Genomic DNA, 57,417 nt, shown 5'->3' with positions numbered 1-57,417 from the left:
CTGTTCTGCGCCGTGCTGATGGGCGTGCTCACGGCGCGCCGCTCCCGTGACCGGCGCGAGCAACTCCTGTCCGCCGGGCTCTACTTCGGACTCTTCCTGCTGCTCTGCGCCGTCGACGGACTGTCCCTGGACGCCTCGGGTTCGGCGGGCGGCCTGGGCGGCGGGAGCGGCCGGCTGACCGTCGGCACGAGCGTGCCGGACGCGCTGCTCTTCGGCCTGCTCTGGATCGCGGCGGCGACCTTCCTCGGCCCGTATCTGCTGCAGATGGCGGGACGCCCGACCGGAATCGTGCCGCCGCCGGTGCCGCCGGTGCCGCCGGCACCGAGTGCGGGGCCGACTCCTCAAGCTCCGCCTCCGGACGTCCCCGGTGCGGGAGGGCCCGTGGCGGGCGCCCCCGGTCAGGGCGTCTTCGGCGCTGCGCCGCCGCAGGGTGGAGCCCCGCCGCAGGGTGGCACCCCGGGTACGGGCGGACCCGTGCCCGTACCCGCCGGACATCAGTCGCCCGCTCCCGGGCAGCAGCCCCACCCGGGCGGACTCTTCGCAGCCGATCCGTACGACCCGAACACCTTCCATCTCGGTGCGGGGCGCGCCGAGCCCTCCAGGCCGCCCCGGTCCAAGGCGTTCGTGTGGACGGTGACCCTGCTGGCCGCCTTCGTCATCGGCGGCGGTCTGACCGCGGGCGCCCTGCTGCTCACCGACAACGGCAGCGACAAGGCCGCGCCCGGCCGCGACGACAAGCCGGCCGCCACCTCATCCGACGGCCCATCGCCCGGCCCGTCCGCCGGCACCGACGACCCCACCGAACCGGCCGACGACGACCCGTCACCCTCCGACTCCACCGACGACGGACCCGCCGACGGCGAACCGACCGACGACGCCACGGCCCCCGACGGCTACCACATCCTGCACGACCAGGCGGGCTTCTCCTTCGCCGTCCCGGAGGCCTGGAGCCGGGCGGGCGAGAACAGCGGCCAGATCACCTACTCCGGCACCACCGGCTACGCGCAGTTCCTCATCGGCGTCGTACCGAACACCCCCGTCTCCAGCTACGACAACTTCCGCACCATCGAGGAGAAGGCCCGCAAGAAGCCCGACTACCGCCGGCTCAAGCTGGAACGGAACACCTTCCAGGGCCGCCCCGGCGCCCTGTGGGAGTACACCTTCACCGAGAAGGAGACCGGGCGCACGGTGCACGCCATCGACCAGGGCTACGTCGCCGAGAACGGCACCGAGTACGCCATCTACCTGACCGAGTACGACGAGTTCTGGGCGGACGGCCCGGAGGAAACCTTCCGCGTGGCCCTCGACACCTGGCGCCTGGAGGACTGAGCCCGTACCGCCCCCGCCGCCACGTCACAGCGTGAGCCGGAAGCAGTACCCCTCGCGCTGCGACTGCGGCGTCCGGAAGGTCTCACCGAGCACCATCCCGAGCCGACGCGTCACCGCCACCGACCGCTCGTTGCGCGAGTCGACCATCGCGACGACCTCCCGCACCCCGGCCGTACGCAGCCGGGCCAGCGTCTCCCGCGCCGCCGCCGTCGCGTACCCGCGCCCCCACGCCCGCCGCGCGAGCCGCCACCCGATCTCGATCTCACCCACCGGCCCCCAGTCCCGCGGCCAGTGCTGCGCACCGGTGAACCCGATCACCCGGCCCTCCTCGTCGAGCAGCGTCCACAGGCAGAAGCCGTGCAGCGCGTCGCTGGCCCGCTGCCGCGCGGTGAGCTCCATGTAGACCGAGAGCTCCGCGGGCCCGCCGTGGAACTCCATGACATCCGGGTCGTCGAAGACCTCGTGCCAGGCGTACGCGTCCTCCTCGGTGGGGACGCGCAGAGTCACGGCGGGAAGCGATGCGGGAAGCGATTCGGTCATCCGGGGCAGCCCTTCGGATCGTTGATCAGTACGCCCCCATAGACTGCACAGGTCCCGTGCTGATCGGCACCGAATTCTCAAGACCGGGGGAGAACCCGCCGTGACCGAGCCTCTCACCGAACACACCGCAGATGTGATCGTCGTCGGTGCCGGTCCCGCCGGTTCCACGACCGCCTACTACCTCGCGAAGGCCGGCCTGGACGTCCTGCTCCTGGAGAAGACCGCCTTCCCGCGCGAGAAGGTCTGCGGCGACGGCCTCACCCCGCGCGCCACCAAGCAGCTCGTCTCCATGGGTATCGACATCTCCGAGGAAGCCGGCTGGCTGCGCAACAAGGGCCTGCGCATCATCGGCGGCGGCGTCCGCCTGCAGCTCGACTGGCCCGAGCTCGCCTCGTACCCGGACTACGGCCTGGTCCGCAAGCGCGACGACTTCGACGAGCAGCTCGCCCGGCAGGCCCAGAAGGCCGGTGCGCGGCTCTACGAGCGGTGCAATGTGAGCGGCCCGATCGTCGACGACCGCACCGGCCGCATCACCGGCGTGCAGGCCAAGCTCGGCGAGGAGAAGACCCCGGTCACCTACCACGCCCCGCTCGTGGTCGCGGCCGACGGCAACTCCACCCGGCTCTCCCTCGCGATGGGCCTCAACCGCCGCGAGGACCGCCCGATGGGCGTCGCGGTGCGCACGTACTTCACCTCGCCGCGGCACGACGACGACTACCTGGAGTCCTGGCTGGAGCTGTGGGACCGCCGCGGCCCCGAGGACCGGCTGCTGCCCGGCTACGGCTGGATCTTCGGCATGGGAGACGGCACGTCGAACGTCGGGCTCGGCATCCTCAACTCCTCCAAGGCATTCCGGGAGTTGGACTGGCGCGAGGTCCTCAAGGCCTGGTGCGCCTCGATGCCCGAGGACTGGGGCTACACCCCGGACAACATGACGACGCCGATCCGCGGCGCCGCCCTGCCGATGGCCTTCAACCGCCAGCCGCACTACACCAAGGGCCTGCTCCTGGTCGGCGACGCGGGCGGCCTGGTCAATCCGTTCAACGGCGAGGGCATCGCGTACGCCATGGAGTCCGGGCAGCTCGCCGCGGACGTCATCGTCCAGGCGCACGCCCGCCAGACCCCGTCGCAGCGCGAACTCGCCCTGCAGAGCTACCCGAAGGTCCTCAAGGAGACCTACGGCGGCTACTACACGATGGGCCGCGCCTTCGTGAAGCTGATCGGCAACCCGAAGATCATGAAGCTCGCCACGGAACGCGGTCTCACCCACCCCATGCTGATGCGCTTCACCCTCAAGATGCTCGCCAACCTCACGGACCCCACGGGCGGCGACGCGATGGACCGCATCATCAACGGCCTGGCGAAGGTGGCGCCGAAGGCCTGATCCTCCCTCCGCTCCACGGCGTACCCGCCCCTCGTTCCCCGGCACCTGGTCGGTGGAACGGGGGGCGTGATGCGTTCCGGGCCGGCCGCATGTGTGGCATGATTTGCAAAAGCATCGGTGAGCGAAGATGCTTAAATCTGTCAACTGCCTTGAAGTGCCGCGACTATAGGCGATATGCCCGTCTCGGAAATTTGCTATAGCGCGGCACTGGAGGTGATCGGTATGGGGTGGGTGGATCTTCATGAAGCTGTCGGTCGTTCGGCGTGGGGCTGTCGCTGCGGTGGCGTCGGTGGTTCTGGGCGTCTCCGTTGCCGCCTGTGGATCGGGTGATGAGGGGGCGGGTGGGGACGGCGGGTCCGGCGGCGGTACGTCGAAGAAGCCGGCCGCCGCGGACAAGGGCGGCGGTGAGCCGTCGGCGCCCGCCACCGACGACGCCGAACGCACGCTGACCGCCGCCGAGTTGGAGGAGCTGTTCGTCACGAAGGCCGATCTCACGGGCCCGTTGAAGGATTACGTGGTGGAGAATCCGGGCCCGGACGAGGTGGAGACCTCGGACAGCATGAAGGCGAGCGGGAGCGAGTGCCAGCCGCTGGTCGACACCTTGAACGAGGTTGCCCCGGCAGGGGCTTCGGCCACGGAGCGGCGCGCGGTGATGGGCCCGGCGGCGAAGCGGCTCGAGGAGGGCCTCGGTTCGCAGGTCGCGCTCTCCTCGTACAAGTCGGAGGCCGCGGCGGCCAAGGCGCTGGAGGCGCTCGAGGTTGCGGTGGCGGACTGCGGCGACGGCTTCGAGGCGACGGGGGCGAAGGCCGAGGACAACCAGAGCTTCACGCGGGTGGACAAGGAGCGGGCGCCGCAGGGCGCGGACCAGTCCGTCGCGTACGACCTCGTCGGCGACCTCACGGACGGCGAGGAGGTGGCCGAGGACCTGAGCACGGAGATGCCGATGAAGTTCGTCTACGCGCGCTCGGGTTCGACGGTCGCAATGTTCCTCACGTACAACCCCTTCGACCCTGCGAAGACGGACTTCCCGACGGGCCTGGTCGACGCCCAGATCGCCAAGCTGACGGGCGCGACGGCGTGAGCGCCCGGCGCAGGCGCCGGAGATTCTCCCTGACCCGCCAGTTGGGCCTGAAGCACCTGGACCGCGGCCAGTCGACGACGGAGTACGCGGGCCTGCTCGTCATCGTCGCCCTCGTCGTGGTCGCCCTCTTCGGCACGTCGATCAACGAGACCATCGCCGACACGGTCTCGACCAAGGTCTGCGAGATCACGGGCGGCGACGGTTGCGGGGGCGGCGACGGGCCGGCCCGGGCCGACGGCGACGGCACGTCCAAGGGCGACGGCAGCAACCCCGCGAAGGCGGACATCAAACCGGCGGACGACGGTGGCGGCGGTGGCAACGGCGACGGCGGCAACGAGAATCTCTCGGCCGCCGAGAAGGAGTACAACAAGTCCAAATCGGAACTCGACAAGGCCCTCAAGAAGTACGACGTCACGAAGAAGGACCTGAAGAAGGCCGCCGAGGAACTCATCAAGATCGCCGGAGACGAGACCGGCATCACGGACGCCCTCAAATGCATCACGGAGGGCGACGGTTCGGCCTGCACGGAGACGGTGATCAACGCGCTCCTCATGGCGGCCGGCGGCATGCCCCTCAAACTGGTCAAGAAATACCTCTTCAACCCGAAGAAGGGCATCGAGACCGGCAAGAAGATCATCAAGAACGGCACCAAGATAGCCAAGGGCCTCACCTCCCTCTACAAGCAGTCGAAGACCGTAGCCAAACTCAAGAAAAAGACCGCGGCTCTGAAGAAGAAGGCGGCCGCGGCCAAGAAGAAGCGCACGGCCTGCAAACCCAAACACTCCTTCCTGCCCGGCACTTCAGTCCTGATGGCCGACGGCCGCCGCATTCCCATCGAATCGATCGCCGCCGGCGACAAGGTCCTCGCCACGGACCCGACCACGGGCCGGACGGCCGCCCGCCCGGTCACCCGCACCATCACCACCCACGAGGACAAACACTTCACCCGCCTCACGGTCGGCACGGGCGTGGGCGGCGGCAGTCCGGGACTCGAAACCCTCACCACCACCAACACCCACCCGTTCTGGCTCCCGACCCAGACCCGCTGGGCCGACGCGGGCACCCTCACCCCCGGCGACCAACTCCGCACGGCCGACGGCGACTCCCGCCCGGTCACGTCGATATCCCGCTACACCCAACGCCAGACAACCCACGACCTCACCATCGCCGGTATCCATACGTACTATGTGCTGGCCGGTGCCGCGCCGGTACTCGTTCACAACAGCAATTGTGCGGTGCCGATATCAAAGGGACGTTGGGACCATGTCTGGGACCGGCACGTGAATCGGAAGAAGTACCCCGGCAAGAGTAAATTCAAGACGACCAGCAAGGCGAAGATCCAGAAAATGATCAACCGGGCGCTTGATGGCCGGACTTCGGACGGGGCCTATCATCACAAATTCTCGACGCCTATCGGAAGGAAAGCCGGTGGTGACCCACAGTTTCATATCAGGGTCGTGGTGCGAGACGGCAAGGTGATCACAGCCTTCCCGTCGGATGGGCCATGACAGAACGAACTACCCTGGGAGGAAAGTTTTGGGTGTCGATGTTGTCCTGAAGCGGGTGAGTAATCCGGGGTCGAGTCCCAGGCGGCGGCGGCTCGTGCAGGAGGATGCCGTACTGGACGGGGCGGATGTGTTTGCTGGGATCTGCCGCGCATGCGATCTCCCCATGTTGAATCGGGTTGATCCGTATGGCGACTTGATCCTTACCTCGCAGGACATGCCCGAGCTGCTTGCTGACATCGACGTCGTGGTCGGCGCCGGCGTGGCGGAGGCCGAGCGGTCCGTCTTGGCGGCGGTGCGAGCGCTCGCCCAGCGGTGCGTCGAGGAGTCTTCGCTGGAGTTGCACCTCGAGGGCGACTGAGCGGGTTGGCTCGGTCAGGCTGGGCGGGCGGCCTGCCACGTCCATGACGTTTGGCGGGGGTGGCCGTCGAGGTCGCCGCGGCCGGTGGACCAGAGGAGGACCTGGGTGCGGTCCCCGGGCGGGGCGGTGGGGAAGAGGCGGGTGAGTACGGATGCGCTCGGACCGGCCGGCGGTAGCCAGTCGATGGAGAGGCCTTGGGCGATGTCGTGGGTGTGGAGGAGGGTTTCGGCGACGCCCATCGCCGCGAAGCCTTCGGGGTCGCACGGGCCCCAGTGCCAGGCCCGCAGGGTCGGGTCGGCCGTGGACAGGGCGCTGCTGAGCAGTCCGCCGCAGGCGGCGACGGCCTGGAGGAGTTCGGCGGGCGAGGCGGTGGGGCGGACGTTCAGGTCGATGGGGAGGTAGGCGTCGGTGGGCCGCGCCGCCAACTGCCCTGCGTAGGCGAGGAGATCGTGGGCGATGTGCGCCGCCGTCTCCCAGCAGGTCCATTCGAGCGGCCCCGCCGGTACGGTCCAGTCCGCGGCGGTGTGCGGGCCGAGCGCGCGCAGCATCTCGGCCACGGCGGCGTCGACGTCCTGATGATCCATACGGAGTTCCTCGCGGTCCAGGGTGCGGCGGTGGGGCGTGGGTCAGCGGCGTCCTGCGTACGGCAACGACCGTACGGCCAGGTGGCGTTCAGCGCGGCTGCTGCTCGGCGATCGCCGCCCAGTCTCGTCCGCCGCGCGGCCGTCGGCGATCGCCTGGTCCTCAGCGAAGGCCGTGTCGTCGGACAGGACCGAGATCGCCACCGGGCGCCGGAGGGCGTCCGCGCCGGCAGTGACGCGGCGGACTCAGGACTCGCGGGTGCGCGCGTGCAGGTGCATGTCGTGCCGGCCGTCGTCGTGCACCGCGGCGCTGCGCTTGGTGCCTTCCAGCAGGTAGCCGGATTTGGTGGCCACCCTGCAGGACGCGGAGTTGAGCGTCGAGTGGTCCAGGTGCAGGCGGTGGAAGCCGATCTCTTCCATGGCCCAGACCGTGAGCGCCTCGACAGCGCGGGTCGCCACCCCCGCGCCGCGGGCCGCGGGAAGTACCCAGTAGGCGAGCTCGGCAGCGCCGTCGCCGAAGTCCCAGCCGCGCAGTGCTGTCCGGCCGAGGACCGCACCGTCTCCGGCGACGACGGCCCAATGGCCGCCCCGCTCGGCCGCCCAGTCCCGGCGGTAGGCACTGAACCACTCCAGGACGCGGGCCTCGTTCGACGGACGGCGTGTGTGCCAGCGACGGATGGCGTCGTCCTGGTACGCCGCGAGGAAGACCGGTGCGTCGGCCGCCTCCCACGGACGCAGGAACAGCCCGTCGGCGGCGGGCACCACAGGCTGGGGGGAGTCGCCGATGCGACCCGAGGGAATGACTGGCGGCATCGACAGATCGCGGATCATGCCCCATGTTCGAGCTACGCCTGGTGCTTACGTCAAGGGCGGGGCGAATGCGGTGATACGGCGGCGGCCGCTTCCTTGACGAGGGTGTGGGCGTCGAGGAGGCGGAGGCCGTTCGGGGTGGCCTGGCGGAGGGCCTTCACCGCGGCGACGTGGTCGGCCTCGGGGTCGACGCCGGCCTCGGAGAGGGTGCGGCGCACCCACCGCGTGCGGACCTCGGCCTCGGTCAACTGTTGTTCTGCGGCGAGCAGTTCCGCGGCTCGCTTGAGCCCCGGGCGGTCCTCGGGGGAGGCGTCGGCCAGGGCCTGTTGGATCGCCGCCGCCATCTCGTCCACGTCCCGCAGTACGGTCAGGGACGGGGCGGCTTTGCTCGTACCGAACATCGTGGGGTTCAGCCTTCGTGGGTGTGGGCGTGGGTGATGAAGGCCGACCAGGTCGTGGGGGTCACGGTGAGGTGGGGGCCCACGGCGTTCTTGGAGTCGCGGATGTGGACCGTGTCCGGGGTGCGGGCGACCTCGACGCAGTCGCCCTCGTTCCCGTCGCTGCTGTAGCTGCTCTTTGCCCAGGACAGTTCGGAAGAGTCCCCGGCGGAGGTCTCGCGAATCATGTTTCTCCCAGCAGTTGCTCGATGAAGGCCAGTGTCTCCCCTGGGGCGAGTGCCTCGGCCCGGATGATGCCATACCGCATCTCAAGGATCCGCAGCTGCTTGGGATCTGTCACGGGGCGGCCGTTGAAGGCTCCCTCGGAACGTCCAACCGCCGTGCCGTCCTGGAACTTCAGCAGCTCGATCTTCCCGTCCATCCCCGGATGAGCCTCGCGGTACGTAGGCATCACCTGGAGCGTGACGTTGCGCAACTGCCCGATCTGCACGAGACGTTCGAGCTGTTGCCGCCACTCCATTGTGCCCCCGATGGGGCGACGTAGAGCGGACTCCTCCTGGACGAAGCTCAGAGTCGGTCCCGGGAGTCGGTCGAAGATCGACTGCCGTGCCGTCCGGGCCGCGGTCATGCGCTCCACCTCGCCCTGCGCGTAGGCCGGCCGCCGCGCCTCGAACAGCGCGCGGGCATGCCCCTCGGTCTGGAGCAGTCCGTGCAGACCGTGCGCCACGTACGCACCGATCTCAACGGCCCGCGCCTCCATGTCCGCCAGATCCCGCACCTTCTTCGGATACCGCGCCTCCGCGACGTCGTCCTTCATCGCCGCCACCGCGCCGCCCGCTCCCAGGACCTCGTCCGCCTTCTCCAGGTACTCCGGGCGCGGGATCCGCTTGCCCGACTCGACCTTGTAGACGAGGCCCTCGCCGTAGCCCATCGCCGTGGCGAACTCCGCGGCCCGTAGCCCGGACGCCTCGCGCCGCGCACGCAACTGGCGTCCTACGAAGGTGACCAGGGCCACGCCCTGTTCGTCCTCGGGGTCCACCTCCCAGCCCGGCTCCTCGGGCTCGTCCCGTACTTCCACCACATCAACGCGCTTGTCCATCCCGCCCGTACCTTCCGCCGCCGCGCCGAACTCCCCGCCGTGCACCGCCGACGTCCTTACCCGGGCGGCTGGTTGGACAGCCTGTACAGGCCTGGACAGAGCCCGGACAGTCACCGTACGCAAGCGGAGTGTCACTGTGGAGCGTAGGCGGGGCGGATCAGGCTGAGCCCGTGAATCCGGAAACCGCCGAACTCCCCGACCCGTCGCTCGGGCGCTTGCACTTCTACGTACAGCTGTCCTCCACCCCACGCGGCGCCCGCCTCGCGCGGCTGCTCGCGGGCGAGCAACTCCGCGCCTGGGGCTGGCCCTTGGACCCCGCGCGGCAGATCGTGGCCGAGCTCGCCGCCAATGCCGCCACCCACGGGCGCGTCCGAGGCCGGGACTTCCGGCTGGTGCTGCGGGCCGGCCCCGCGACCCTCCGTATCGAGGTCGCCGACGCACGGCACGAACGCGTTCCCGCGCCGCCCCGGGCCCCGGCGCCGGACGCCGAGTCGGGGCGCGGACTGGTCCTCGTCGAGGCCCTCGCCGACCGCTGGGGCGTGACCGCGGGCCCCGCGCCCCTGAAGACCGCATGGGCCGAACTGGACCTCGCCGGGCCTTCGTACGGCGGCGGAACGTAGCGTGGGCGGCCTCAGACGGCCGGTGACCCGGTCGGGCCGAGGCCGAGGGTGAGGGAAGCGTGGCAGTGTTCGTAGGCGTGGTGTGTCTGGTCGTGGTGGCCGGAGTCGTGTGGTTGCTCGCGCGTCTCGACTCCTGGCGGCCCGCCGGCCTCGAGCGGTGGAATCGGGCGCGGGGCCGGTGCCCCGGGTGCGGCAGCGGCAGGACCCGGACGATCGTGTCCGACAACCGGCTCAACGGGATGCTGGAGTGCAAGGCCTGCAGCCGCGCCTGGCACCCGGACCCGGACTCGCATCCGCCCGCAGGCCCCTGACCGACCCGTGACAGAAGCTCGACCCGGCCGTCGCCGACGGGCGATAGCGTCCCGGCATGACGAAACGGGGACGGGTTGTATGCGGCGTACTGGCGGGTTTGTTGGCGATCTGGGCGTTGTGTCTCTTCCTGATGTCGCCGACGCTCACCTTCTACGGCAACGACGCGGAGGTCAGCTGCAGCTCCGTGGCGGACGCGGGATGGTCGAGCCGGAAGATCAGTGAGGACGGCGGCTCGCGCTCGTACAGCTTCGACGTCACCGGCGGTGAGCTGCCGAAGCCTGACCGGGGCGAGCCGCACTGGATCGTGCAGGACCGCGTCGAGTCCAAGTGCGACCGCCGCAGGACGACTTGGGCGGCGGGCATGGCGCTGATCCTGGCGCCGGCCGCCGTACTCGCCGCGGGTGCGGTCTTCGGCCCGCGGCGGCTGCGCGGCGTACTCGTCGACCCGCAGGCCGGCCCACGGACGCCGTGAGAACGCATCGGGGCCCGGGGACCTGATCAGGTAGGTCCCCGGGCCCTCGGTGATGCCGTACGGCCGTTCGCGTCAGCGGACGCGGAAGCCGGTCACAGGACGCGGACCGCGCCGGAGGCCGGGTAGCCGGACAGGTCCTGGATGACGACGCCCTTGCTCGGGTTCGCGGCGTCCAGGTACTGGCCGTCACCGATGTACACACCGGTGTGGTACGCGGAGCCCTTGCCGCCCCAGTACAGGATGTCGCCGACCTGGAGGTTGGACGTGCCGACCTCGGTGCCGACGGTCGACTGGTCCTGCGAGACGCGCGGCAGGTCGATGCCGGCCTGCTTGTACGCGGCCTGCACCAGGCTGGAGCAGTCCCACGCGTCGGGGCCCGAGGCGCCCATCACGTAGGCGTCGCCGAGCTGCGCCTTCATGAAGCCGACGACGGCGCCGACGCTGCCGCTCGGGGTGGAGGCGGAGGCCTGGGCGGACGAGCCGGAGGTGCTCTGGGTGCTGAGGGTCGCGCGGTCGGCGGAGCGCTCGGCGCGGGCCTCGCGGGCCTTCTCGGCGCGCTCGGCGGCGGCCTTCTTCTTGGCCTCCGCCTTGCGCTCGGCCTCGGCCTTGGCCTTCTTGGCTTCCTTGGCGGCCTTCTCGGCTGCGGCGTCCTGGTCGGCCTGCAGCTGGATGGAGTCCGCCACCTGCTGGGTGGCGTCGGCGGTGGCGGCCATCTTGGTGGCCAGCTCGGTGGTGAGCGTGGGCATTTCGACGGTCTCGGTCACCGGCTCGGCCGCGTTCGCCGAACCGGATGCACCGGCCACTGCGAGGGTGCTGAGGACGCCACCGGCAACTCCGGCGCGCAGGGCCACCTTGGAGGCGCTGCGGCGGGGCTTCCGGTGGCTGGGTATGTGAGCGGTGTGGGACATGGGAACAACCGCTATCAGGGCGCGCGGGTTCCCTTCAAGAAACGTGTGCTGCGCCACAGTTGCTGAATTCCCGGCCGAATCCCGGGCGTGTCGGCCTTTATTGACGCCGTAACGGGCAATTTGGACACCGCTGATCAAGGCCATGATCACGGGTTTTCCGCGTTACGCCCTATTTGCCCACCGCTTACCACCGACCCGAGTCGATGGCCAAGCCCTCGGTCCGTTCACCGGTGAGGGCGTGGCATAGGTCACGCGCGGGTCACGGAACGGCCGCCTGTGGAACGGACATTAGGGATCCGGCATCTCCCTGCGAACGCCCCGGGGTCGCCCTGCCGGTCGCGTGCCCGGGTGTCCGGGGTGGCAAACCGGACGCAGTGCATTCATAGGTGACGAACCGTCGGACCGGTGGGGCGCGGCGCGCGCTGTCGGCCCGGCTCCTCTCCGTTCCCCGGCGCATCCGTCGCCCGTCGCCGTCCGCTGCCGTCCACCCCTGCCCCGCCCGCTCCCTCTCATGAGTGAGCGCGGCCCTCTATCAAGCGCCGATGTCCAGCGCCAATTTGCGTAAGGCTCCCCTTACTTGATAGGGCGGCGCCGCTCCGACCAGCGGTAACGCACCCGGATGTCACTACTGGTGATCACTTCGGAGCTTCGCGTACGAAGATCACCGCTCATCCGGCTTCATGATCCTTCGTCAGGTGGTGGAGATCACAAAGTCGTTGTCGTACCCCGTGTCGCAGATCACAGACCGGCAGGCATAGGATGCGGGGCAGTTGGGCTTGTGAACTGCCTCACATGGATGCGATCTTCGATGCGATCTTCGTGGGGCGGGGGAAAGCCCGCAGGTCCGTCCGCCGAAGCAGTCAGTGTCGACTGAGAGGAGCGAGGAGCGGTGAACGCGTATGCGCCCATCCTCGTACTGGGAGCCCTGGGCGCCGCCTTTGCGATCTTCTCCGTGGTCATGGCCACGCTTGTCGGTCCAAAGCGGTACAACCGGGCGAAGCTCGAAGCCTATGAATGCGGTATCGAGCCCACGCCGACTCCGGCCGGCGGTGGGCGATTCCCCATCAAGTACTACCTGACGGCGATGCTCTTCATCATTTTCGATATCGAGATCGTCTTCCTCTATCCCTGGGCCGTCACCTTTGACGCGCTCGGGGTTTTCGGGCTCGTGGAGATGCTGCTCTTCGTGCTCACCGTCTTCGTCGCGTACGCCTATGTGTGGCGGCGCGGCGGCCTGGACTGGGACTGAGGGGCTGATTCACCCATGGGACTTGAAGAGAAACTGCCGAGCGGGTTTCTGCTGACGACCGTCGAGCAGGCCGCGGGATGGGTGCGCAAGTCGTCCGTCTTTCCTGCCACGTTCGGCCTCGCCTGCTGTGCGATCGAGATGATGACGACCGGAGCCGGGCGGTACGACCTCGCCCGCTTCGGTATGGAGGTCTTCCGTGGATCGCCGCGCCAGGCCGACCTGATGATCGTGGCCGGCCGGGTCAGCCAGAAGATGGCGCCCGTGCTCCGGCAGGTCTATGACCAGATGCCGAATCCCAAGTGGGTCATTTCCATGGGGGTTTGTGCGTCTTCCGGCGGCATGTTCAACAATTACGCGATTGTGCAGGGCGTCGACCATGTCATCCCGGTCGACATCTATTTGCCCGGTTGTCCGCCGCGGCCGGAAATGCTGATGGACGCGATTCTCAAGCTGCACCAGAAGATCCAGACCTCGAAGCTCGGCGTGAATGCCGAGGAAGCGGCCCGCGAGGCGGAGGAGGCGGCCCTCAAGGCACTCCCCACCATCGAGATGAAGGGGCTGCTGCGATGACCGACAAGAACGGCGCGAACGACGGCGCGAACGACGGCGTGAACCCGGAGAAGGACCTCGGCGCGGACAACCTCCCGGGCCAGCGCGGCGACCAGGGCGAGGAGATCCGCGTCCAGCGCGGAATGTTCGGCGCCAACAACGGCGGCGACACCTCCGGCTACGGCGGCCTGGTCCGCTCCGTACGCCTGCCGGGGCCGGCCAACCGCCCGTACGGCGGCTGGTTCGACGAGGTGGCCGACGAGCTGGAGGGCGCCCTCGAGGAGCAGGACCTGCTCCCCGAGAACGCCATCGAGAAGACGATCGTCGACCGCGACGAGCTCACCTTCCACATCGCGCGCGAGCACCTGGTGCGGGTGGCGAAGACCCTGCGCGACGACCCGGCGCTGCGCTTCGAGCTGTGCACCGGGGTCAGCGGAGTGCACTACCCGAACGACAAGGGCCGCGAGCTGCACGCCGTCTACCACCTGCGCTCGATCACCCACACCCGGCTGATCCGGCTCGAGGTCTCCGCACCGGACAGCGATCCGCACGTGCCCTCGCTCGTCGAGGTCTATCCGACCAACGACTGGCACGAGCGCGAGACCTACGACTTCTTCGGGCTGATCTTCGACGGGCACCCGGCGCTGACCCGGATCATGATGCCGGACGACTGGCAGGGCTTCCCGCAGCGCAAGGACTACCCCCTCGGCGGCATCGCCGTCGAGTACAAGGGCGCCCAGATCCCGGCTCCTGACCAGCGGAGGTCGTACTCGTGACCACACCCCACGCAACCCCGAGGGCGACCACCGAGGGCACCGTCTACACCGTCACCGGCGGCGACTGGGACGAGGTCGTCGAGAACGCGGTCAAGTCCGACGACGAGCGCATCATCGTCAACATGGGCCCCCAGCACCCGTCCACGCACGGGGTGCTCCGGCTGATCCTGGAGATCGACGGCGAGACGGTGACCGAGGCCCGCTGCGGCATCGGCTATCTGCACACCGGCATCGAGAAGAACCTCGAGTACCGGACCTGGACGCAGGGCACCACCTTCGTCACGCGCATGGATTACCTGACGCCGTTCTTCAACGAGACGGCGTACTGCCTCGCCGTCGAGCGGCTGCTCGGCATCGAGGACGAGATCCCGGACCGCGCGACGATCATCCGGGTCCTGCTCATGGAGCTGAACAGGCTCTCCTCGCACCTGGTGTGCCTGGCCACCGGCGGCATGGAGCTCGGCGCCACCACGATCATGATCTACGGCTTCCGGGACCGCGAACTCGTCCTGGACCTCTTCGAGTTGATCACCGGCCTGCGGATGAACCACGCGTACATCCGGCCCGGCGGACTCGCCCAGGACCTGCCGCCCGGGACCGTGGACAAGGTCCGCGAGTTCCTGAAGACCATGCGGAAGAACCTCGACGACTACGACAAGCTCGCCACCGGCAACCCCATCTTCAAGGGCCGCATGCAGGACGTCGGCTATCTGGACCTGGCCGGCTGCATGGCGCTCGGCGCGACGGGCCCCGTGCTCCGGTCCACCGGCCTCCCGCACGACCTGCGCAAGTCCGACCCGTACTGCGGCTACGAGACGTACGACTTCGAGGTGCCGACCGCCGAGACCTGCGACTCCTACGGGCGGTTCCTGATCCGCCTGGAGGAGATGCGCCAGTCGCTGCACATCATCGAGCAGTGCCTCGACCGGCTGGAGCCGGGCCCGGTCATGGTCGGCGACAAGAAGATCGCCTGGCCGGCCCAACTGGCCCTCGGCCCCGACGGTCTGGGCAATTCGCTCGACCACATCAAGAACATCATGGGCACCTCGATGGAGGCCCTGATCCACCACTTCAAGCTGGTGACCGAGGGCTTCCGGGTCCCGCCGGGACAGGCGTACGTCGCCGTCGAATCGCCCAAGGGCGAGCTCGGCGTGCACGTCGCCTCGGACGGCGGCACCCGGCCCTACCGGGTGCACTTCCGCGACCCCTCCTTCACCAACCTGCAGGCCATGGCGGCGATGTGCGAGGGCGGCCAGGTCGCCGACGTCATCGTCGCCGTCGCATCCATCGACCCCGTGATGGGAGGCGTCGACCGGTGACGGACGCACACCCCACAAGCACCGGCAGCCCGACGAGCCTGGGCATGCCCCAGCTCCCGGCCCCCGACTACCCGGACGACGTACGCGTACGTCTGGAGGCGGACGCCAAGGAGATCGTCGCCCGCTACCCCGACAGCAGGTCGGCGCTCCTCCCGCTGCTGCACCTCGTGCAGTCCGAGGAGGGGCATGTCACCCGCACCGGCATGCAGTTCTGCGCCGATGTGCTCGGACTGACCACCGCCGAGGTCACCGCGGTCGCGACCTTCTACACCATGTACCGGCGCAAGCCGAGCGGTGACTACCAGGTCGGGGTCTGCACCAACACGCTCTGTGCGGTGATGGGCGGCGACGCCATCTTCGAGGAGCTGCAGGAGCACCTCGGCGTCGGCAACAGCGAGACCACCGAGGACGGCAAGGTCACCCTCGAGCACATCGAGTGCAACGCGGCCTGCGACTTCGCGCCCGTGGTGATGGTGAACTGGGAGTTCTTCGACAACCAGACGCCGGACAGCGCCAAGCAGCTCGTCGACGACCTGCGCTCCGGCCGCGAGGTGTCGCCCACCCGCGGCGCCCCGCTGTGCACCTTCAAGGAGACCGCCCGCATCCTGGCCGGTTTCCCCGACGAGCGGCCCGGCGCGGTCGAGGCCTCCGGCGCCGCCGGTCCCGCCTCGCTGCTCGGCCTGCGGCTCGCCAAGGGCGAGGGCCACCACCGGGTCGTCCACCCGCGCGGCTCGGCCCCGCAGGACCAGACCCCCGCCGACCACCCCAGTTCCCACGACGCGCCACAGCAGACCTCGGCTTCCGACCCGCAGCACCCGTCGGGCCCGGTTTCCGAGGAGGGGGAGTGATGTCCGTGTCCACCGAATACGGGGGCGCGTCCCGGCCCGAGGCCGAAGCCGGGTCGAGCCCCGAGAAGCTCCTCACCCCCGTCCTGTCGTCCTTCTGGGACGAGGACCGGCCCTGGTCGCTCGAGACCTACCGCCGGCACGAGGGGTACGAAGGACTGCGCAAGGCCTTCGAGATGTCACCCGACGACCTCATCGCTTATGTGAAGGACGCAGGGCTCCGCGGCCGCGGCGGCGCCGGCTTCCCGACCGGTATGAAGTGGCAGTTCATCCCGCAGGGCGACGGCAAGCCGCACTACCTGGTGGTGAACGCGGACGAATCCGAGCCCGGCACCTGCAAGGACATCCCGCTCCTCTTCGCCAATCCGCACTCCCTGATCGAGGGCATCGTGATCGCCTGCTACGCGATCCGCTCCAGCCACGCCTTCATCTATCTGCGCGGCGAGGTGGTCCCCGTACTGCGGCGCCTGCACGAGGCCGTACGAGAGGCCTACGAGGCGGGCTACCTCGGCAAGGACATCCTGGGCAGCGGGCTCGACCTCGAACTGACCGTGCACGCGGGCGCGGGCGCCTACATCTGCGGTGAGGAGACGGCGCTGCTCGACTCGCTCGAAGGGCGCCGCGGCCAGCCCCGGCTGCGGCCGCCCTTCCCCGCGGTCGCCGGCCTGTACGCCTGCCCCACGGTGGTGAACAACGTCGAGTCCATCGCGTCCGTGCCCGCCATCATCAACAAGGGCAAGGACTGGTTCCGCTCGATGGGCAGCGAGAAGTCGCCCGGCTTCACGCTCTACTCGCTCAGCGGACATGTCGCCAACCCGGGCCAGTTCGAGGCGCCGCTCGGCGTCACGCTGCGCCAACTGCTCGAGATGAGCGGCGGGATGCGGCCCGGCCACCGGCTGAAGTTCTGGACCCCGGGCGGCTCCTCCACGCCGATGTTCACCGACGAACACCTCGACGTACCGCTTGACTACGAGGGCGTCGGCGCCGCCGGATCGATGCTCGGCACCAAGGCGCTGCAGTGCTTCGACGAGACCACCTGCGTGGTCCGCGCGGTGACCCGCTGGACCGAGTTCTACGCCCACGAGTCCTGCGGCAAGTGCACGCCCTGCCGCGAAGGGACGTACTGGCTGGTGCAGTTGCTGCGCGACATCGAGGACGGCAAGGGCGTCATGTCCGACCTCGACAAGCTGAACGACATCGCCGACAACATCAACGGCAAGTCGTTCTGCGCACTCGGCGACGGCGCCGCCTCGCCGATCTTCTCCTCGCTCAAGTACTTCCGCGAGGAGTACGAGCAGCACATCACCGGCCAGGGCTGCCCCTTCGACCCCGCCAGGTCGACCCTCTGGAGCGACCGGGCCGACACGCACACGGAGGTGAACGCATGACGGTCACGACGAATGCTCCCTCCGGGGGCGGCGAGGCGGCCGTGCCGCCCGAGGACCTGGTCGCGCTGACCATCGACGGCGTGGAGATCAGTGTCCCCAAGGGCACCCTGGTGATCCGCGCCGCCGAGCAACTGGGCATCGAGATCCCGCGGTTCTGCGACCACCCGCTGCTCGACCCGGCCGGCGCCTGCCGCCAGTGCATCGTCGAGGTGGAGGGCCAGCGCAAGCCGATGGCCTCCTGCACCATCACCTGCACCGACGGCATGGTCGTCAAGACGCACCTCACCTCGCCGGTCGCCGAGAAGGCGCAGCAGGGCGTGATGGAGCTGCTGCTGATCAACCACCCGCTCGACTGCCCGGTCTGCGACAAGGGCGGCGAGTGCCCCCTGCAGAACCAGGCCATGTCGCACGGCCAGGCCGACTCCCGCTTCGAGGGCAGGAAGCGCACGTACGAGAAGCCGGTGCCGATCTCGGCACAGGTGCTGCTCGACCGTGAGCGCTGTGTGCTCTGTGCGCGCTGCACCCGCTTCTCCAACCAGGTCGCGGGTGACCCGATGATCGAGCTGATCGAGCGGGGCGCGCTGCAGCAGGTCGGCACCGGCGAGGGCGACCCCTTCGAGTCGTACTTCTCCGGGAACACCATCCAGATCTGCCCGGTGGGCGCGCTCACCTCGGCCGCGTACCGCTTCCGGTCCCGGCCGTTCGACCTGATCTCCTCGCCCTCGGTGTGCGAGCACTGCTCGAGCGGCTGCGCGACCCGCACCGACCACCGCCGCGGCAAGGTCATGCGGCGCCTCGCCGAGAACGACCCCGAGGTCAACGAGGAGTGGATCTGCGACAAGGGGCGCTTCGCATTCCGCTACGCCCAGCAGCGCGACCGCCTCACCCACCCCCTCGTAAGGAACGAGAACGGCGAGCTCGAGACGGCCAGTTGGCCGGAGGCCCTGGAGGCGGCGGCGAACGGTCTGAACGCCGCACGCGGCCGCGCCGGAGTCCTCACCGGCGGCCGCCTCACCGTCGAGGACGCCTACGCGTACAGCAAGTTCGCCCGGATCGCCCTCGACACCAACGACATCGACTTCCGCGCGCGGGTGCACAGCGCCGAGGAGGCCGACTTCCTGGCGGCCCGGGTCGCGGGTCGCGGGCGCGACCTGACGGGCACCGGGGTCACCAACATCTCCCTGGAGAAGGCGCCGGCCGTACTCCTCGCCGGGATCGAGGCGGAGGAGGAGGTCCCGGGAGTCTTCCTGCGGCTGCGCAAGGCGCACCGCAAGAGCGGCCAACGGACCTTCGCCATCGCCCCGTTCGCCACCCGGGGTCTGGAGAAGGCGGGCGGCACCCTGCTGCCCGCCGCCCCCGGCACCGAGCCCGAGTGGCTGGACGCGCTCGCCGGGAACACCGGCCTGGAGGGTGACGGCGCGGCCGCCGCCGAGGCGCTGCGCGCACCCGGCGCCGTCATCGTGGTCGGCGAACGTCTCGCGGGCGTGGCGGGCGGGCTCACCGCGGTGCTGCGTACGGCGGAGGCCACCGGCGCCGAGCTTGTGTGGATCCCGCGCCGGGCCGGCGAGCGCGGTGCGCTCGAAGTGGGCGCCCTGCCGACGCTGCTGCCCGGTGGCCGGCCGGCCACCGACCCGCGGGCGCGGGACGAGGTCGCGGCCCAGTGGGGCGTGGCCCGGCTCCCCGGCGGTCACGGTCGCGACACCGCACAGATCGTGCAGGCCGCCGCCACCGGCGAACTGGGCGCACTGCTCGTCGCGGGCGTCGAGCTCGCCGACCTGCCGGACCCGGAGCTCGCCCGGCGCGCGCTCGCCGAGGCGTCCTTCGTGGTCAGCCTGGAACAGCGGCCCGGCGAGGTCACCGCGCTCGCGGACGTCGTCCTGCCGGTCGCGGCGGTCGCCGAGAAGTCCGGGACCTTCCTCAACTGGGAGGGCAGGGCCCGGCTGTTCGAGGCCGCGCTCAAGCCGGACCAGATGACCCGGCGGCTCGCACCGACCGACGCGCGTGCGCTGCACATGCTGGCCGACGCGATGGACATCCACCTGGCGCTGCCGGACAACGCATCGGCGCACCGCGAACTCGACCGGCTCGGCGCCTGGGACGGCGCGCGCGCGAGCGCCCCCGAGGCAGGCGGTGGTGACCTGCCGCGGCCCGCCGCGGGCGAGGCCGTACTCGCCGGACACCGGCTGCTGCTCGACCAGGGCCGGCTGCAGGAGGGCGACTCGGCGCTCGCGGCCACCCGGCACGAGGCGGTGGCCCGGCTCTCCGCCGCCACCGCGGCCGAGGCCGGCGTCAAGGACGGCGACACCCTCGCCGTCTCCGGACCGGCCGGCTCCGTCGAACTCCCGCTGCGCGTCACCGAGATGCCCGACCGCGTGGTGTGGCTCCCGCTGAACTCGGCGGGCGGCGGGGTCGCCTCCGACACCGGAGCCGTACCCGGCGCACTCGTCCGCATCGGCCCGGCCGTGGCCGGGGCCGTGGCCCAGGAGGTGCAGTCATGACCGCACTCGCCCTCGAAGACCTCTCGATGTTCGGCCGCGACCCCTGGTGGCTCGTCGCGATCAAGGCGGTCTTCTGCTTCGCCTTCCTGATGGTGACCGTGCTCTTCTCCATCGTGTGGGAGCGCAAGGTCGTCGCCTGGATGCAGCGGCGCATCGGCCCCAACCGGCACGGACCCTGGGGCCTCCTGCAGTCCCTCGCGGACGGCATCAAGCTGATGCTCAAGGAAGACGTCGTCGTCAAGCGCGCCGACAAGGTGGTCTACATCCTCGCGCCGATCGTCGCCGCGGTGCCGGCCTTCATGGCCATCGCGGTGATCCCCTTCGGCCCGGCCGACAACCAGATCTCGATCTTCGGCCACCGCACCACGATGCAGCTCACCGACCTGCCGATCGCGATGCTCTACATCCTCGCGGTCGCCTCCGTCGGCATCTACGGCATCGTGCTCGCCGGCTGGTCGTCCGGATCGACGTATCCGCTGCTCGGCGGGCTCCGCTCCTGCGCGCAGATGATCTCGTACGAGATCGCGATGGGCGCGGCCTTCGCCTCGGTGTTCCTCTACTCCGGGTCGATGTCGACCTCGGCGATCGTGGAGGCGCAGGCGGACCGCTGGTACATCATCCTGCTGCCGCTGTCGTTCCTGCTGTACATCGTGACGATGGTCGGCGAGGTCAACCGCGCCCCGTTCGACATGCCGGAGTCCGAGGGCGATCTGGTCGGCGGCTTCAACACCGAGTACAGCTCCATCAAGTTCGCGATGTTCATGCTGGCCGAGTACATCAACATGGTGACCGTCTCGGCGGTCGCGGTGACGCTGTTCCTCGGCGGCTGGCGTGCCCCGTATCCGGTCACGGCCCTGTGGGAGGGCGCGAACGCCGGCTGGTGGCCGATGCTCTGGTTCGTCCTCAAGGTCCAGTTGCTGCTGTTCTTCTTCATCTGGCTGCGCGGCACGCTGCCCCGCGTCCGCTACGACCAGCTGATGAAGCTCGGCTGGAAGGTCCTGATCCCGGTCTCGGTCGTCTGGCTGATGGTGGTCGCGACCGTGCGCACCATGCGCAACGAGAACGTGGACTTCTCCTCGATCGTGCTCTACGTCGCCGGCGGCGTCCTCACGCTGCTCGTCCTCTCCTTCCTGTACGACACCTTCCGCGAGAAGCGGGAGAAGCAGGAGGCCGCGGTCGAGGCCGAACAGGCGCCGGCCTTCGACCCGATGGCGGGCGGATTCCCCGTACCGCCGCTGCCCGGACAGGAGTTGCCGCCCGTGCCGCGCCGCCGGTCCCGCCACGAGCGGGAGCTGGTCACCAGCGGCGGATCCGGCAGTACCGACCCAGCAGGCGGGGCCGCGACCCCCGGCGCCCGTGACGGAAAGGAGGCCGACGGTGTCTGAGTCATCCCGGAAATCCGGTGAGTCCCGCGAGGCTGCGTCCAAGGACACACAGAAGCAGGGATTCCAGAATCCGGTGGCCGGCTTCGGCGTGACCTTCTCGGCCATGTTCAAGAAGCGGCTCACCGAGCAGTACCCGGAGCAGCCGAAGACCACCGCTCCGCGCTTCCACGGCCGCCACCAGCTCAACCGGCACCCGGACGGCCTGGAGAAGTGCGTGGGCTGCGAGCTGTGCGCCTGGGCCTGTCCCGCCGACGCGATCTACGTGGAGGGCGCGGACAACACCGAGGAGGAGCGCTACTCGCCGGGTGAGCGCTACGGCCGCGTCTACCAGATCAACTACGCCCGCTGCATCTTGTGCGGCCTGTGCATCGAGGCGTGCCCCACCCGGGCACTCACGATGACCAATGAGTTCGAGCTGGCCGACTCCAGCCGCGAGAGCCTGATCTACACCAAGGAGCAGCTGCTCGCGGGCCTGGAGGAGGGCATGGTCGACTCCCCGCACGCGATCTACCCGGGCACCGACGAACAGGACTACTACCGGGGCCTGGTGACCGAGGCCGCGCCCGGCACGGTGCAGCAGGTCGCCGAGTCGCAGGGCCAGGAGGCCACGGAGGCGGCAGGCAGGGGGGCGGAGGCATGACCGCGCTCGCCGCGTACACCACCTCCAGTGGCGAGGCCTTCCAGTTCTGGGTGCTCGGCACCATCGCGGTGCTCGGCGCCCTGGGCACCGTGTTCATGAAGAAGACCGTGCACAGCGCGCTCTGCCTGGCCGGGACCATGATCATCCTCGCGGTGTTCTATCTGGCGAACGGCGCGTACTTCCTCGGCATCGTGCAGATCGTCGTCTACACCGGCGCGATCATGATGCTCTTCCTCTTCGTGGTCATGCTCGTCGGCGTCACGGCGGCTGACTCACTGAAGGAGACCATCAAGGGCCAGCGCTGGATGGCCGCGCTCTGCGGCCTCGGCTTCGCGGTGCTCCTGGTCGGCGGCATCGGCAACGCCTCGCTGAGCGAGGCGACCGGACTCGCCCAGGCCAACGCCGGGGGCAACGTCGAGGGACTCGCCTCGCTGATCTTCACCAAGTACGTGTTCGCCTTCGAGATCACCGGCGCGCTGCTCATCACGGCGGCCGTCGGCGCGATGGTGCTCACCCACCGCGAGCGCACCGAACGCGCCCGCACCCAGCGCGAGTTGGCCGAGCAGCGGGTCCGCGAGGGCAAGCATCTGCCGCCGCTGCCCGCGCCCGGTGTGTACGCCCGGCACAACGCGGTGGACATCGCCGGCCTGCTCCCGGACGGCACCCCGTCCGAGCTCACGGTGATGCAGACACTGCGCGACCGCGGCCAGATCCGGGACGTGTCCGACGAGGCGCTCGACGACCTCAGGGCACTGGAGCAGCGCTCCGAGGAACGGCTCGGACGTGACGAGGCCGGATTCCCCCGGAGCGCGGCGACCGCGGCCGGGGCCGGCGAATCGGGGAAGACGGAGGGCCCGAAGTGAATCCCGTCAACTACCTCTATCTCGCGGCCCTGTTGTTCTCGATCGGCGCCACCGGCGTACTGATCCGGCGGAACGCCATCGTGCTGTTCATGTGCGTCGAGCTGATGCTCAACGCCTGCAACCTCGCGCTGGTCGCCTTCTCCCGGATGCACGGCAATCTCGACGGGCAGATCATCGCGTTCTTCACGATGGTCGTCGCCGCCGCCGAGGTCGTGGTCGGGCTCGCGATCATCGTGTCGCTGTTCCGTTCCCGCCACTCGGCCTCGGTCGACGACGCCAGCCTGATGAAGCTCTGAGGGGTCGGAAGAATCGTGGAGAACCTGATTGCGCTGCTCGTGGCGGCGCCTCTGCTCGGAGCGGCGGTCCTGCTGTGCGGCGGACGCCGGCTCGACCGAGTCGGCCATGTGATCGGCACGGCGCTCGCCTTCGCCTCGTTCGGCATCGCGGTCGGCCTTTTCGTCGACATGCTGGGCCGGTCGACCGAGGACCGGTCGCTGCACCAGCATCTGTTCAGCTGGATCCCGGTGGGCGGCTTCCAGGCCGACATCGCCTTCCAGCTCGACCAGTTGTCGATGACGTTCGTGCTCCTCATCACCGGCGTGGGCTCGCTGATCCACGTCTACTCGATGGGGTACATGGAGCACGACGAGCGGCGCCGCCGCTTCTTCGCCTATCTGAACCTGTTCCTCGCGGCGATGCTGATCCTGGTCATCGCCGACAACTACCTCCTCCTGTACGTCGGTTGGGAGGGTGTGGGCCTCGCCTCGTACCTCCTCATCGGGTTCTGGCAGCACAAGCCGAGCGCGGCGACCGCGGCCAAGAAGGCCTTCCTGGTCAACCGCGTCGGTGACATCGGCCTCTCGATCGCGATCATGCTGATGTTCACCACCTTCGGGACCTTCGCCTTCGGCGGTGTCCTGGAGGCGACCGGTGAGACCGGCGAGGGCAAGCTGACCGCGATCGGCCTGATGCTGCTGCTCGCGGCCTGCGGAAAGTCGGCCCAGGTGCCGCTGCAGTCCTGGCTCGGGGACGCGATGGAGGGCCCGACTCCGGTCTCGGCCCTGATCCACGCGGCCACCATGGTCACCGCGGGCGTGTACCTGATCGTCCGGTCCGGCACGATCTTCAATGCGGCGCCCGACGCCCAACTCGCGGTCGTCATCGTGGGTGCGGTCACGCTGCTGTTCGGTGCGATCGTCGGTTGCGCCAAGGACGACATCAAGAAGGCCCTGGCCGGTTCGACGATGTCACAGATCGGCTACATGATCATGGCGGCGGGTCTCGGCCCGATCGGATACGCCTTCGCGATCATGCACCTGGTGACGCACGGCTTCTTCAAGGCCGGGCTCTTCCTCGGTGCGGGCTCCGTGATGCACGGCATGAACGACGAGGTCGACATGCGCAAGTACGGCGGACTGCGCAAGTACATGCCGGTCACCTTCGTGACCTTCGGCCTCGGCTATCTCGCGATCATCGGCTTCCCGGGCCTGTCCGGCTTCTGGTCCAAGGACAAGATCATCGAGGCGGCGTTCGCGTACGACGACGGGATCCGCGGCTGGATCTTCGGCGGCGTCGCACTGCTCGGCGCGGGTATCACCGCGTTCTACATGACCCGCGTGATGATCATGACCTTCTTCGGCGAGAAGCGCTGGCAGCCGGACGCGGCAGGCAATGAACCGCACCCGCACGAGTCCCCGAAGTCCATGACGATCCCGATGATCGTGCTCGCCTTCGGATCGGTCTTCGCGGGCGGCCTGTTCAGCCTCAACGAAGCCTTCGTGAAGTGGCTGGAACCCGTCACCGAGTTCCACCACCCGCACCCGGTGATCAGCGTCCCCGCCATCACCGCGTCCACCGTCGTCGTGCTGCTGCTCGGCGCCGGCCTCGCGTATCTGCAGTACGGGCGGCGGCCGGTGCCGGTCACCCCGCCCAAGGGGTCGCTGCTCACCCGGGCGGCCCGGCGCGATCTGCTCCAGGACGACTTCAACCATGTCGTACTCGTCCGCGGCGGCGAGCACCTGACCCGGTCCCTGGTGTACGTCGACCACAGCCTGGTCGACGGGGTCGTGAACGGCACGGCGGCCGGCTTCGGCGGACTCTCCGGCCGGCTCCGCCGGCTGCAGAACGGCTTCGCGCGCAGCTACGCGGTCTCGATGTTCGGCGGTACGGCGATCCTCATCGCCGCGACCCTGCTGATGAGGGCGGTCTGATCCCATGTCCTTTCCTCTGCTGACAGCGACGGCCGCGCTCCCCGCGGTCGGCGCGATCGCCACCGCGGCCGTCCCGGCGGCCCGCCGCACCGCGGCGAAGTGGATGGCCCTGCTCTTCTCGCTCGCCACCCTGGTGGCAGCGCTCGTGGTGGTCTTCCGCTTCGACCCCGACAAGGTCGTCAACAGCCCGGCGGACCGCTACCAGTTGGCCGAATCACACGCCTGGATCGCCGACTTCGGGGTCCGCTACGAACTCGGCGTGGACGGCATCGGCGCGGCCCTGCTCGGCCTGACCGCGCTGCTCGTCCCCTTCGTCGTCCTGGCCGGCTGGCACGACGCCGACCCGGAGGACGACGGCAAGTCCAAGGAGAGTGTCGCCACCGGCCGCTGGCGCCCGACCCAGGGATTCTTCGCACTGATCCTGATGGTCGAGGCGATGGTGATCCTCTCCTTCCTCGCCACCGACGTCTTCCTCTTCTACATCCTGTTCGAAGCCATGCTCATCCCGATGTACTTCCTCATCGGCGGCTTCGGCGACAAGGCGGGCGCGCACGGCGAGAAGGAGGCGGCCACCCAACGCAGTTACGCCGCCGTGAAGTTCCTCCTCTACAACCTGGTCGGCGGCCTGATCATGCTGGCCGCGGTGATCGGCCTCTACGTGGTCGGCGGCACCTTCTCGCTGACCGAGATCGCCGAGGCGCGCGCCGCGGGCAACTTCGAGATGGCGACCAACACCGAGCGGCTGCTCTTCCTCGGCTTCTTCTTCGCCTTCGCGGTGAAGGCCCCGCTGTGGCCGCTGCACACCTGGCTGCCGAACGCGATGGGCGAGGCCACCGCGCCGGTCGCCGTCCTGATCACCGCGGTGGTCGACAAGGTCGGCACCTTCGCGATGCTCCGCTTCTGCCTGCAGCTCTTCCCGAACGCCTCCGAGTGGGCGACCCCGGTGATCCTGGCGCTCGCCCTGGTGAGCATCGTCTACGGCGCACTGCTCGCCGTCGGCCAGCGGGACATCAAGCGCCTGATCGCGTACGCCTCGATCTCGCACTTCGGGTTCATCATCATGGGCATCTTCGCCATGACCTCCCAGGGGCAGTCGGGCGCGACGCTCTACATGGTCAATCACGGCATCTCGACCGCCGCCCTGATGCTGGTCGCCGGCTTCCTGATCACCCGCCGCGGCTCGCGGCTGATCGCGGACTACGGGGGAGTGCAGAAGGTGGCGCCGATCCTGGCGGGCACCTTCCTGGTCGGCTCGCTCGCGACGCTGTCGCTGCCCGGACTCGCCCCGTTCGTCAGCGAGTTCCTGGTCCTGGTCGGCACGTTCGCCCGCTATCCGGTGGTCGGCATCATCGCCACCGTCGGCATCGTCCTCGGCGCGCTCTACACGCTCGTCCTGTACCAGCGGACGATGACGGGCCCGGTGAAGGAGAACGTCCGCACCATGCCCGACCTGCGGGTACGTGAGCTGGCCGTGGTCGCGCCGCTGATCGCCCTGCTGATCTTCCTGGGCGTCTACCCGAAGCCGGTCACCGATCTGGTGAACCCGGCCGTCGACCAGACGCTGTCCGACGTACAGAAGCAAGACCCCGAGCCCGAGGTGGAGGCGGCCAAGTGAGCGCATCAGCCGTCCACAGCCTGTGGACAACGGCGGCGGAGCCGATCGGCAAGATCGACGCCCCGCACATCGAGTACGGCCAGCTCGCTCCCGTACTGATCATCGTCGGTGCGGCGGTCCTGGGCATCCTGCTCGAGGCCTTCGTGCCGCGCCGGGCGCGCTACCACGCCCAGCTGTTCCTGACCGTGGTCGCCCTGGTGGCGTCCTTCGCCGCCGTCGTCGGTCTCGCGACCAGCGGGTACGCGACGACCGAGGCCGGCATCGTGGCCATGGGCGCGATCGCCGTCGACGGTCCGACGCTCTTCCTGCAGGGCACGATCCTGCTCATCGGCCTGGTCTCCGTGTTCACCTTCGCCGAGCGCAGGCTCGACCCGGAGGCACACGGAAACCGTGTCGACTCCTTCGCCGCGCAGGGTGCCGCGGTGCCCGGCAGCGAAGGCGAACAGGCCGCCGTCAAGGCCGGGTTCACCACCACCGAGGTCTTCCCGCTGGTGCTCTTCGCGATCGCCGGCATGCTGGTCTTCCCGGCGGCCAACGACCTCCTCACCCTGTTCATCGCCCTCGAGGTCTTCTCGCTGCCGCTGTACCTGCTCTGCGCGCTGGCCCGCCGCAAGCGCCTCATGTCGCAGGAGGCCGCGGTCAAGTACTTCCTGCTCGGCGCCTTCTCCTCGGCCTTCCTGCTGTTCGGCGTCGCGCTCCTCTACGGGTACGCGGGCACCGTCAACTACGCGGGCATCGCCGAGGTCGTCGACGGCACCATCCAGGACATCGACCCGGTGCTCGCCCAGACCATGGGCAACGACGTGCTGCTCCTGATCGGCGCGGCGATGATCCTGATGGGGCTGCTCTTCAAGGTCGGCGCCGTGCCGTTCCACATGTGGACCCCCGACGTCTACCAGGGTGCGCCGACACCGGTCACCGGCTTCATGGCGGCGGCCACGAAGGTCGCGGCCTTCGGCGCGCTGCTCCGGCTGCTCTACGTCGTCCTGCCGGGCCTGCGCTGGGACTGGCGGCCGGTGATGTGGGGCGTCGCGATCATCACCATGTTGCTCGGCGCGATCGTCGCCATCACCCAGACCGACATCAAGCGCCTGCTCGCGTACTCCTCGATCGCGCACGCCGGCTTCATCCTCGCCGGTGTGATCGCGACCTCTCCGGACGGCATCTCCTCGGTGCTGTTCTACCTGGGGGCGTACTCCTTCGTGACGATCGGCGCCTTCGCCGTGGTCACGCTGGTACGGGACGCGGGCGGCGAGGCCACGCACCTGTCGAAGTGGGCCGGGCTCGGGCGGCGCTCGCCGATGGTGGCCGCGGTCTTCGCGGTCTTCCTGCTCGCCTTCGCCGGCATCCCGCTGACCAGCGGCTTCGCCGGGAAGTTCGCGGTGTTCAAGGCGGCGGCCGAGGGCGGGGCCGGGGCGCTGGTCATCATCGGCGTCATCTCGTCCGCGATCGCGGCGTTCTTCTACATCCGCGTGATCGTCCTGATGTTCTTCAGCGAACCGAAGCCGGAGGGCCCGACGGTGGCCGTGGCCTCCCCCTTGACGATGACGGCGATCGCCGTCGGAGTCGCGGTCACGGTGGTCCTTGGGGTGGCGCCCCAGTACTTCCTGGATCTGGCGGGCCAGGCATCAGTCTTCGCCCGCTGATCCCGCCACCACCTCCCCCGCCCCCCGCCCCTTGAATTGGGGGCGGGGGGTTCATCAGCCTGCCAGGCGGCCATGTCCAGCCCGTCCACTCCAAGCCCGTCCACTCCAAGCCCGTCCATTCCAAGCCCGTCCATTCCAAGCCTGTCCGGCGTTTGAGGACATCTTTTATTCAGCCTGTCCGGCGCTTGAGGACGAGCCCGCCAGGGCGAATATCCAGCCCGTCCGGCGTTTGAGGACAAGGCGCCCAGCGCCGGGGCTGGAGGACAACAAATATGACCGCACCCCGGTGCCTGTGGACAACCAAACCCCCCTGATCCCGGCGGAGCCTATCGTGGCGGTCGAGTCAGAAACACGACCCACGGGGGACAGAACAATGGACGGTGCCACAGTGCAGCAAGAAACAGCAGAGACACCCCGGGCCGAAGGCCCCCCGCACGACGACACCGCCGCAGCACAAAACCTCGCCACCGGGTCCGCCAGGACCACCGCCCTGACCACCCTCCGCCGAGTCTTCGGCTACGACACCTTCCGCGGCGAGCAGCAGGCCGTCATCGACCACGTGGTGAGCGGAGGCGACGCCGTCGTCCTCATGCCGACCGGCGGCGGCAAATCCCTCTGCTACCAGATCCCCGCCCTGGTCAGACCGGGCACCGGCGTCGTCGTCTCCCCGCTCATCGCCCTGATGCAGGACCAGGTGGACGCCCTCAGAGCACTCGGCGTGCGGGCCGGCTTCATCAACTCCACCCAGGACTTCGAGGACCGCCGCCTCGTGGAGGCCGAGTTCGTCGCGGGCGAGCTCGACGTCCTCTATCTCGCACCGGAGCGCCTGCGCATGCAGGGCACCCTCGACCTGCTCTCCCGCGGCAAGGTCTCCGTCTTCGCGATCGACGAGGCGCACTGCGTCGCCCAGTGGGGCCACGACTTCCGCCCGGACTACCTGGCCCTCGCGGTCCTCGGCGAGCGCTGGCCGGACGTACCGCGTATCGCCCTGACCGCGACCGCGACCAGGGCCACCCACCGCGAGATCACCGAGCGGCTCGGCATGCCGGAGGCCCGCCACTTCGAGGCCAGCTTCGACCGTCCCAACATCCAGTACCGGATCGTCGGCAAGGACGACCCCAAGAAGCAGCTGCTCCGCTTCCTCCGCGAGGAGCACGAGGGCGACGCCGGCATCGTCTACTGCCTCTCGCGCAACTCGGTCGAGAAGACAGCCGAGTTCCTTGAGCGGAACGGCATCGCGGCGGTCCCGTACCACGCCGGCCTCGACGCCGCGACGCGAGCCCGCCACCAGGCCCGCTTCCTGCGCGAGGAGGGCCTCGTCGTGGTCGCCACGATCGCCTTCGGCATGGGCATCGACAAGCCGGACGTCCGCTTCGTCGCCCACCTCGACCTGCCGAAATCGGTGGAGGGTTACTACCAGGAGACCGGCCGCGCGGGCCGGGACGGCCTGCCGTCCACGGCGTGGATGGCGTACGGACTGCAGGACGTCGTCCAGCAGCGCAAGCTGATCCAGAGCGGCGAGGGGGACGAGGCGTTCCGCCGGCGGGCCGCCTCCCACCTGGACGCGATGCTCGCCCTGTGCGAGACGGTCGCCTGCCGCCGCTCCCAACTCCTCGCGTACTTCGGCCAGGAGGCCTCCGGCGACCACTGCGGCAACTGCGACACCTGTCTCACCCCGCCCGAGACCTGGGACGGCACGGTCGCCGCACAGAAGGTCCTCTCCACGGTGGTGCGACTGAAGCGGGAGCGCGGTCAGAAGTTCGGCACGGGGCAGATCGTGGACATCCTGCTCGGACGGAAGACGGCGAAGGTCATCCAGTTCGACCACGACCAGCTGTCGGTCTTCGGGATCGGCGAGGAGCTCTCCGAGGCTGAATGGCGCAGCGTGGTCCGCCAGTTGCTGGCGCAGGGCCTCGCCTCGGTGGAGGGCGAGTACGGCACCCTGGTGCTCACCGACGCGAGCGCGACGGTGCTTGGCCGGGAGCGAGAGGTCCTGATGCGCAAGGAGCCCAAGCGCCCCGCCGGCCGCGCCAAGGCGGAGCGCCCGGCGAAGGGCGACCGCAAGCCGCCGGTGGACCTCTCCGAGGAGGCGCTCCCTCTCTTCGAGGCCCTACGCACCTGGCGCGCCGAACAATCCCGCGAACAGGGCGTCCCGGCCTACGTCATCTTCCACGACGCCACCCTCCGCGAAATCGCCACGACGGTCCCCACGGACCTCTCCCAACTGGCCCAGATCCCAGGCCTCGGCGAAAAGAAACTCGCCAACTACGGAGAGGCGGTCCTCAGGGTCCTGGCGGAAATCCCGCCCCCGACGACTCCCAGCGCGACCACCTCAAGCCCGTCCTCCGGCGACTGAGGACATCTTTCAGCCGGTCCGGCGCTTGAGGACGAGCCCGCCAGGGCGAATTTCAAGCCCGTCCGGCGATTGAGGACAAGGCGCCCCAGGCGCCGGCGCCTGAGAAACCGACCACAACTCAAACCGCCGCCCGAATCCTCCCGCTGACCGACCCCAGCCCCACCTTCGTCCCATCGGGCCCCGGCGCCCACGCCGTCATCGTGACCTCGTCCCCATCCACCAGAAACCTCCGCTCTCCACTCGCAAGCGCAAGCGCCTCCGCCCCGTTCCAGGTCAGCTCGATCAGCGACCCCCGCTGCCGTCGCTCGGGCCCACTGATCGTCCCCGACCCGTACAGATCGCCCGTGCGCAACGACGCCCCGGCCACCGTCATATGCGCCAGCATCTGCGCCCCCGTCCAGTACATCCCCGCGAAAGGAGGCTCGGAGATCACCTCTCCGTTCAGGGCCACAGTGATCCGGATGTCGTAACCGCCGGGCTCCTCCGCCTTGGTGTCGTCCAGATACGGCAGCGGCTGGACGTCCCGCACGGGCGGCGCGACCCGGGCCGCGTCGAGCGCCTCGAGCGGCGTGACCCAGGCGGACACCGACGTCGCGAAGGACTTCGCGGTGTGCGGCCCGAGCGGCACCTGCTCCCAGGGCTGGATGTCGCGGGCCGACCAGTCGTTGAGCAGGCAGAGCCCGAAGACGTGGTCACGGAAGCCGGACAGCGGCACCGGAGTGCCGAGTTCGGACGGCGCACCGACCACGAAGCCGATCTCCGTCTCGATGTCGAGCTTCGTCGACGGCCCGAAGGTCGGCTCCGTCGCGTATGGCGCCTTGCGCTGCCCCGAGGGCCGTACGACGTCGGTGCCCGAGACCACGACCGTCCCGGCGCGGCCGTGGTAACCGACCGGCAGATGCTTCCAGTTGGGAAGGAGTGGTTCCGAATCAGGGCGGAAGAGGCGGCCCAAGTTGGTCGCGTGATTCTCGGACGCATAGAAGTCGACGTAGTCGGCGACATCGAAGGGGAGGTGCAGACGTACCGCCGAGAGCGGCTCGAAGAGCGGCTCGACCACCTCCCGGTGGGCCGGCACGGTCACCCAGGCGGTCAGCGCCCGCCGCACATCGCGCCAGGTCTGGCGCCCGGCCGCGAGCAGCGGTGCGAGCGACGGCTGGGCGAGCAGCGAGGCGTACGGGGAGCCGAGCGCGTGCGCGGCCGCACCGGCGTCCAGGACGTGCGAGCCGAGCCGTACACCCACCCTCCGGTCCCGCTCGTCAGCCAGGGAGAATACGCCGTACGGAAGGTTGTGCGGGCCGAAGGGGTCGCCCTCGGGAAGGTCGAGCGGGGTCTGCTCGGGCATGGGACGCTGCCTCACTTTCCTTCGTCAGGTGGATCACACGTTACAAGTGCCCCCGCCCGTCCCGGCACTGGATAAAGAGTTCGTAATGTCCGGAAAAATCTTGCTGGAGTGTTCTATTCCGCCTTAGCGTCGTTTGCGGGGGACGCGGCCAGGGGGACGGACGCCGCGTCAGGGGGGACACATGCCAAGCAGCAGCATGCCGGTGGTGCCGGACCGCGAAGTGCCCGGTCTGATCGTCAAGTTCGGCGGCTATCCGCTGCACCACGGGGGGTCGGGGCGATCCGCAGCCTGGGCCGGCTCGGGGTGCCGATGTATGCCATCACGGAGGACCGTTGGACGCCGGCGGCGCTCTCCCGGCATCTGGAGCGCGCCTTCGTCTGGCCGACCACCGGGACCGAGGATCCCGCGGTCCTCGTCGAGGGGCTGGTGCGGGCAGGACGTCGTATCGGCCGGCGGACCGTCCTGATCCCGACCGACGAAGAGGCCGCGGTGCTCATCGCCGAGCATCAGGGGGAGTTGGGGGACCGCTTCCTGTTCCCCGCCACCGAGCCGGCGCTGCCGCGGCGCCTCGCCAGCAAGCAGGACCTGCACGCGCTCTGCGTGGCGCACGGGGTGCCGTCGCCGCGGGCCGCGTTCCCCGATTCGTACGCGGAGGTGGCGGAGTTCGCGGCCGGCGCGCGCTTCCCGGTGGTGGCGAAGAACAGGGCGGCGTTCGAGCGTCGCAGGCATCCGGCGGTGCACGGCACGACCCGGGTGGACGGCCCCGGTCAACTCCTCGCCCTGGCCCGCTCCTGGGGCCCGCACCCCGGGGTGATCCTGCAGGAGTATCTGCCGCTCCGGGATGCGGAGGACTGGATCGTGCACGCCTATTTCGACGAGGAGTCGGCGCCGCTCGCCCTGTTCACCGGGGTGAAGATCCGTTCGTGGCCGCCGCACGCCGGGATGACGGCGAGCGCCTGCGTGGTGGACAATCCCGAACTGGCCGAGCTGGCCACGCACTTCGCCAAGCAGCTCGGCTTCAGCGGCATCGTCGATCTGGACCTGCGCCTGGACCGCCGGGACGGCCGGTACAAGCTGCTCGACTTCAATCCGCGGATGGGCGCGCAGTTCCGCCTCTTCGAGAACGAGTCGGGCGTCGACGTGGTGCGGGCCCAGCATCTGCATCTGACCGGCCGCGCCGTCCCGGCGGGCGAGCAGCGCGCGGGGCGCAGATTCCTGGTGGAGAACATCGATCTGCCCGCCCGACTCGCCTACCGCCACAGCGAGTACACCACCCCGCACGCCCGCCCCGCGCCCCGCCGGTCTCCCGCGCTCGGGCGCCGGCCTTCCGCGACCGCACCCGTGGACCGGCGCCCGGCGGCCCACGCGGACCATCACCCGGCCGCCCGCGCCCCCGGCACCGAGTTCGCCTGGCTGGCCCGCGACGACCCGGCACCGGGCCTCGCGATGCTGATCCGCTTCCTGCTGCCCGGACTCGGCCACCTGTGGCGCTTCTGGCGCGGACGCGGGAGGTAGCGGACCACGGGCGGGGCACCGGTGGTCCGGCGGACAAGCAGCCGTCCTGGAGGGGGACTTGATGGCACACCCGGTAGCAGTGATCGGGGCAGGCCCCTACGGCCTGTCCACCGCGGCGCATCTGCGCGCGCTCGGCATACCCGTGCGCGTGTTCGGCGATCCGATGGTCAGCTGGCGGTCCCGCATGCCCGCCGGGATGCTCCTCAAGTCGACGCCCGCGGCCTCCGACATCGACGCACCCCAGCGGGGCCACCGCCTGATCGACTACTGCGACGCCGCGGGGATCCCCCGCCTTGTGACCGACGAGGACATCGTGCCGGTCGAGACGTTCGTACGGTACGGGCTGTGGTTCGCCGAGCGGCTGGTGCCGGACCTGGAGCAGGTGCGGGTGGTGGCCGTGGACCGGGCTCCGGCGGCAGGGAGGGGTGCCACCGCGGCGGCCGGCTTCGTCCTGAAGCTGGACTCGGGCGAGCAGTTCACCGCACGGGCCGTGGTCGTCGCGACGGGGCTGACCGGTGCCGCACATCTGCCGCCCGGACTGGCCGAGGAAGCCCCGGCCGGCGGGGCCGTACCGCCGGCGGCCGGGGTCTCGCGCAGCTCGCAGCACAGCGATCTCGCGTCCTTCGCCGGGCGGGACCTGATCGTCGTCGGGGCCGGGCAGTCCGCCCTGGAGAGCGCCGTGCTCGCGGCCGAGGCGGGGGCCAGGGTGCGGATCGTGTCCCGTACGGTGCCCGGGTTCGGCGGGCCGCCCTCGCGGCAGCCGCGGCTGCGGCCCCGGTCGCCGTTCGGCCGCGCCTGGTCGCTGTACGCGATCAGTCATCACGCGGGCCTGTACCGGTGCCTGCCCGCCGGAGTGCGCCACCACTTCGTGCACCGGATCCTCGGTCCGCTCGGTGCCTGGTGGCTGCGCGAGAGGTTCGAGGGCGCGGTGCAGGTCAGTACGGTCCGCGGGATCGAGGGCGTGACGAGCAGCGCCGGCCGCCCGGTCCTCGCCGCACGCACCGAGGACGGTACGACGGGGGAGCTCACCGCCGACCACGTGATCGCGGCCACCGGTTACCGGGTCGACCTGGCCGCCCTCGACTGGCTCGGCCATGAGGTCCGCGCCGGCCTGGCCACCAGCCGCGGCACCCCACGTCTCGGCGCGGGCTACCGCTCGTCCGTCCCCGGCCTGTACTTCACCGGCCTGCCGGCCGCCGCGTCGTACGGCCCGGTGATGCGGTTCGTCTGCGGCACGTCCTACGCCTCGCCGCGCCTGGCCCGGCAGCTCGCGGCCGCCCACCCCTGACCTGGCGTTCCATACCCGCACCGCGCCACGCGAGTGACGGCAGAGGCTCCTGTGACTCTAGTAGTCACACGGCGGCCAACACCCGGTTTTCCGGGGTTTGTTCGGCTCTCCGTATCCTGTGGGCCATGTCCACCCCACCCGCCCCCGCGCTGATCGCCACCGATCTGGACGGCACTCTTCTGCAGCGCAGCGACACCGTCTCCCCGCGCTCCCGGGCCGCCCTCGCCAGGGCGGCCGCCGGCGGCGCCCGGCACGTCGTGGTCACCGGCCGGCCCGTCCCGCACGTACGGCATCTGCTGCTCGAACTGGACTACCGGGGCCTGGCCGTGTGCGGTCAGGGCGCCCAGGTCTACGACGCGGACACGCACGCGATGGTCAGCTCGCTGACCCTGGACCGGGAGCTCGCGGACGTCGCGCTCGGCAAGATCGAGGCCGAGGTGGGCGAGGTCTTCGCGGCGGTCAACCAGGACGGCACGGACGGCCTGATGCTCTTCGAGCCGGGCTACCAGTCGCCGCACCCCACCCTGCCCGCGGTCCGGGTGAGCGGCCGGTCCGAGCTGTGGGCGGAGCCCATCAACAAGGTCCTGATGCGCCACCCGCATCTGTCCGACGACGCGTTGGCCGCCGCGGCCGGCGGTGCCGCCGAGGGCCTGGTCACCGTGACCATGGCCGGTCCCGGCACGGTCGAACTGCAGCCGCTCGGCGTGACCAAGGCCTCCGGGCTCGCCCTCGCCGCGGGCTGTCTCGCGGTGCGCCCGGCCGACACCATCGCCTTCGGCGACATGCCCAACGACATCCCGATGTTCCACTGGGCGGGCCACGGCGTCGCCATGGCCAACGCCCACCCCGAACTCAAGGCGGTGGCCGACGAGATCACCACCTCCAACGAGGACGACGGAGTCGCGGCGGTCCTGGAACGCCTCTTCGACTGAGCCGCGACGGCGGCCCTCGGGCCGCAGACATGGGTGCGCGTCGTGCCGACTGCGTCCTCAGGCCCGTACCGCTGCCGTCCACCGGCTCCCGGTACCCCCGAAGCTCGAGGCCGCGCACGCCTCGGCCGGCAGCGTGACCGGCACCCAGGCCCGGGGAGGCCCGGGGCTTCGACGGGCAGGAACACATCGGCCGGCCTGCGGTCCCTTCCGGGCGCCGGCGTGCCGACGGCCACCGACCCCCGGTCACCCGGTCACCCGGCCACCCGGGCTCCGCTCACCCCGCCGTACGCGGAATCCGCTTCTCCCAGCTGCGGTGGAAGACGACCTCTTCGCCGTCCCGGCACACCACCTCGTTCGAGGCGACGAAGTGCGTGTCGTCGCAGGTGATTTCGGAGCGCGACTGCACCCGCGCGTCCCAGCCGAGCTCGGGCCGGTGCAGCCGGATCGTCCAGTCGGACCGGGTGCGGGCGCTCAGCGGGTCCGCCTCCTGGATCTCGTACGTCTCCAGGGCGTCCTCGGTGAATTCCAGGCCGTCCGGATAGATCCGGGTGCCGCCGTAGCGCGGGTCGACCTCCAGCCGCCAGGTGCCGGCCGCCACGTCCCGTACCACCAGACGCTCCGGCCGTGGCGCGTCCAGGGTCTCGGGGGAGACGACGCCGAGCGGCTCGGACTGCTCCGGTTCCTCGAAGGCGATGGCGAAGTCGTCCTCGTGCTCCGCGTCCCGTACCGGCAGCTCGAAGGTGGACTCGGTGACGTCCACGCTCCAGCCGTCGGCGTCCGGCGCCGGCCAGATCCACGGCCAGTACGCGGAGGAGAGCGCGAGCCGGATGCGGCTGCCGGGCGCGAAGCGGTGGCCGATGCCGTTCAGTTCGAACTCGACGTCCTCCGTGGTCCCCGGGTCCCAGGTGACGACCCGGTCGCGGCCGAGGCGGGCGTTGAGGTTGAGCACGCCCCGGGTGATCAGGGTGGAGGCACCGTCCGCGTCGACCTCGCAGAGCCGGGCGATCACCTGTCCGCGCGGCACCTCGCTGCGCAGCCGCAGCCGCAGTTTCGGCCGGCCCAGGATCTCCACCGACCGGCCGAGCGGCGCCGAGTCGAAGCAGACCGAACGCCCGTCCTCCTCGCGCTGGTCCGGCGGCAGGTCCGCGTCGTTGCCGAACGGGAAGAACCGGCCCGCGTCCACCCCGGTGTGCTGCGGCGAGCGCACCGGGACCAGGCTCGCCTCGCCGTGCGCACCGCCCGGGGTGTCGGTGCCGAGCTCGGAGTCCAGGCCGAGCGGGGTGGCGGTGATGCCGGGGGAGGGGAGCGCCGGTTCGCCGACCCAGCGGCCCGCGAGCTCCGGATGGACCGTGGCGGGCCGGTGCGGTTCGCTGATCCAGGCGCGCAGCCTGGGCTCGTGCATGACCCCGGTGTCCTCGCCCTTGAGGTGCTGGTCCCACCAGCGCAGCGTCTCCTGCAGGAAGCCGATCGCAGGACCCGGCGGAAGCCCGCGGTCCGGATACTGGTGCGACCAGGGCCCGATCAACCCCCGTACGGGCCCGGGCAGATGCTCGACCAGGCGGAGCACGGTGTCCCGGTACGGGTCGTGCCAGCCGCCGACCGCGAGGACCGCGGCCTTGATCGCCGAGTAGTCCTCGCAGACGCTGCCGTGCCGCCAGTAGGCGTCCCGGGTCTGGTGGGCGAGCCAGGTGTGGATGAACGGGTCGACGGCCTCAAGCCGGTCCGTCCACATCTGCCGCCAGCCGTCGCCGACGAAGGCGGGGTCCGGCGGCCGGGACACGAAGGCGAGCATGGTCGCCGCCCAGGCGTGCATGTCCACGGCGAGCACCGAACCACCCATGTAGTGCACGTCGTTGTCGTAGCGGTCGTCCGCCGAGCATACGGTGACGATCGCCTTCAGGGCCTCGGGCGCGAGCGCGGCGATCTGCAGCGAGTTGAAGCCGCCCCAGGAGATGCCGAACATGCCGACCTTGCCGGTGCTCCAGGGCTGCTGGGCCAGCCAGTTGACGACCGCGACCCCGTCGTCCAGCTCGGTCGCGTCGTACTCGTCGCCCGGCATGCCCTCGGAGTTGCCGTGTCCGCGCACATCGACGCGCACCGAGGCGTAGCCGTGCCCCGCGTACCAGGGGTGGCGCTGGGCGTCGCGCGGCGCGGTCCAGTCGCTCAGCCGGTACGGCAGATATTCGAGCAGTACGGGCACGGGTTCGTCGGTGACCGGCCGCCAGATCCGGGCGTACAACCGAGTTCCGTCGGGAAGCGGAATCCGAATGTCCTCGTGCGTCGTCTCGTACGGGAAGTCGGTGCGGATGCGCATGGGGATACCTCTGTGGACCGTGGGGGAGCTCAGTGGACGGGATGCATGGTGCGGCGCAGCCAGGGTGCGGCGGCGATCACGGCGAGGCCCACGGCGACCGCGATCGCGCCGTTCACGCCGAAGTACATGGGGTGCGAGACGTCGTCGTAGAGCTTCACCACCTGGGCCTGGATGCCGTTGGCGAGCGCGAGGGACAGGAACCAGAGCGCCATGGTCTGACTGGCGAAGGCCTGCGGCGCGAGCTTCGTGGTGGCCGACATGCCGGAGGTCTCGACGAGGATGTCACCGAGCCCGAGCAGCAGATACGAGCCGACGATCCACCAGGCGGCCATCTTGTACGTGTCGCTGTCGTGCCCCGAGGTGGGCAGCGCCATCAACATGAACGACAGCCCGCCGAGGATCACGCCGTACGCGATCTTGTTGGAGGCGTGCGGCTGGCTCCGGCCCATCTTGACCCAGAGCCCGGCCACCACGGGCGCGAGCAGCACCTCGAAGGCGCCGAGCGCCGAGGCGTACCAGCTGGCGGGGAAGTCGAAGCCGAGGATGTCGCTGCGCGCGTTGGACGCGGCGAGCAGCATCATCGTCGAATACGCCTGGAACAGGATGAAGTTGAACGCCACCGAGGCCAGGAACAGCACCACATAGGGCCGCAGCCGCCCGCGTTCCTCGCGGCTGACCCGGGGGCTCCTGAACATCACGGCGAAGTACACGACGGGTGCGAGCACCGAGATCAGGGTGAGCAGGTCGACGAAGCGGTCCATGGTCAGCCAGCCGACCGCGGCGAGCAGCCCGGCGAGTACGGCGAAGCCGACGGCGCCGGCGACCATCCACAGCACGGCCCGGCGCATCGCGTCCGGCGGCAGCGCGTACTCGGCGGCCGCCTTGCGTCCCGCCAGGTGCCGGCGCCCGGCCACGTACTGGATGAGGCCGAAGGTCATGCCGATCGCGGCCGCCGAGAAGCCCCAGTGCCAACCCCGGTGGTCGCCGAGCCAGCCGGTGATCAGCGGGCCGAGGAAGGCACCGATGTTGATGCCCATGTAGTACAGCGCGAAGCCGGCGTCGCGGCGCTCGTCCTCGGTGCGGTAGAGCTTGCCGACCATGCTGGCCACATTGGGCTTGAGCAGTCCGGTGCCGGCGCTGATCAGACCGAGTCCGACCCAGGTCATCGCGTCGGTGGGCACGGCCATCGCGTAGTGCCCGCAGGCGATCAGGATGCCGCCCCACAGCACGGCGCGGTACGAGCCGAGGATGCGGTCGGCGAGCCAGCCGCCACCGACCGACACCAGATACACCAGCGTGCCGTACGCGGCGGAGACCGAGGCGGCGGTGCCCGGGTCCATGCCCATGCCGCCGTTGGCGACCTTGTCCGCGAAGTAGAGGACGAGGATCGCCTGCATCCCCAGGAACGAGAAGCGTTCCCACACCTCGAGACCGGAGAGGGTCAGCAGTCCCCGCGGCTGCCCGAAGAAGGCGGTGTCGTCACCAGGTTCCGGTTCCGTCGGGGGCGTGGCCTCGGGGGCGGTGCGGGACAAGGATTCGGCTCCAGTCGTGGGGTTCCGGTTGATCCGAACATACCGGTGGTGCCCGGACCCCGCCCGGGCTGGCCGGGTGCCCGAGTCGGACAGGTGCTCGCCATGATCGAAACGCGACCGGATACGCTGAGTCGATTGATGGCAGCGACACATCGACAAACCGCTGCATCGCGTGTGTGATCTACGTGCGATGACGCGTAGGTGAACCACATGCGATGCGACTTTGAGTTGTCAGCAAGCTCGAGTTGTCAGCAGGCAGCCAGCAGACAGGAGAACCCCTCGTGACCGTCGTCGGGCCGTTCGGGCTGAGCGTGCGGGACCAGGCCCTCGAAGCCGATGTCCAGGCGGGCCTCACAGCTGTCGAGGAAGGTCTGCTCGAGGCCACCAAGAGCGAGGTCCCCTTCATCACGGAGGCGGCCCAGCATCTGGTGCGTGCAGGGGGCAAGCGTTTCCGTCCCCTCCTTGTGATGCTGGCCTCCCAGTTCGGCGATCCGTACGCGCCGGGCATCGTCCCCTCCGCGGTCGTCGTGGAGCTCACCCATCTCGCGACGCTGTACCACGACGACGTGATGGACGAGGCGGACGTGCGCCGCGGAGTGCCCAGCGCCAATGTCAGCTGGGGCAACTCGGTCGCCGTGCTCACCGGCGACTTCCTCTTCGCCCGCGCCTCGCACATCCTGGCCGACCTCGGGCCCGAGGCCGTACGCATCCAGGCCGAGGCCTTCGAACGCCTGGTGACCGGCCAGATCCTGGAGACGGCGGGACCGCGGGACGGCCGCGACCCGGTCGACCACTATCTGGATGTGATCGGCGGCAAGACCGGCTCCCTGATCGCCGTCGCCGGCCGCTTCGGCGCGATGATGTCCGGCGCCGACGAGACGGTGGTGGACGTCCTCACCCAGTACGGCGAGCGGCTCGGCGTCGCCTTCCAGCTCGCCGACGACGTACTGGACATCGCCTCCGACTCGCACGAGTCCGGCAAGACGCCCGGCACCGATCTGCGCGAGGGCATCCCGACCCTGCCCGTACTGCATCTGCGGGCGCAGGCCGCGGCCCACGGCCGACCCGAGGACGTGGCGCTCTGCGAGCTGCTCGACGGCGATCTCACCGATGACGCCCGGCATGCGGAGGCCCTGGCCGGTCTGCGCGCCCACCCGGCCCTCGAGCAGGCCCGGCGCGACACCATCCGCTATGCGGAGGAGGCCCGCGCCACCCTGGCCCCGCTGCCCGAGTGCGACGCCAAGCTGTGCCTGATCGAGCTGTGCGACGCGGTGGTGCACCGGGCGGGGTGACCCTCCGCAGGGTGCTGCACCCTTAGGGGTCGAGGGCGGCAGGTCTGCCGGTGGCGCTGCTGTTCGGGGGAAGTACGGGCCGAGGGTGTCATCCCGTAGGTGTACAGGGAGTTGATCCCGGGGGCTGACGCTTCCGGGTGGCCGATTTGGTCGGATAGAGACACCCACCCCTTACCAATCCGGGTGACAATGGCGGCGCAGGGTGGACGAGTGCGCGCAAGGGAGAGGCCGCCGCCGAGCACGGAGGAAGGCACACATGGCACCGTACGAAACGTCAAGGACCACCGAGGAGGCCGACGACCACGGCACGGGGCGCCGCAAGGCCACCCGCTACGTCGTCCCGGTCGCGGTGGCCGGAGTGGCGGCGGCGACCATCGGGCTGGTCCCGGCGCTCGCCGACTCCGGTGATCCCGATCTGCCCAAGATCACTGCCGAGGAGCTCGTCGAGAAGATCGCCGCTTCCGACACAGAGCAGCTGTCCGGCAGCGTCAAGATCAGCACCGACCTGGGGATTCCCGCCTTCGGCGACGCGATGTCCTCGCTTGCCCCGGGCGGCGAGGGCGGGGACTCCTCCGCCGATCCGCAGTCCCGCCTGATGGAGCTGGCCTCCGGCACGCACACACTGCGCGTCGCGGCCGACGGCCCGGACAAGCAGAAGCTGTCCATCGTCGACGACACCTCCGAGTACAGCCTGATCCACAACGGCGACGACGTCTGGGCGTACGACAGCGGCTCCGACGAGGCGTTCCACGCCGAGGCCGAGAAGGGTGCGCACGGCAAGGGCAAGGCCGAGGGCGAGGACAAGCTCGGGGGCGCCACCCCGAAGGAGTTCGCCGAGGAGGCACTGAAGGCGGTCGACGACACCACGTCGGTGACCGTCGACGGCACCGCGAAGGTCGCGGGGCGCGATGCTTACCAGCTGCTGATCAAGCCCAAGCAGTCCGGTTCGACGATCGGCTCGATCCGTATCGCGGTGGACGCGGACAACGGCGTGCCGCTGAAGTTCACGCTCAATCCGAGCAGCGGCGGCAAGGCGGCGATCGACGCGGGCTTCACCGACGTCGACTTCGCCGAGCCCGACGCGAAGACCTTCGACTTCAAGCCGAACAAGGGCACGAAGGTCACCGAGGCGGACGAGGCCGGCAAGGAGCACAAGGGCGACAAGGGCCCCCGGCCCGAGGGCCTGGAAGACCTCGAGGGACTCGAGGGCATGAACGTCATCGGGGAGGGCTGGAGCTCGATCGCCACCTTCGACACCGGCGCTCCGCTGCCGACGTCCGGCTCCGCGTCCGGGGACGTCCCGCCGGAGGCGGACAAGCTACTCTCCGCGCTCGGCGACCAGGTCAAGGGCGACTTCGGCAAGGGCACGGTGTTCTCGACCCGCCTGGTGAACGCGCTGATCACCGAGGACGGCAAGGTCTACGCCGGGGCGGTCGACAAGGCCACCCTGGTCAAGGCGGCGAACGCGGCGAAGTAGCCCGGCCCGTCTCCACCCCGTGCGGGTGCCCCTTCGGGGGTGCCTGCGCGGGGTTTCGGCTTCGGCTCGGGGTGTGCGAGACAGGGGAGAGCATTGACGGGGAGTCCGGGCAGCACGCCCGAGGCGGACGTGTCGGCCGGCGCCGGAGCGTCGCCCGACGCGGCACCGGTGATCGAGACGCGCGGGCTCAGCAAGCGGTATGGCGGGCAACTGGCCGTCGACCGGCTGGACCTGTCCGTGCCCGCCGGCAGCGTCTTCGGCTTCCTCGGCCCGAACGGCTCCGGCAAGACCACCACCATCCGCATGCTGATGGGCCTCATCGACCCCGGCGCAGGCACCGTCCGGGTGCTCGGACACCGGATGCCGGACGCGGCCCGCACCGTCCTTCCGCAGGTCGGCGCGCTGATCGAGGGCCCTGCCCTGTACGGCCACCTGTCCGGCCGGGACAATCTGGTGCGCTACGACAGCGCCGACCCGACGGCCGACCCGCGCACCCGCAAGGCCCGGGTGGCGGCCGCACTCGACCGCGTGGGCCTGACCGCCGCGGCCGGCAAGCGGGCGAAGGCGTACTCGCTCGGCATGAAGCAGCGCCTCGGCCTGGCCGCCGCCCTGCTCACCCCGCGCCGCCTGCTCGTACTGGACGAACCGACGAACGGCCTCGACCCGCAGGGCATGCGCGAGATCCGCACCCTGGTACGGGAGTTGGCCCGGGACGGCACCACCGTCTTTCTCTCCTCCCACCTCCTCGACGAGATCGAACAGGTGTGTACGCACGCCGCCGTGATGGCCAAGGGCCGGCTCGTCACCCAGGGCCCGGTCGAGGACCTCGCGGCGACCGCCCGCGGCCGGCTCGCGGTCAGTACGCCCGATCCGGGCGACGCCGTGCGCGTACTGAAGGAGAACGGCGTGACCGGCATCGCCGTGGAGTCCGGCGACCGGGTCACCGGGGACCCGCCGCCCGACGGTGACCTGGCCGAGCTGACCGCGGCGCTGGTCGGCGCGGGTGTGCGGGTGCGCGGCTTCGGACTCGAACGAGCCTCTCTCGAGGACGTGTTCATGCAGTTGACGGGGGAGGGCTTCGATGTCACGGGCTGACACGGCGGCCTATGCCGGCGGGCCGGCGGCCGCGGGCGACCCCGGGGTGCGCCGCTGGTTCTGGACGCTCGGACTCTTCCGCTCCGAGGTCACCACGACCTTCCGGCGCTGGCGCACGCTCGCCCTGCTCGGCGTGCTCGCCGCCGTACCGGTACTGGTCGGCATCGCCGTCAAGATCGAGACGGGCGACGGGGGTTCGGCGGGCGGCGGCGCGGGGCAGGGGCCCGCGTTCATCGCGCAGATCACCAACAACGGACTGTTCCTGGTCTTCACCGCGCTCGCCGCCACGCTGCCGTTCTTCCTGCCGATGGCCGTCGGCGTGGTCGCCGGGGACGGCATCGCGGGCGAGGCGAGCGCGGGCACCTTGCGCTATCTGCTTGTCGCGCCCGCGGGACGCAGCAGGCTGCTGCTCGCCAAGTACGCGGCCACGCTGGCGTTCTGCCTGGTCGCGACCCTGACGGTGGCGGTCTCCGCGCTGATCGTCGGGGCGCTGCTCTTCCCGCTGGGCGAGCTCACCACCATCTCGGGGACCCGGATCAGCCTGTCCGAAGGGCTGTGGCGGGCGCTGCTCATCGCCCTGGTGGTGGCGGCCTCACTGATCGGACTCGCGGCCCTCGGGCTCTTCGTCTCCACACTGACCAACAGCGGGATCGCGGCCATGGCGACCACCGTCGGACTGCTCATCGCCGTGCAGATCCTGGACACGATCCCGCAGTTGGACGCGCTGCATCCGTATCTGTTCTCGCATCACTGGCTGTCCTTCGCGGACCTGATGCGGGAACCGGTCCACTGGGACGATCTGCTGAGCAATCTGCGGCTGCAGCTGATCTACGCGGCGGTCTTCGGGTCGGCCGCGTGGGCCCGCTTCACGGCGAAGGACATTACGGCGTGACCCAGGAGGTCACGGCGTGACAGCGGGCCCACGCGGCTGGTTCAGCTCGGCTCGGTTCGTCCCGCCTCAGCCGGAGAGTTCCCAGATGCTGTGGGCCAGGGCGTCGCTGTTGCGGTCGAGTGCGGTCTCGTCGATGTTCGCGGTGTCGTCGCAGGCCGAGTGGTAGCAGGGGTCGAAGGAGTCGCCCGCCGTGCCGCCCCACTTCTCGGCCTGCTCGGCCGACTTGGTGCTGCCGGCCCCGGTGAAGAGCCCGCCGACCGGTATCCCCGCGCTCAGGAACGAGGCGTGGTCCGAGCGCCCGTCGGCCTCCGTGTCGGCCTCCGTCGGGACGTCGATCCCGGCGAAGTAGTCGGTGAACACCTTCTCCAGGGCCGGGTCGTCGTCGTAGACGAAGTAGCCGGCGTTCGGAGAGCCGACCATGTCGAAGTTCAGATACCCGGAGATCTTCGCCTGTTCGTCGGCGGGGAGTTGGTCGACGTAGTGCCGGGAGCCGACCATGCCCAGTTCCTCGGCGCCCCACCAGGCGAAACGCAGACTCTTGGCCGGTGCCAGCTGCTCGCGTGAGACGGCGAGTGCGGTTTCCAGTACGGCGGCCGAGCCGGAGCCGTTGTCGTTGATGCCGGCGCCGGAGCCGACGCTGTCGAGATGGGCGCCGGCCATCAGGACCTGGTCGGGATCGGCGCCGGGCCAGTCGGCGATCAGGTTGTAACCGGTCTGACCGCCGGAGGTGAACTCCTGCACGGTGGTGGTGAATCCGGCCTCGTCGAGCTTGGCCTTCAGATAGTCGACGGAGGCCTGGTAGCCGGCGCTGCCGTGGGCGCGATTGCCGCCGTTGGCCTCGGCTATCGAGTTCAGTTCGGCCAGGTGGGCCTGCACGTTGGCCACGGGTATGTCGGGTGCCGCCGCGGCGGTGGGGGGCGCTGCGGCGGCGGCCGGCACCGCGACGAGGCCGGCTGCGAGCAGCGCGGCCGCGGCGGTGACACGTATCGGGACGGAGAGCTTCATGTGGGGGGCTCCGGATCCGTACGGGGACAGGACTGCGCGTACGCGGAGGTGGGGTGCGTACGTACGCGGAGGCTGATGCTCGGGTACGGGTGACTCTCCGTCAAGAGGGCAAAACAGTCCGGGCGTTGGTGGTGCCGTGGGCGGTGGGCGAGGTGTGGGCGGTCAGGCCACGCAGAATTCGTTCCCCTCCGGGTCCTGCATGACGGCCCACTCGCCGCCCTGCTCCTTCACGTCCCGCACGAGGGTGGCGCCGAGGCCCTCCAGGCGGGCCACCGCGGCGGGCCGGCTGTCGGGTCCGACGTGCACGTCGATGTGCAGGCGGTTCTTGCCCGTCTTGGGCTCCGGGACCCGGTTGAACAGCAGGCGTCTGCCGAGGCCCGCGCCGCTGGACTCGTCGTACGGGTCGTCGGGGTGGCGGGCGCCCGCCGCGTCGCGCCAGGCCCGGCGGCCGTGCGCCTCGACGGTGACCTCCGGCGGGATCGCGCCGAGGCCGAGGAGCTGCTCGATCAGCGGGCTGTTGTCCTCCACCTCGTACTCCAGGGCGGCCGCCCAGAAGTCCGCCTGGGCGTGCGGGTCGGTGCAGTCGATCACGAGCTTCCATTGCAGTGTCATGCTAACCGGTTATAGTGGTTACATGGCTCGACAGGCAATGGGATTGACCCTCACATCGCTCGAAGGGGTGTCCTTCCGGTTCGATCCGGGGGCGCTCTGCCTGGAATTCGCCACGACCGGCGGTCCGGGTGCCTTCGCGCGGTTCGAGGTGCTGCGCGAGCCGGCGGATCTGCGGCGCTGGGCGGAGTCGAGCCGACTGCCGGGTGGTCTGGAACTGACGGTGAGCGAGGCCGAGTTCGCGGTCGCGCGTCCGCTGCGGGACGCGATCATGATCCTCGCGGCCGAGCGCGCCCACGGCGCCCCGCTGAGCGCGCGGGACCTCGAGGTGGTGAACCAGATGGCGGAGCGCCCCGCCCTCACCTCCCGTATCGCCCCCGACGGCACGCGCGCGTGGACCCCGGGCGGCACGGGCGCGCAGCTGCTCGCCACGGTGGCGAGGGATGCGGTCGACCTGTTGACCGGTCCGTACGCGCACCGGATCCGCGAGTGCTCGGCGGACGACTGCTATCTGCTGTTCGTCGACACCTCGCGCCCCGGCCGCCGCCGCTGGTGCTCGATGGAGCGCTGTGGCAACCGCAGCAAGGTCAGGACGCATCGCACGCGAGGACAGCACACCGAGAGGAGCTCCACCATGACCCCGACCGGTCTGACACAGGACGCGGGCTGGCAGATCGGCGTCTCACGGACGCTGCCGTATCCGCCCGCCGTCGTATGGGACTTCATCGCGAGCGCCGACGGCATCGCGCTGTGGCTGGGCGAGGGCGCCGAACTGCCCGCCGCACCCCGCAAGGGCACCCCGTTCGTCAATGCGGCCGGCGAGTCCGGCGAGATCCGCAGCTATCGGCCCGGCGACCGGATCCGCGCGACCCTCGGCTCCACCACGGTCCAAGTGACCGTGTCCGAGGCCCGCTCCTCGGACGGCACGCGCGCAGTGCTCGGCTTCCACCAGGAGCATCTCCCGAGCGCCCACGAGCGCGAGCGGCGCCGCGACCACTGGCAGTCGGCGATGGACCGTGCCGCCCAGGCACTCGAGTCGCCGAGTGCCTGACCGAAACCGCGCCGCGGCGTGGGCGGGGCGTCTGTGCCGCGGGGGTCACGGTGCCGCGGGCGGTGACCGTGCCGGCTCTTCGGGATCCCGGGGCGTACGTGATTCTGCTTCCCGGGTCGTACGTGACGGGTGAGGCTGCCGCGGCCGGGGGTCCGCAGTGGTCGACGGCCTGCGGTGGCCGGGGGAGGAGTGAAGCCGGCGTGAGGGTGTCGGCGGTTCTGTCTCCTGCGGCTTCCGCAGCGGAGTCGCCCCGACTCGACCCCGGCTTCGCGGCGGTCCCCGCCGCAGGGGTCAGCTCTTCGGCCCTCCGAGGCCCTGCGCCGCCGCGGTCGGGATCGAATCCGGGCCGACGTCCGCCTCGGACTCCCCGCAGGCCGCCGGAGCCGGTGCGCCCGCCGCGACCGCGCGGGAGAGCTCCGCCGCCCGGGCCCGGTTGCGGCGGGCCGTGCGCAGGGCGTCCCAGGTCAGCAGGGTCAGCGCGATCCATACGAGACCGAAGCCGGCCCACCGCTCGGGCGGCATCTCCTCGTGGAAGTACCAGATGCCGAGGACGAACTGGAAGACCGGCGCCAGATACTGCAACAGCCCGAGCGTGGACAGCGGCACCCGGATCGCCGCCGCCCCGAAGCACACCAGCGGGATCGCCGTCACCAGACCCGTCGCCGCAAGCAGCGCCGCATGCCCGCCGCCGTGCGCGCCGAACGCGGCCTCGCCCCGGCTCCCCAGCCACAGCAGAAACGCGAGCGCGGGCAGGAACTGGATGGCCGTCTCGGCGGCCAGCGACTCGATCCCGCCCAGATTCACCTTCTTCTTGGCCAGCCCGTACGTGGCGAACGAGAAGGCCAGGATCAAGGAGATCCACGGCGGCTGCCCGTATCCGAACGCGAGCACCAGCACCGCCGCGAGGCCCACCGCCACGGCCGCCCACTGCAAGGGACGCAGCCGCTCCTTGAGCAGCAGTACGCCCATCGCGATGGTCACCAGCGGATTGATGAAGTAGCCGAGCGAGGCCTCCACGACATGGCCGGAGTTGACCGCCCAGATGTAGACGCCCCAATTGATGGTGATGACGCCCGCACCCACGGCCACCAGGCCGAGCCGCTTCGGCTGCCGCAGCAGCTCACCGGCCCAGGCCCAGCGCCGGACGAGGAGCAGAGCGACCGCGACGACGGCGAGCGACCAGACCATCCGGTGCGCCAGGATCTCCCCGGCCCCGGCCGGCTTCAGGAGCGGCCAGAAGAGGGGGACGAGGCCCCACATCCCGTACGCCCCGAAGCCGTACAGCAGGCCGGCACGGCTCTCGCGTGACGTCGACTGCATTGAGGCCTCCCGACCGGCACACCGATTCTCGAACTCTCCGACGGTAGCGGCCGCAGGTCCTGCCTGTCATCTCCGTATCGCTCTTTGGTCCTTACTGTGCTGCGTGCCTCACTGGTCCTTCAGGGCCCCGGCGACGGCCTCGGCGATCGGGGTCGTGGGGCGGTCGATCAGCCTGGCCAGATCGCCGCTGGTGGTGGCGAGCAGCCCGCGGGCGATCGCGGCGTCGACGTCGACGAGGATTGCCGCCATCGGCTCGGGGAGCCCGGCGCCGGTCAGGATGGCCAGGTTGTCGGCGGCGGGCACATCGGCGTAGCCGATCTCGCGCCCGGTCTGCCGGCTCAACTCGGCGGCGTACTCGGTGAAACTCCACGCGACGTCGCCGCTCAGCTCGTACACCTGGTTCTCGAAACCGTCGCCGGTCAGGACGGTGACGGCCGCGGCGGCGTAGTCCGCACGCGAGGCCGAGGCGACGCGGCCGTCGCCCGCGCTGTTCACGACGGCGCCGTGCTCCAGGACCGGGGCCAGGTTCTCGGTGTAGTTCTCGTGGTACCAGCCGTTGCGCAGGAAGACGTACGGCAGGCCCGAGTCGAGGATCAGCTGCTCGGTCACCTTGTGCTCGGCGGCCAGCTCGAAGTCGGCGTCCGGGCCGCCGAGTATGCCCGTGTACGCGAGCAGGGCGACGCCGGCCGTCCGTGCGGCGTCGATCACCGCGGTGTGCTGGGCGACGCGGCGGCCCACCTCGCTGCCGGAGATCAACAGGACCCGGTCTCCGGCGCCGAATGTGCCCGCGAGCGTCTCCGGCCTGCTGTAGTCGCCGATCCGCAGTTCGACTCCGCGGGCGGCGAGGTCCGTCGCCTTCTCCTTGTCGCGGACGACGGCGGCGACGCGGTCGGCCGGAACCTTCTCGAGCAGTCCGTCGATGACGTGGCGGCCGAGGTGTCCGGTGGCTCCGGTGACGACGATCATGGGGAAGCTCCTTGGTGTGGATGCGGTTCGCTCGATGCCGCGGGGCTTGTTCCGCGGCTCTTCCCGATCGTAAAATTGACACTAACCAAAGGAAAGTACCCACTTTGAAGTAAGGTACTGGCATGAAGGTGAGCATTGAGGTGAGCAAGGTGAAGGCGCGCGAGGCGGAGGCCAGTCCGAAGCCGGGTCTGGACGCGCTCCTGCCCGACGTCTTCGCCGCCGACTGCGCATCCCGCGGCATCCTGGAGCACATCGTCAGCCGCTGGGGCGTGCTCGTGCTCGCCTCGCTCCTGGAGGGCACCATGCGGTTCAGCGCACTGCGTCGCCGTATCGGGGGCGTCAGCGAGAAGATGCTGGCGCAGACGCTGCAGACCCTGGAGCGCGACGGCATGGTGCTGCGCGAGGCCAAGCCGGTGATCCCACCGCACGTCGAGTACTCCCTGACGCCGCTCGGCCGGCAGGCGGCGCACCTGGTGTGGTCGCTGGCTCACTGGTCCGAGGAGCATGTCCCGCAGGTCGAGTCGGCCCGCGCGGCGTACGACGGCAGGCGCGGCTGAGCCGGGGCGGGGGCGCGGGCGCGATCGGCGGATGCGACGAGGCCCGGTCCCCTGCAATTCGCCGAGCGGGGGCCGGGCCTCGTCGTATGTGCGGTGTGGCTGGCAGTGGGTGCGGTGGCGGCCGCGTCAGCCGGCGACGGTCCAGGTGTCGCCGCCCGCGAGGAGCGCGGCGAGGTCGCCCTTGCCGTCGCGTTCGACGGCGGCGTCGAGCTGGTCGGACATCTGGGTGTCGTAGACGGGGCGGTCGATGTCGCGGAGCACGCCGATGGGGGTGTGGTGCAGGGTGTCGGGGTCGGCGAGCCGGGAGAGGGCGAAGGCGGTGGTCGGGGACGCGGAGTGCGCGTCATGGACCAGGATCTGCGACTGGTTGTCCTCGGTGACGTCGACGATCTGCAGGTCGCCGGTGAGGGAGTCGCGGATGACGCCCTTGGCCTGTTCGACTCCGAAGCGGATCGGCTGTCCGTGTTCGAGGCGGATGACGGCTTCCTCGGCCTGCTGTTTGTCCTTGAGGACCTCGAAGGCGCCGTCGTTGAAGATGTTGCAGTTCTGGTAGATCTCGACGAGGGCGGTGCCGGGGTGGTCGGCGGCCTGGCGCAGGACCTCGGTGAGGTGTTTGCGGTCGGAGTCGACGGTGCGGGCGACGAAGCTCGCTTCGGCGCCGATGGCGAGGGAGACGGGGTTGAAGGGGGCGTCGAGGGAGCCCATCGGTGTCGATTTGGTGATCTTGCCGACTTCGGAGGTGGGGCTGTACTGGCCCTTGGTGAGGCCGTAGATCCGGTTGTTGAACAGCAGGATCTTCAGGTTGACGTTGCGGCGCAGGGCGTGGATGAGGTGGTTGCCGCCGATGGACAGTGCGTCGCCGTCGCCGGTGACGACCCAGACGCTCAGGTCGCGGCGGGAGGAGGCGAGGCCGGTGGCGATGGCGGGGGCGCGGCCGTGGATGGAGTGCATGCCGTAGGTGTTCATGTAGTACGGGAAGCGGCTGGAGCAGCCGATCCCGGACACGAAGACGATGTTCTCCTTGGCGAGGCCGAGTTCGGGCATGAAGCCCTGCACGGCCGCGAGGACCGCGTAGTCGCCGCAGCCGGGGCACCAGCGCACTTCCTGGTCGGACTTGAAGTCCTTCATGGACTGCTTGGCCTCGGCCTTCGGGACCAGGTGCAGCAGTCCATTACCGGCGTCAGTCATCGATGGCCTCCTTGAGAGCCTTGGCGAGCTGCTCGGCCTTGAACGGCATTCCATTGACCTGGTTGTAACTCCGGGCGTCCACCAGGTACTTCGCCCGGAGCAGGGTGGCGAGCTGCCCCAGGTTCATCTCCGGCACGACGACCTTGTCGTAACGCGCGAGGACGTCGCCGAGATTCCGCGGCAGCGGGTTGAGGTGGCGCAGATGCGCCTGCGCGATCCGCTCGCCCGCGGTCCGCAGCCGGCGTACGGCGGCGGTGATCGGGCCGTACGTCGATCCCCAGCCGAGGACCAGGACGCCCGCGCCCTCGGGGTCGCCCGTGCCCGTGTTGGGCGGCGAGGCCGTGGCGGGGTCGTCGACCTCCAGGTCGGGGACCGTGATGCCGTCGACCTTGGCCTGGCGGGTGCGGACCATGAAGTCGTGGTTGGCCGGGTCGTAGCTGATGTTGCCGGTGCCGTCCTGCTTCTCGATGCCGCCGATGCGGTGCTCGAGACCCGGTGTGCCGGGGATGGCCCAGGGCCGGGCGAGAGTTTGCGGGTCGCGCTTGTACGGCCAGAAGACCTCGGTGCCGTCCTCGGTGGTGTGGTTCGGGCCGTGCGCGAACTGGGTGCGCAGGTCCGGGAGTTCGTCCACCTCGGGGATGCGCCACGGCTCGGAGCCGTTGGCCAGGTAGCCGTCGGAGAGCAGGAACACCGGGGTGCGGTACGTCAGCGCGATCCGGGCCGCCTCGAGTGCGGCGTCGAAGCAGTCGGCCGGGGTCTTCGGGGCGACGATCGGCACCGGCGCCTCGCCGTTGCGCCCGTACATCGCCTGCAGCAGGTCGGCCTGTTCGGTCTTGGTGGGCAGGCCGGTGGAGGGGCCGCCGCGCTGGATGTCGATGACAAGCAGCGGCAGTTCGAGGGAGACGGCCAGGCCGATGGTCTCGGATTTGAGGGCGACGCCCGGGCCGGAGGTGGTGGTCACCGCGAGCGAGCCGCCGAAGGCCGCGCCGAGCGCGGCGCCGATGCCGGCGATCTCGTCCTCGGCCTGGAAGGTCCGCACGCCGAAGTTCTTGTGCTTGCTCAGCTCGTGCAGGATGTCGGAGGCCGGGGTGATCGGGTACGAGCCCAGGTACAGCGGCAGATCAGCCTGCTGACCTGCGGCGACCAGACCGTAGGACAGGGCCAGGTTCCCCGAGATGTTGCGGTACGTGCCGGTGGGGAAGGCCTTGGCGGCCGGGGCGACCTCGTAGGAGACGGCGAAGTCCTCGGTGGTCTCGCCGAAGTTCCAGCCCGCGCGGTACGCCGCGATGTTCGCCTCGGCGATGTCGGGCTTCTTGGCGAACTTCTGCCGCAGGAACTGCTCGGTGCCCTCGGTCGGCCGGTGGTACATCCAGCTCAGCAGGCCGAGCGCGAACATGTTCTTCGAGCGGCCGGCGTCCTTGCGGGAGAGGTCGTACTCCTTGAGGGCCTCGACCGTGAGCGTGGTCAGCGGCACCGGGTGGACGTTGTACCCGTCCAGGGAGTTGTCCTCGAGGGGCGAGGTCTCGTAGCCGACCTTGGCCATCGCGCGCTTGCTGAACTCGTCCGTGTTCACGATGATCTCGGCGCCGCGCGGCACGTCGGCGATATTGGCCTTGAGCGCGGCCGGGTTCATCGCCACCAGGACGTTCGGTGCGTCGCCGGGGGTGAGGATGTCGTGGTCGGCGAAGTGCAGCTGGAAGCTCGAGACGCCGGGCAGGGTGCCGGCGGGGGCGCGGATCTCGGCCGGGAAGTTCGGCAGGGTCGAGAGGTCGTTTCCGAACGAGGCCGTCTCCGAGGTGAAACGGTCACCCGTCAGCTGCATCCCGTCACCGGAGTCCCCCGCGAACCTGATGATCACCCGGTCCAGACGACGTACCTCTTTGTCACCGGACGGTTTGCGCTGCTCGCCGACGACCGTGGCGTCGGCCTGTTCGGCTGGGCTACTGACCTGGCTGGTCACTGAACTGGACCTCCCTCGAGGCTGCGGCACGTGGACGAACCGACCGACCGGTCCTCCCAAGGCCACCCTACGTCGGTAAGGGTGGCCTTCCCCGGGTCGCTCATATCGTGGACGTGGATTTGAGACGGGTCATGGTCCCGGTTTGTCATGAATTGCCAGTCCTCGCGTCTTTCTTCGAGGACGCTCTTGGTTCGTACTTTGGTTCTAGGTCCTGACGCGAGCCTGACGTCGCCCTGACGCCCGATCCGCCGTCGAGGCCTCGCCCGACCGTATCTGACTATGTGTCAGACATCATGAATTGAGATACGTGAGAACCGCCAGTACGCGCCGGTGATCCCCGTCACTCTGCGAGAGGCCGAGCTTCAGGAAGATGTTGCTCACGTGCTTCTCGACGGCGCCGTCGCTCACCACCAGCTGCCTGGCGATCGCCGAGTTCGTCCGGCCCTCGGCCATCAGACCCAGGACCTCGCGCTCGCGCGGGGTGAGGCCGGTCAGCACGTCCTGCTTGCGGCTGCGCCCGAGCAGCTGGGCGACCACCTCCGGGTCGAGCGCGGTACCGCCGTCGGCGACGCGCACCACGGCGTCCACGAACTCCCTGACCTCGGCCACCCGGTCCTTCAGCAGATACCCGACACCGTGGCTCGACCCGGCCAGCAACTCCGTCGCGTACTGCTCCTCCACATACTGGGACAGGACCAGGACCCCCAGGCCGGGGTGGTCGCGGCGCAGCCGCACCGCGGCCTTCACGCCCTCGTCGGTGTGCGTCGGCGGCATACGTACGTCCGCCACCACCACGTCCGGGATCAGGCCCTGGTCGTCCAACTCGCCGATCGTCTTGATCAGCGCCTCGGCGTCGCCGACGCCCGCGACCACCTCATGCCCCCGGTCGGTCAGCAGCCGGGTCAGGCCCTCCCTGAGCAGCACTGAATCCTCGGCGATGACCACCCGCACCTTGTCCTCCACGATCCGTCCGTCCCCCCAGAAGCTCCCCAGCTACCGACGCCGTCCAGCATCTCAGCATCCGGGAACCTCCGCGCCCACACACCACGAATCCATCACCGGCCATGACCGGGGCTTCCGTCGCCGACTGTGCCTTTCGGCGGCGACGGTGCGTTCCGGCGACGGCTGGGGCTGCTGGGCGGGACGGTGCGTTCGGGCGGCGGCTGGGGCTGCGGGGCGCGACCGTGCCTTTCGGCCGCGACTGGGGCATCCCTCCGCCGGCGGGCTTTCGCCGCTGCCGCCGGGAATCCTTGCCGGCACTGGGGCACCACGCGCCGGGGTGGGGCTTGCCCGGGCAGGTGATTGTCCGGCCTTCTGCTTGCCCGCCCGCCTGGCTGGCTGCGTGGGCGCCCTGCTGTCGGCTGCCTGTCCGGAAGACCCCCAGCCGGACCGGCCCCCGCGCCTCAGCCGCGCCAGGGCAGTTCGGCCGTGACCGTCGTCGGGCCGCCCCGCGGAGAGTCGACCACGAGGATGCCGTCGACGGCGTCCATCCGCTCGGCCAGACCCGCCAGGCCGGAACCTGCAGTCACCTCCGCGCCGCCCACACCGTCGTCCGTTATCTGCAGCAACAGGCGGTCCGAAGTACGCCACACGTCGACCATCGCGCGGGACGCTCCGGAGTGCTTGCTGATGTTCTGCAGCAGTTCGGAGGCGGTGAAGTAGGCGATCCCCTCGATGGCGGGGGCGGGGCGGCGGTCCAGGTCCACGTCCACCGTCACCGGGACCGTGCAGCGGGAGGCCACCGCGGAGAGTGCCGCGTCGAGTCCGCGGTCGGTGAGGACCGCCGGGTGGATGCCGCGGGCCAGATCCCGCAGCTCCTGCAGCGCGATCTTCACCTCGCCGTGTGCCTCGTCCACCATGCGGGCCGCGGCCTGCGGGTCCTCCCGCAGCTTCTCCTTGGCCAGGCCGAGGTCCATGGCGAGCGAGACCAGGCGGGCCTGTGCGCCGTCGTGCAGATTGCGCTCGATACGGCGGAGGTCGGCGGCCGCGGTGTCGACCACGACGCCACGGTCCGACTCCAGCTCCACCACCCGGGAGGCGAGCAGCGACGGGCCGAGCAGCCCCGTCACCATCAGCCGGTCGACCATGGTCAGGGACCGGATCAGCCAGGGCGTGGCAAGGGTCACGAGCAGCCCGATCAGTGCGGTGGCGGCGATCTCGAGGGGAGAATTCAGATACACCGAGTGCGTCTCGTCGCCGTACAGCTGGATGCCGTCCTGTCCCGTGTACATCGGGAAGACCCACTGCCACAGCGGGTACGTCAGGAGGCCCCAGCCCACCGTCCAGAAGGTGACCGCGACGACGAAGGAGAAGATCGCCCACGGGAAGTGCAGGAACGAATAGAGCACCGTGCGCCAGGAGGCGCCGCTCTTGAGGACGGCGCCGATCCAGGCCATGCCGCCGGACTTCTTGGGCCGCACCGGGTCCGGGTCGCCGACCTCGAGGCGCAGCAGCGAGCGCGCCCGCATCCGCTCCATCGCGCCGAACCCGCGCAGACCGGCCAGGCCCGCGGCAAGGACCGGGATGCCGATGAAGGTGACCAGGAGCCCGGCACCGAGCGACAGCGCCGTCACCGCGAACACGAAGGTGAACGTGGCGATCGGCAGGCTCAGCAGGATGTACCCGAACTCGCTCCAGGTGCGTGCCGCGAACGGGGCGCGCAGGGCCGGCGGCAGCAGATGGCGCCGCTCGGCGGGGCTGTCCCCGGGGAACCCGGTCCGGGTCGGGTGTCCGTAGTCCGTCGCCATCGCTGCCATCCGTTTCTACTCTGCTGCACTGCAGTGGCCTGTCCGCAGCCTGCGGGGTCTTTCCGTCGTACCTCCAGGCTCCCCGGTCCGGAGCCCTCGCACCATGCGGTCCGTCTCAGTCTTCGACCGGGGGTTTTCCCCACCCCCGAACGAGGCCGTCACCGACCGCGGACCCGCTCGGCGGTCCGGCTCAGTGGTCGCGGTCCCGGTCCCGCCACGGCAGCTCCGCCGCGATCGTGGTGGGGCCGCCGGGCGGTGAGTCCACGGCGAGCAGGCCGTCGACCGCACCGAGGCGTTCGGCGAGCCCCGCCATCCCTGACCCACCGCTCAGCTCGGCGCCGCCCTGTCCGTCGTCCTCGACCTGTATGAGGAGGCGGCGATCGGTGCGCCACACGTCCACCGATGCCGTACGGGCACGGCTGTGCTTGCTCACGTTCTGCAGGAGCTCGGAGACGGTGAAGTAGGCGATGCCTTCGATCGCCGCTGCGGGGCGGGCCGGAAGGTCGACCGTCACCGTCACCGGGACCGTGCAGCGGGAGGCCACCGCGGAGAGTGCCGCGTCGAGTCCGCGGTCGGTGAGGACCGCCGGGTGGATGCCGCGGGCCAGATCGCGCAGCTCCTGCAGGGCCAGCTTGACCTCGCCGTGCGCCTCCTCGACCATCGCGGCCACCAAGTCGTCGCTCTCGCCCTCGACCAGCTTCTCCTTGGCCAGACCGAGGCCCATCGCCAGATTGACCAGGCGGGCCTGCGCGCCGTCGTGCAGATCGCGCTCGATGCGGCGCAGATCGGCGGCCGCCGTGTCCACGACGACGCCGCGGTCCGACTCCAACTCGGCTATGCGCCGCTCCAGTTCGTCGGAGGGGGAGAGCAGTCCGCGGACCATCGCCCGGTCCACATTCGTCAGGCCGCGGGTGATGAAGGGCAGTACGGGCCACAGCAGGAACAGCGAGACGAAGCCGACCGTGAACGTCACCACGCCCCACGGCAACCTGATGAACGAATACAGCATCGTCCGCCAGCCGACCGGGTCCTTCAGGCCCGTCCACAGCCGCCCGAACATCCCCTCGTCCTTGACCCGCGGCAGCGGGCTCGGCTCGTCGACCCGCACCCTGAGCAGCGAACGCGCTCTCGCCCGCTCGAACCGTCCGATCCACCGGGCACCGGCGAGCCCGCCGGCAAGCAGCGGAAGCCCGACCACCGTGACCGTCAGGCCCGAGCCCGCGGCCAGCACCACTGTCGCGTACACGAAGCCGAGGAGCGCGACCGGGAGATTGGCCAGGAGATGTGCGATCTCCCGCCAAGTCTGCGCATGCAGAGCGGAACGCGGGCGGGGCAAGGGCTCGGATCCGCCGACGGAGGTGCCAGGTGCTGTCATGCCACCAAGCCTGCCGGGATCACCGCGCCCGCGCCATGAGGTCCACCCCTGAAAGCACCTGAGGAAAACCCCACCCCGGACGGCACTGCGGACGCCACCCCGGACGGCACCCGGGACCCCACCCGGGACCCCACCCACGACACCGTCGACGGCAGCGACCGTGACAACCTCCGCGCATTCCCGCGCATTCCCGCGCTTTGTGCTCGACGGGCTGCTTACCG

At 70.1% G+C, this 57,417-nt stretch carries 49 protein-coding genes and 3 pseudogenes (1 of these 52 cut by a window edge); 33 read left to right on the top strand and 19 right to left on the bottom strand.

What is annotated here, in order from left to right:
* On the top strand, positions 1-1,329 hold the 3' portion of the coding sequence (locus tag DY218_RS05765; RefSeq protein ID WP_128554807.1) for a zinc ribbon domain-containing protein. 1,284 nt of this gene lie to the left of the window's left edge; 1,329 of the gene's 2,613 nt are visible here — the last part of the coding sequence; the start codon falls outside the window, past its left edge; its stop codon occupies positions 1,327-1,329.
* A gap of 24 nt (positions 1,330-1,353) precedes the next feature.
* On the opposite strand, the gene DY218_RS05760 is transcribed toward DY218_RS05765, so the two are convergent.
* On the bottom strand, positions 1,354-1,869 hold the full coding sequence (locus DY218_RS05760) for a GNAT family N-acetyltransferase (protein WP_128554806.1): 516 nt from the start codon (positions 1,867-1,869) through the stop codon (positions 1,354-1,356).
* Positions 1,870-1,969: 100 nt separating this feature from the next.
* Here DY218_RS05760 and DY218_RS05755 point away from each other — a divergent pair, with 100 nt between their 5' ends.
* From DY218_RS05755 to DY218_RS34125, 4 genes are all read left to right on the top strand, one after another.
* Positions 1,970-3,253, top strand: coding sequence for a geranylgeranyl reductase family protein (locus tag DY218_RS05755; RefSeq protein ID WP_128554805.1), 1,284 nt, complete (start codon positions 1,970-1,972; stop codon positions 3,251-3,253).
* Positions 3,254-3,542: 289 nt separating this feature from the next.
* Entirely contained in the window at positions 3,543-4,334 is a 792-nt protein-coding gene (locus tag DY218_RS05750; protein ID WP_158573982.1) for a hypothetical protein, read from the top strand.
* 41 nt (positions 4,335-4,375) lie between these two features.
* The gene (locus DY218_RS05745; protein WP_128554803.1) at positions 4,376-5,842 is read left to right on the top strand and encodes a polymorphic toxin-type HINT domain-containing protein; all 1,467 of its coding nucleotides are present in this window, start codon (positions 4,376-4,378) and stop codon (positions 5,840-5,842) included.
* A gap of 214 nt (positions 5,843-6,056) precedes the next feature.
* Entirely contained in the window at positions 6,057-6,200 is a 144-nt protein-coding gene (locus DY218_RS34125; protein WP_158573980.1) for a hypothetical protein, read from the top strand.
* A 14-nt stretch (positions 6,201-6,214) separates the two neighbouring features.
* Here DY218_RS34125 and DY218_RS05740 read toward each other — a convergent pair whose 3' ends face one another.
* The 5 genes from DY218_RS05740 to DY218_RS05720 all read right to left on the bottom strand — a co-directional run bounded on the left by DY218_RS05740 (position 6,215) and on the right by DY218_RS05720 (position 9,088).
* The gene (locus DY218_RS05740; protein WP_128554802.1) at positions 6,215-6,784 is read right to left on the bottom strand and encodes a maleylpyruvate isomerase N-terminal domain-containing protein; all 570 of its coding nucleotides are present in this window, start codon (positions 6,782-6,784) and stop codon (positions 6,215-6,217) included.
* A 243-nt stretch (positions 6,785-7,027) separates the two neighbouring features.
* On the bottom strand, positions 7,028-7,612 hold the full coding sequence (locus tag DY218_RS05735; protein WP_128554801.1) for a GNAT family N-acetyltransferase: 585 nt from the start codon (positions 7,610-7,612) through the stop codon (positions 7,028-7,030).
* Between the two features lie 32 nt (positions 7,613-7,644).
* Entirely contained in the window at positions 7,645-7,992 is a 348-nt protein-coding gene (locus DY218_RS05730; RefSeq protein ID WP_128554800.1) for a hypothetical protein, read from the bottom strand.
* An 8-nt stretch (positions 7,993-8,000) separates the two neighbouring features.
* The gene (locus DY218_RS05725; RefSeq protein ID WP_128554799.1) at positions 8,001-8,216 is read right to left on the bottom strand and encodes a DUF397 domain-containing protein; all 216 of its coding nucleotides are present in this window, start codon (positions 8,214-8,216) and stop codon (positions 8,001-8,003) included.
* The gene (locus tag DY218_RS05720; protein ID WP_199566634.1) at positions 8,213-9,088 is read right to left on the bottom strand and encodes a helix-turn-helix domain-containing protein; all 876 of its coding nucleotides are present in this window, start codon (positions 9,086-9,088) and stop codon (positions 8,213-8,215) included. Before DY218_RS05720 ends, DY218_RS05725 begins: the two co-directional genes overlap by 4 nt.
* 170 nt (positions 9,089-9,258) lie before the next feature.
* Between DY218_RS05720 and DY218_RS05715 the strand changes: the two genes are divergently transcribed.
* Genes DY218_RS05715 through DY218_RS05705 form a run of 3 tightly spaced genes read left to right on the top strand, consistent with a single transcriptional unit; the run spans position 9,259 to position 10,492 of the window.
* A complete protein-coding gene (locus DY218_RS05715; protein ID WP_128554798.1) occupies positions 9,259-9,708 on the top strand; it encodes an ATP-binding protein in 450 nt (149 codons plus the stop codon).
* Between the two features lie 59 nt (positions 9,709-9,767).
* Positions 9,768-10,019: a hypothetical protein gene (locus DY218_RS05710; protein WP_128554797.1), complete on the top strand. Its 252-nt coding sequence runs from the start codon at positions 9,768-9,770 to the stop codon at positions 10,017-10,019.
* A gap of 56 nt (positions 10,020-10,075) precedes the next feature.
* Complete coding sequence (locus DY218_RS05705) at positions 10,076-10,492, top strand: hypothetical protein (protein ID WP_128554796.1); 417 nt, start codon at positions 10,076-10,078, stop codon at positions 10,490-10,492.
* Positions 10,493-10,584: 92 nt separating this feature from the next.
* Here the strand turns inward: DY218_RS05705 and DY218_RS05700 are convergent, their stop codons facing one another.
* A complete protein-coding gene (locus DY218_RS05700) occupies positions 10,585-11,400 on the bottom strand; it encodes a C40 family peptidase (protein WP_128554795.1) in 816 nt (271 codons plus the stop codon).
* Positions 11,401-12,289: 889 nt separating this feature from the next.
* Here DY218_RS05700 and DY218_RS05695 point away from each other — a divergent pair.
* The 15 genes from DY218_RS05695 (at position 12,290) to recQ (ending at position 30,739) form a co-directional block, all read left to right on the top strand.
* On the top strand, positions 12,290-12,649 hold the full coding sequence (locus DY218_RS05695; RefSeq protein WP_128554794.1) for an NADH-quinone oxidoreductase subunit A: 360 nt from the start codon (positions 12,290-12,292) through the stop codon (positions 12,647-12,649).
* A 15-nt stretch (positions 12,650-12,664) separates the two neighbouring features.
* On the top strand, positions 12,665-13,219 hold the full coding sequence (locus DY218_RS05690) for a NuoB/complex I 20 kDa subunit family protein (RefSeq protein ID WP_128554793.1): 555 nt from the start codon (positions 12,665-12,667) through the stop codon (positions 13,217-13,219).
* A complete protein-coding gene (locus DY218_RS05685) occupies positions 13,216-13,974 on the top strand; it encodes an NADH-quinone oxidoreductase subunit C (RefSeq protein WP_128554792.1) in 759 nt (252 codons plus the stop codon). The genes DY218_RS05690 and DY218_RS05685 overlap by 4 nt, the downstream gene beginning before the upstream one ends.
* Positions 13,971-15,293 (top strand): NADH-quinone oxidoreductase subunit D, encoded by a 1,323-nt coding sequence (locus DY218_RS05680; RefSeq protein WP_128554791.1) that lies wholly within the window; start codon positions 13,971-13,973, stop codon positions 15,291-15,293. Before DY218_RS05685 ends, DY218_RS05680 begins: the two co-directional genes overlap by 4 nt.
* A 44-nt stretch (positions 15,294-15,337) precedes the next feature.
* On the top strand, positions 15,338-16,141 hold the full coding sequence (gene nuoE, locus DY218_RS05675; protein WP_128554790.1) for an NADH-quinone oxidoreductase subunit NuoE: 804 nt from the start codon (positions 15,338-15,340) through the stop codon (positions 16,139-16,141).
* Entirely contained in the window at positions 16,141-17,526 is a 1,386-nt protein-coding gene (gene nuoF / locus DY218_RS05670; protein WP_128554789.1) for an NADH-quinone oxidoreductase subunit NuoF, read from the top strand. The genes nuoE and nuoF overlap by 1 nt, the downstream gene beginning before the upstream one ends.
* On the top strand, positions 17,523-20,024 hold the full coding sequence (locus DY218_RS05665) for an NADH-quinone oxidoreductase subunit G (protein WP_128554788.1): 2,502 nt from the start codon (positions 17,523-17,525) through the stop codon (positions 20,022-20,024). Before nuoF ends, DY218_RS05665 begins: the two co-directional genes overlap by 4 nt.
* Positions 20,021-21,409: an NADH-quinone oxidoreductase subunit NuoH gene (gene nuoH, locus DY218_RS05660; protein WP_128554787.1), complete on the top strand. Its 1,389-nt coding sequence runs from the start codon at positions 20,021-20,023 to the stop codon at positions 21,407-21,409. Before DY218_RS05665 ends, nuoH begins: the two co-directional genes overlap by 4 nt.
* The gene (gene nuoI, locus DY218_RS05655; protein WP_128554786.1) at positions 21,402-22,049 is read left to right on the top strand and encodes an NADH-quinone oxidoreductase subunit NuoI; all 648 of its coding nucleotides are present in this window, start codon (positions 21,402-21,404) and stop codon (positions 22,047-22,049) included. Before nuoH ends, nuoI begins: the two co-directional genes overlap by 8 nt.
* Positions 22,046-22,912, top strand: coding sequence for an NADH-quinone oxidoreductase subunit J (locus DY218_RS05650; RefSeq protein WP_128554785.1), 867 nt, complete (start codon positions 22,046-22,048; stop codon positions 22,910-22,912). The genes nuoI and DY218_RS05650 overlap by 4 nt, the downstream gene beginning before the upstream one ends.
* Positions 22,909-23,208, top strand: coding sequence for an NADH-quinone oxidoreductase subunit NuoK (nuoK, locus tag DY218_RS05645; protein ID WP_128554784.1), 300 nt, complete (start codon positions 22,909-22,911; stop codon positions 23,206-23,208). The genes DY218_RS05650 and nuoK overlap by 4 nt, the downstream gene beginning before the upstream one ends.
* Positions 23,209-23,223: 15 nt before the next feature.
* The gene (gene nuoL, locus DY218_RS05640) at positions 23,224-25,122 is read left to right on the top strand and encodes an NADH-quinone oxidoreductase subunit L (RefSeq protein ID WP_128554783.1); all 1,899 of its coding nucleotides are present in this window, start codon (positions 23,224-23,226) and stop codon (positions 25,120-25,122) included.
* A 4-nt stretch (positions 25,123-25,126) separates the two neighbouring features.
* Positions 25,127-26,737 carry an NADH-quinone oxidoreductase subunit M gene (locus DY218_RS05635; protein ID WP_128554782.1) on the top strand — a complete coding sequence of 537 codons (1,611 nt, stop codon included), beginning with the start codon at positions 25,127-25,129 and terminating at the stop codon, positions 26,735-26,737.
* Positions 26,734-28,383: an NADH-quinone oxidoreductase subunit NuoN gene (gene nuoN / locus DY218_RS05630; RefSeq protein WP_128554781.1), complete on the top strand. Its 1,650-nt coding sequence runs from the start codon at positions 26,734-26,736 to the stop codon at positions 28,381-28,383. The genes DY218_RS05635 and nuoN overlap by 4 nt, the downstream gene beginning before the upstream one ends.
* Positions 28,384-28,756: 373 nt before the next feature.
* Positions 28,757-30,739, top strand: coding sequence for a DNA helicase RecQ (gene recQ, locus DY218_RS05625; protein WP_128554780.1), 1,983 nt, complete (start codon positions 28,757-28,759; stop codon positions 30,737-30,739).
* Between the two features lie 118 nt (positions 30,740-30,857).
* Here the strand turns inward: recQ and fahA are convergent, their stop codons facing one another.
* Entirely contained in the window at positions 30,858-32,081 is a 1,224-nt protein-coding gene (fahA, locus tag DY218_RS05620; protein WP_128554779.1) for a fumarylacetoacetase, read from the bottom strand.
* A gap of 196 nt (positions 32,082-32,277) precedes the next feature.
* On the opposite strand from fahA, the pseudogene DY218_RS05615 reads away from it, so the two are divergent.
* The 3 genes and pseudogenes from DY218_RS05615 (at position 32,278) to DY218_RS05605 (ending at position 35,816) form a co-directional block, all read left to right on the top strand.
* A pseudogene (locus DY218_RS05615) lies at positions 32,278-33,596 on the top strand (carboxylate--amine ligase).
* A gap of 61 nt (positions 33,597-33,657) precedes the next feature.
* Positions 33,658-34,884 carry an FAD-dependent oxidoreductase gene (locus DY218_RS05610; RefSeq protein WP_128554778.1) on the top strand — a complete coding sequence of 409 codons (1,227 nt, stop codon included), beginning with the start codon at positions 33,658-33,660 and terminating at the stop codon, positions 34,882-34,884.
* A 125-nt stretch (positions 34,885-35,009) separates the two neighbouring features.
* Positions 35,010-35,816: an HAD family hydrolase gene (locus tag DY218_RS05605; protein ID WP_128554777.1), complete on the top strand. Its 807-nt coding sequence runs from the start codon at positions 35,010-35,012 to the stop codon at positions 35,814-35,816.
* 274 nt (positions 35,817-36,090) lie between these two features.
* Here the strand turns inward: DY218_RS05605 and DY218_RS05600 are convergent, their stop codons facing one another.
* Positions 36,091-38,130, bottom strand: a complete 2,040-nt coding sequence (locus DY218_RS05600; protein WP_128554776.1) for a CocE/NonD family hydrolase — start codon at positions 38,128-38,130, stop codon at positions 36,091-36,093.
* 29 nt (positions 38,131-38,159) lie between these two features.
* On the bottom strand, positions 38,160-39,662 hold the full coding sequence (locus DY218_RS05595) for a peptide MFS transporter (RefSeq protein ID WP_128554775.1): 1,503 nt from the start codon (positions 39,660-39,662) through the stop codon (positions 38,160-38,162).
* Positions 39,663-39,943: 281 nt separating this feature from the next.
* On the opposite strand from DY218_RS05595, the gene DY218_RS05590 reads away from it, so the two are divergent.
* The 4 genes from DY218_RS05590 (at position 39,944) to DY218_RS05575 (ending at position 44,418) form a co-directional block, all read left to right on the top strand.
* The gene (locus tag DY218_RS05590; protein WP_128554774.1) at positions 39,944-40,954 is read left to right on the top strand and encodes a polyprenyl synthetase family protein; all 1,011 of its coding nucleotides are present in this window, start codon (positions 39,944-39,946) and stop codon (positions 40,952-40,954) included.
* Positions 40,955-41,210: 256 nt separating this feature from the next.
* Positions 41,211-42,431, top strand: coding sequence for a LolA family protein (locus DY218_RS05585; RefSeq protein ID WP_128554773.1), 1,221 nt, complete (start codon positions 41,211-41,213; stop codon positions 42,429-42,431).
* 93 nt (positions 42,432-42,524) lie between these two features.
* Positions 42,525-43,526 (top strand): ABC transporter ATP-binding protein, encoded by a 1,002-nt coding sequence (locus DY218_RS05580; RefSeq protein WP_128554772.1) that lies wholly within the window; start codon positions 42,525-42,527, stop codon positions 43,524-43,526.
* Entirely contained in the window at positions 43,513-44,418 is a 906-nt protein-coding gene (locus DY218_RS05575) for an ABC transporter permease (RefSeq protein ID WP_128554771.1), read from the top strand. The genes DY218_RS05580 and DY218_RS05575 overlap by 14 nt, the downstream gene beginning before the upstream one ends.
* A 72-nt stretch (positions 44,419-44,490) precedes the next feature.
* Here the strand turns inward: DY218_RS05575 and DY218_RS05570 are convergent.
* Positions 44,491-45,423, bottom strand: a pseudogene (locus tag DY218_RS05570) (M28 family metallopeptidase); the annotation flags it as partial.
* Between the two features lie 162 nt (positions 45,424-45,585).
* Positions 45,586-46,035, bottom strand: a complete 450-nt coding sequence (locus tag DY218_RS05565; RefSeq protein WP_128554769.1) for a VOC family protein — start codon at positions 46,033-46,035, stop codon at positions 45,586-45,588.
* Between DY218_RS05565 and DY218_RS05560 the strand changes: the two are divergent.
* Positions 46,034-46,579 (top strand): annotated as a pseudogene (locus DY218_RS05560) (CGNR zinc finger domain-containing protein); the annotation flags it as partial. The gene DY218_RS05565 and the pseudogene DY218_RS05560 sit on opposite strands and share 2 nt — an antisense overlap.
* Before the next feature lie 87 nt (positions 46,580-46,666).
* The gene (locus tag DY218_RS05555) at positions 46,667-47,083 is read left to right on the top strand and encodes an SRPBCC family protein (RefSeq protein WP_128554849.1); all 417 of its coding nucleotides are present in this window, start codon (positions 46,667-46,669) and stop codon (positions 47,081-47,083) included.
* A gap of 291 nt (positions 47,084-47,374) precedes the next feature.
* Here the strand turns inward: DY218_RS05555 and rarD are convergent, their stop codons facing one another.
* Positions 47,375-48,403: an EamA family transporter RarD gene (gene rarD / locus DY218_RS05550; RefSeq protein WP_128554768.1), complete on the bottom strand. Its 1,029-nt coding sequence runs from the start codon at positions 48,401-48,403 to the stop codon at positions 47,375-47,377.
* Between the two features lie 108 nt (positions 48,404-48,511).
* Entirely contained in the window at positions 48,512-49,369 is an 858-nt protein-coding gene (locus DY218_RS05545) for an SDR family oxidoreductase (RefSeq protein ID WP_128554767.1), read from the bottom strand.
* Positions 49,370-49,491: 122 nt separating this feature from the next.
* Between DY218_RS05545 and DY218_RS05540 the strand changes: the two genes are divergently transcribed.
* Positions 49,492-49,926, top strand: coding sequence for a winged helix-turn-helix transcriptional regulator (locus DY218_RS05540; RefSeq protein WP_128554766.1), 435 nt, complete (start codon positions 49,492-49,494; stop codon positions 49,924-49,926).
* Between the two features lie 126 nt (positions 49,927-50,052).
* Here DY218_RS05540 and DY218_RS05535 read toward each other — a convergent pair whose 3' ends face one another.
* The 5 genes from DY218_RS05535 to DY218_RS05515 form a co-directional block, all read right to left on the bottom strand.
* The gene (locus DY218_RS05535; RefSeq protein WP_128554765.1) at positions 50,053-51,114 is read right to left on the bottom strand and encodes a 2-oxoacid:ferredoxin oxidoreductase subunit beta; all 1,062 of its coding nucleotides are present in this window, start codon (positions 51,112-51,114) and stop codon (positions 50,053-50,055) included.
* Positions 51,107-53,074 (bottom strand): 2-oxoacid:acceptor oxidoreductase subunit alpha, encoded by a 1,968-nt coding sequence (locus DY218_RS05530; RefSeq protein WP_128554764.1) that lies wholly within the window; start codon positions 53,072-53,074, stop codon positions 51,107-51,109. The genes DY218_RS05535 and DY218_RS05530 overlap by 8 nt, the downstream gene beginning before the upstream one ends.
* Positions 53,075-53,365: 291 nt before the next feature.
* Positions 53,366-54,025 (bottom strand): response regulator transcription factor, encoded by a 660-nt coding sequence (locus DY218_RS05525; RefSeq protein ID WP_325051970.1) that lies wholly within the window; start codon positions 54,023-54,025, stop codon positions 53,366-53,368.
* Positions 54,026-54,477: 452 nt separating this feature from the next.
* The gene (locus tag DY218_RS05520) at positions 54,478-55,821 is read right to left on the bottom strand and encodes a sensor histidine kinase (RefSeq protein WP_128554848.1); all 1,344 of its coding nucleotides are present in this window, start codon (positions 55,819-55,821) and stop codon (positions 54,478-54,480) included.
* Positions 55,822-56,011: 190 nt separating this feature from the next.
* Positions 56,012-57,196 (bottom strand): sensor histidine kinase, encoded by a 1,185-nt coding sequence (locus tag DY218_RS05515; RefSeq protein ID WP_128554762.1) that lies wholly within the window; start codon positions 57,194-57,196, stop codon positions 56,012-56,014.
* Positions 57,197-57,417 lie beyond the last annotated feature (221 nt).

The organism is Streptomyces triticagri (assembly GCF_003429565.1).
In the GTDB taxonomy this organism is placed as follows: Bacteria; Actinomycetota; Actinomycetes; order Streptomycetales; family Streptomycetaceae; genus Streptomyces; species Streptomyces triticagri.
Note: the sequence above shows the minus strand (reverse complement) of the source record. Positions and strands in the feature narration are given on the sequence as shown.

Bases quoted from the DNA above. Each gene is read 5' to 3' on its own strand.
- DY218_RS05540 (WP_128554766.1), top strand. From the start codon at position 49,492: ATGAAGGTGAGCATTGAGGTGAGCAAGGTGAAGGCGCGCGAGGCGGAG.
- DY218_RS05535 (WP_128554765.1), bottom strand. From the start codon at position 51,114: ATGACTGACGCCGGTAATGGACTGCTGCACCTGGTCCCGAAGGCCGAG.
- DY218_RS05565 (WP_128554769.1), bottom strand. From the start codon at position 46,035: ATGACACTGCAATGGAAGCTCGTGATCGACTGCACCGACCCGCACGCC.
- DY218_RS05650 (WP_128554785.1), top strand. From the start codon at position 22,046: ATGACCGCGCTCGCCGCGTACACCACCTCCAGTGGCGAGGCCTTCCAG.
- DY218_RS05705 (WP_128554796.1), top strand. From the start codon at position 10,076: ATGACGAAACGGGGACGGGTTGTATGCGGCGTACTGGCGGGTTTGTTG.
- DY218_RS05730 (WP_128554800.1), bottom strand. From the start codon at position 7,992: ATGTTCGGTACGAGCAAAGCCGCCCCGTCCCTGACCGTACTGCGGGAC.
- rarD (WP_128554768.1), bottom strand. From the start codon at position 48,403: ATGCAGTCGACGTCACGCGAGAGCCGTGCCGGCCTGCTGTACGGCTTC.
- DY218_RS05545 (WP_128554767.1), bottom strand. From the start codon at position 49,369: ATGATCGTCGTCACCGGAGCCACCGGACACCTCGGCCGCCACGTCATC.
- DY218_RS05585 (WP_128554773.1), top strand. From the start codon at position 41,211: ATGGCACCGTACGAAACGTCAAGGACCACCGAGGAGGCCGACGACCAC.
- DY218_RS05635 (WP_128554782.1), top strand. From the start codon at position 25,127: ATGTCCTTTCCTCTGCTGACAGCGACGGCCGCGCTCCCCGCGGTCGGC.
- DY218_RS05665 (WP_128554788.1), top strand. From the start codon at position 17,523: ATGACGGTCACGACGAATGCTCCCTCCGGGGGCGGCGAGGCGGCCGTG.
- nuoF (WP_128554789.1), top strand. From the start codon at position 16,141: ATGTCCGTGTCCACCGAATACGGGGGCGCGTCCCGGCCCGAGGCCGAA.
- DY218_RS05735 (WP_128554801.1), bottom strand. From the start codon at position 7,612: ATGATCCGCGATCTGTCGATGCCGCCAGTCATTCCCTCGGGTCGCATC.
- DY218_RS05555 (WP_128554849.1), top strand. From the start codon at position 46,667: ATGACCCCGACCGGTCTGACACAGGACGCGGGCTGGCAGATCGGCGTC.
- DY218_RS05600 (WP_128554776.1), bottom strand. From the start codon at position 38,130: ATGCGCATCCGCACCGACTTCCCGTACGAGACGACGCACGAGGACATT.
- DY218_RS05720 (WP_199566634.1), bottom strand. From the start codon at position 9,088: ATGGACAAGCGCGTTGATGTGGTGGAAGTACGGGACGAGCCCGAGGAG.
- DY218_RS05575 (WP_128554771.1), top strand. From the start codon at position 43,513: ATGTCACGGGCTGACACGGCGGCCTATGCCGGCGGGCCGGCGGCCGCG.
- DY218_RS05605 (WP_128554777.1), top strand. From the start codon at position 35,010: ATGTCCACCCCACCCGCCCCCGCGCTGATCGCCACCGATCTGGACGGC.
- nuoE (WP_128554790.1), top strand. From the start codon at position 15,338: ATGCCCCAGCTCCCGGCCCCCGACTACCCGGACGACGTACGCGTACGT.
- DY218_RS05685 (WP_128554792.1), top strand. From the start codon at position 13,216: ATGACCGACAAGAACGGCGCGAACGACGGCGCGAACGACGGCGTGAAC.
- DY218_RS05700 (WP_128554795.1), bottom strand. From the start codon at position 11,400: ATGTCCCACACCGCTCACATACCCAGCCACCGGAAGCCCCGCCGCAGC.
- DY218_RS34125 (WP_158573980.1), top strand. From the start codon at position 6,057: ATGCCCGAGCTGCTTGCTGACATCGACGTCGTGGTCGGCGCCGGCGTG.
- DY218_RS05610 (WP_128554778.1), top strand. From the start codon at position 33,658: ATGGCACACCCGGTAGCAGTGATCGGGGCAGGCCCCTACGGCCTGTCC.
- DY218_RS05515 (WP_128554762.1), bottom strand. From the start codon at position 57,196: ATGACAGCACCTGGCACCTCCGTCGGCGGATCCGAGCCCTTGCCCCGC.
- DY218_RS05690 (WP_128554793.1), top strand. From the start codon at position 12,665: ATGGGACTTGAAGAGAAACTGCCGAGCGGGTTTCTGCTGACGACCGTC.
- nuoH (WP_128554787.1), top strand. From the start codon at position 20,021: ATGACCGCACTCGCCCTCGAAGACCTCTCGATGTTCGGCCGCGACCCC.
- DY218_RS05725 (WP_128554799.1), bottom strand. From the start codon at position 8,216: ATGATTCGCGAGACCTCCGCCGGGGACTCTTCCGAACTGTCCTGGGCA.
- DY218_RS05520 (WP_128554848.1), bottom strand. From the start codon at position 55,821: ATGGCGACGGACTACGGACACCCGACCCGGACCGGGTTCCCCGGGGAC.
- fahA (WP_128554779.1), bottom strand. From the start codon at position 32,081: ATGCCCGAGCAGACCCCGCTCGACCTTCCCGAGGGCGACCCCTTCGGC.
- DY218_RS05760 (WP_128554806.1), bottom strand. From the start codon at position 1,869: ATGACCGAATCGCTTCCCGCATCGCTTCCCGCCGTGACTCTGCGCGTC.
- DY218_RS05740 (WP_128554802.1), bottom strand. From the start codon at position 6,784: ATGGATCATCAGGACGTCGACGCCGCCGTGGCCGAGATGCTGCGCGCG.
- recQ (WP_128554780.1), top strand. From the start codon at position 28,757: ATGGACGGTGCCACAGTGCAGCAAGAAACAGCAGAGACACCCCGGGCC.